50 protein-coding genes, 1 tRNA gene and 1 riboswitch (2 of these 52 only partly in view) are annotated in these 57,671 nt (G+C 49.9%); of the genes, 28 read left to right on the forward strand and 23 right to left on the reverse strand.

What is annotated here, in order from left to right; genetic code table 11:
• The 9 genes from thiE to LQ777_RS23820 all read right to left on the reverse strand — a co-directional run.
• Positions 1-585, reverse strand: the 5' portion of a protein-coding gene (thiE, locus tag LQ777_RS23780) for a thiamine phosphate synthase (protein ID WP_232560410.1). It extends 42 nt beyond the left edge of the window; 585 of the gene's 627 nt are visible here — the first part of the coding sequence; the start codon lies at positions 583-585; the stop codon falls past the left edge of the window.
• The gene (gene thiM, locus LQ777_RS23785) at positions 582-1,388 is read right to left on the reverse strand and encodes a hydroxyethylthiazole kinase (RefSeq protein WP_232560411.1); all 807 of its coding nucleotides are present in this window, start codon (positions 1,386-1,388) and stop codon (positions 582-584) included. The genes thiE and thiM overlap by 4 nt, the downstream gene beginning before the upstream one ends.
• Positions 1,389-1,439: 51 nt before the next feature.
• A riboswitch (TPP riboswitch) is annotated at positions 1,440-1,541 on the reverse strand.
• 95 nt (positions 1,542-1,636) lie between these two features.
• Complete coding sequence (locus LQ777_RS23790) at positions 1,637-4,471, reverse strand: M16 family metallopeptidase (protein WP_232560412.1); 2,835 nt, start codon at positions 4,469-4,471, stop codon at positions 1,637-1,639.
• A gap of 73 nt (positions 4,472-4,544) precedes the next feature.
• Entirely contained in the window at positions 4,545-4,940 is a 396-nt protein-coding gene (locus LQ777_RS23795; protein ID WP_232560413.1) for a hypothetical protein, read from the reverse strand.
• Positions 4,937-6,106, reverse strand: a complete 1,170-nt coding sequence (locus LQ777_RS23800; RefSeq protein ID WP_232560414.1) for an acyltransferase family protein — start codon at positions 6,104-6,106, stop codon at positions 4,937-4,939. Before LQ777_RS23800 ends, LQ777_RS23795 begins: the two co-directional genes overlap by 4 nt.
• A 61-nt stretch (positions 6,107-6,167) precedes the next feature.
• A complete protein-coding gene (locus tag LQ777_RS23805; protein ID WP_232560415.1) occupies positions 6,168-6,941 on the reverse strand; it encodes a hypothetical protein in 774 nt (257 codons plus the stop codon).
• Positions 6,942-7,305: 364 nt separating this feature from the next.
• The gene (gene nagB / locus LQ777_RS23810; RefSeq protein WP_232560416.1) at positions 7,306-9,279 is read right to left on the reverse strand and encodes a glucosamine-6-phosphate deaminase; all 1,974 of its coding nucleotides are present in this window, start codon (positions 9,277-9,279) and stop codon (positions 7,306-7,308) included.
• Between the two features lie 135 nt (positions 9,280-9,414).
• Positions 9,415-10,557 carry a Gfo/Idh/MocA family protein gene (locus tag LQ777_RS23815; RefSeq protein WP_232560417.1) on the reverse strand — a complete coding sequence of 381 codons (1,143 nt, stop codon included), beginning with the start codon at positions 10,555-10,557 and terminating at the stop codon, positions 9,415-9,417.
• A gap of 108 nt (positions 10,558-10,665) precedes the next feature.
• Positions 10,666-11,430 (reverse strand): NUDIX hydrolase, encoded by a 765-nt coding sequence (locus LQ777_RS23820; RefSeq protein WP_232560418.1) that lies wholly within the window; start codon positions 11,428-11,430, stop codon positions 10,666-10,668.
• Positions 11,431-11,855: 425 nt separating this feature from the next.
• Here LQ777_RS23820 and LQ777_RS23825 point away from each other — a divergent pair, with 425 nt between their 5' ends.
• From LQ777_RS23825 to LQ777_RS23850, 6 genes are all read left to right on the forward strand, one after another.
• Positions 11,856-12,365: a (2Fe-2S)-binding protein gene (locus tag LQ777_RS23825; protein WP_232560419.1), complete on the forward strand. Its 510-nt coding sequence runs from the start codon at positions 11,856-11,858 to the stop codon at positions 12,363-12,365.
• On the forward strand, positions 12,362-14,569 hold the full coding sequence (locus tag LQ777_RS23830) for a xanthine dehydrogenase family protein molybdopterin-binding subunit (protein ID WP_232560420.1): 2,208 nt from the start codon (positions 12,362-12,364) through the stop codon (positions 14,567-14,569). The genes LQ777_RS23825 and LQ777_RS23830 overlap by 4 nt, the downstream gene beginning before the upstream one ends.
• A 123-nt stretch (positions 14,570-14,692) precedes the next feature.
• Positions 14,693-15,862, forward strand: a complete 1,170-nt coding sequence (locus LQ777_RS23835; protein WP_232560421.1) for an XdhC family protein — start codon at positions 14,693-14,695, stop codon at positions 15,860-15,862.
• Positions 15,863-15,958: 96 nt separating this feature from the next.
• Entirely contained in the window at positions 15,959-16,375 is a 417-nt protein-coding gene (ruvX, locus tag LQ777_RS23840) for a Holliday junction resolvase RuvX (protein WP_232560422.1), read from the forward strand.
• A 64-nt stretch (positions 16,376-16,439) separates the two neighbouring features.
• Positions 16,440-17,012, forward strand: a complete 573-nt coding sequence (def, locus tag LQ777_RS23845; protein ID WP_232560423.1) for a peptide deformylase — start codon at positions 16,440-16,442, stop codon at positions 17,010-17,012.
• A 12-nt stretch (positions 17,013-17,024) separates the two neighbouring features.
• Positions 17,025-17,813, forward strand: coding sequence for an amidohydrolase (locus tag LQ777_RS23850; RefSeq protein ID WP_232560424.1), 789 nt, complete (start codon positions 17,025-17,027; stop codon positions 17,811-17,813).
• On the opposite strand, the gene LQ777_RS23855 is transcribed toward LQ777_RS23850, so the two are convergent.
• On the reverse strand, positions 17,797-18,498 hold the full coding sequence (locus LQ777_RS23855; RefSeq protein ID WP_232560425.1) for an HAD family hydrolase: 702 nt from the start codon (positions 18,496-18,498) through the stop codon (positions 17,797-17,799). The genes LQ777_RS23850 and LQ777_RS23855 overlap by 17 nt on opposite strands.
• Positions 18,499-18,732: 234 nt before the next feature.
• Between LQ777_RS23855 and LQ777_RS23860 the strand changes: the two genes are divergently transcribed.
• Positions 18,733-20,244 carry a DUF4301 family protein gene (locus tag LQ777_RS23860; RefSeq protein WP_232560426.1) on the forward strand — a complete coding sequence of 504 codons (1,512 nt, stop codon included), beginning with the start codon at positions 18,733-18,735 and terminating at the stop codon, positions 20,242-20,244.
• Between the two features lie 64 nt (positions 20,245-20,308).
• On the opposite strand, the gene LQ777_RS23865 is transcribed toward LQ777_RS23860, so the two are convergent.
• From LQ777_RS23865 to crcB, 5 genes are all read right to left on the reverse strand, one after another.
• Positions 20,309-20,803 carry an RrF2 family transcriptional regulator gene (locus LQ777_RS23865; protein ID WP_232560427.1) on the reverse strand — a complete coding sequence of 165 codons (495 nt, stop codon included), beginning with the start codon at positions 20,801-20,803 and terminating at the stop codon, positions 20,309-20,311.
• A gap of 457 nt (positions 20,804-21,260) precedes the next feature.
• Entirely contained in the window at positions 21,261-22,952 is a 1,692-nt protein-coding gene (locus tag LQ777_RS23870) for an IPT/TIG domain-containing protein (protein ID WP_232560428.1), read from the reverse strand.
• 41 nt (positions 22,953-22,993) lie between these two features.
• Positions 22,994-25,882, reverse strand: coding sequence for a TonB-dependent receptor (locus tag LQ777_RS23875; protein WP_232560429.1), 2,889 nt, complete (start codon positions 25,880-25,882; stop codon positions 22,994-22,996).
• 213 nt (positions 25,883-26,095) lie between these two features.
• Positions 26,096-27,517 carry a M14 family zinc carboxypeptidase gene (locus tag LQ777_RS23880; RefSeq protein WP_232560430.1) on the reverse strand — a complete coding sequence of 474 codons (1,422 nt, stop codon included), beginning with the start codon at positions 27,515-27,517 and terminating at the stop codon, positions 26,096-26,098.
• Between the two features lie 72 nt (positions 27,518-27,589).
• Complete coding sequence (crcB, locus tag LQ777_RS23885) at positions 27,590-27,979, reverse strand: fluoride efflux transporter CrcB (protein WP_232560431.1); 390 nt, start codon at positions 27,977-27,979, stop codon at positions 27,590-27,592.
• 129 nt (positions 27,980-28,108) lie between these two features.
• Between crcB and LQ777_RS23890 the strand changes: the two genes are divergently transcribed.
• Positions 28,109-29,413, forward strand: coding sequence for an APC family permease (locus LQ777_RS23890; protein WP_232560432.1), 1,305 nt, complete (start codon positions 28,109-28,111; stop codon positions 29,411-29,413).
• Between the two features lie 89 nt (positions 29,414-29,502).
• On the opposite strand, the gene LQ777_RS23895 is transcribed toward LQ777_RS23890, so the two are convergent.
• The 3 genes from LQ777_RS23895 to msrB form a co-directional block, all read right to left on the reverse strand.
• Positions 29,503-30,786 carry a D-alanyl-D-alanine carboxypeptidase/D-alanyl-D-alanine-endopeptidase gene (locus LQ777_RS23895; protein WP_232560433.1) on the reverse strand — a complete coding sequence of 428 codons (1,284 nt, stop codon included), beginning with the start codon at positions 30,784-30,786 and terminating at the stop codon, positions 29,503-29,505.
• Positions 30,787-30,846: 60 nt separating this feature from the next.
• Positions 30,847-33,522, reverse strand: a complete 2,676-nt coding sequence (locus tag LQ777_RS23900; protein WP_232560434.1) for a T9SS type A sorting domain-containing protein — start codon at positions 33,520-33,522, stop codon at positions 30,847-30,849.
• A 217-nt stretch (positions 33,523-33,739) separates the two neighbouring features.
• Positions 33,740-34,147 carry a peptide-methionine (R)-S-oxide reductase MsrB gene (gene msrB, locus LQ777_RS23905; RefSeq protein WP_232560435.1) on the reverse strand — a complete coding sequence of 136 codons (408 nt, stop codon included), beginning with the start codon at positions 34,145-34,147 and terminating at the stop codon, positions 33,740-33,742.
• A gap of 157 nt (positions 34,148-34,304) precedes the next feature.
• On the opposite strand from msrB, the gene LQ777_RS23910 reads away from it, so the two are divergent.
• The 19 genes from LQ777_RS23910 (at position 34,305) to LQ777_RS24000 (ending at position 51,923) form a co-directional block, all read left to right on the forward strand.
• Positions 34,305-36,230 (forward strand): RecQ family ATP-dependent DNA helicase, encoded by a 1,926-nt coding sequence (locus tag LQ777_RS23910; RefSeq protein WP_232560436.1) that lies wholly within the window; start codon positions 34,305-34,307, stop codon positions 36,228-36,230.
• A gap of 170 nt (positions 36,231-36,400) precedes the next feature.
• Complete coding sequence (locus LQ777_RS23915) at positions 36,401-36,856, forward strand: DUF2141 domain-containing protein (RefSeq protein ID WP_232560437.1); 456 nt, start codon at positions 36,401-36,403, stop codon at positions 36,854-36,856.
• A 164-nt stretch (positions 36,857-37,020) separates the two neighbouring features.
• Complete coding sequence (locus LQ777_RS23920) at positions 37,021-37,887, forward strand: SDR family oxidoreductase (protein WP_232560438.1); 867 nt, start codon at positions 37,021-37,023, stop codon at positions 37,885-37,887.
• Between the two features lie 58 nt (positions 37,888-37,945).
• Complete coding sequence (locus tag LQ777_RS23925; protein WP_232560439.1) at positions 37,946-38,548, forward strand: gluconate 2-dehydrogenase subunit 3 family protein; 603 nt, start codon at positions 37,946-37,948, stop codon at positions 38,546-38,548.
• A 62-nt stretch (positions 38,549-38,610) separates the two neighbouring features.
• The gene (locus LQ777_RS23930; RefSeq protein WP_232560440.1) at positions 38,611-40,149 is read left to right on the forward strand and encodes a GMC family oxidoreductase; all 1,539 of its coding nucleotides are present in this window, start codon (positions 38,611-38,613) and stop codon (positions 40,147-40,149) included.
• Between the two features lie 81 nt (positions 40,150-40,230).
• Positions 40,231-41,571, forward strand: coding sequence for a family 1 glycosylhydrolase (locus LQ777_RS23935; protein ID WP_232560441.1), 1,341 nt, complete (start codon positions 40,231-40,233; stop codon positions 41,569-41,571).
• Between the two features lie 45 nt (positions 41,572-41,616).
• Positions 41,617-42,390: an alpha/beta fold hydrolase gene (locus LQ777_RS23940; RefSeq protein WP_232560442.1), complete on the forward strand. Its 774-nt coding sequence runs from the start codon at positions 41,617-41,619 to the stop codon at positions 42,388-42,390.
• 39 nt (positions 42,391-42,429) lie between these two features.
• Positions 42,430-42,522: transfer RNA gene (locus LQ777_RS23945), tRNA-Pro, on the forward strand.
• A gap of 234 nt (positions 42,523-42,756) precedes the next feature.
• Complete coding sequence (locus LQ777_RS23950; protein ID WP_232560443.1) at positions 42,757-44,208, forward strand: anthranilate synthase component I family protein; 1,452 nt, start codon at positions 42,757-42,759, stop codon at positions 44,206-44,208.
• Positions 44,209-44,276: 68 nt separating this feature from the next.
• Positions 44,277-44,843 (forward strand): anthranilate synthase component II, encoded by a 567-nt coding sequence (locus LQ777_RS23955; RefSeq protein ID WP_232560444.1) that lies wholly within the window; start codon positions 44,277-44,279, stop codon positions 44,841-44,843.
• Positions 44,840-45,517 carry an SAM-dependent methyltransferase gene (locus tag LQ777_RS23960; protein WP_232560445.1) on the forward strand — a complete coding sequence of 226 codons (678 nt, stop codon included), beginning with the start codon at positions 44,840-44,842 and terminating at the stop codon, positions 45,515-45,517. Before LQ777_RS23955 ends, LQ777_RS23960 begins: the two co-directional genes overlap by 4 nt.
• Before the next feature lie 6 nt (positions 45,518-45,523).
• Complete coding sequence (gene trpD / locus LQ777_RS23965; protein ID WP_232560446.1) at positions 45,524-46,510, forward strand: anthranilate phosphoribosyltransferase; 987 nt, start codon at positions 45,524-45,526, stop codon at positions 46,508-46,510.
• A 105-nt stretch (positions 46,511-46,615) separates the two neighbouring features.
• Positions 46,616-47,428: an indole-3-glycerol phosphate synthase TrpC gene (trpC, locus tag LQ777_RS23970; RefSeq protein WP_232560447.1), complete on the forward strand. Its 813-nt coding sequence runs from the start codon at positions 46,616-46,618 to the stop codon at positions 47,426-47,428.
• Between the two features lie 8 nt (positions 47,429-47,436).
• Positions 47,437-48,081 carry a phosphoribosylanthranilate isomerase gene (locus tag LQ777_RS23975; RefSeq protein ID WP_232560448.1) on the forward strand — a complete coding sequence of 215 codons (645 nt, stop codon included), beginning with the start codon at positions 47,437-47,439 and terminating at the stop codon, positions 48,079-48,081.
• 225 nt (positions 48,082-48,306) lie between these two features.
• Positions 48,307-49,506, forward strand: a complete 1,200-nt coding sequence (trpB, locus tag LQ777_RS23980) for a tryptophan synthase subunit beta (RefSeq protein ID WP_232560449.1) — start codon at positions 48,307-48,309, stop codon at positions 49,504-49,506.
• 128 nt (positions 49,507-49,634) lie between these two features.
• Complete coding sequence (gene trpA / locus LQ777_RS23985; protein WP_232560450.1) at positions 49,635-50,426, forward strand: tryptophan synthase subunit alpha; 792 nt, start codon at positions 49,635-49,637, stop codon at positions 50,424-50,426.
• Positions 50,427-50,443: 17 nt separating this feature from the next.
• A complete protein-coding gene (gene hisIE / locus LQ777_RS23990; protein ID WP_232560451.1) occupies positions 50,444-51,052 on the forward strand; it encodes a bifunctional phosphoribosyl-AMP cyclohydrolase/phosphoribosyl-ATP diphosphatase HisIE in 609 nt (202 codons plus the stop codon).
• A gap of 86 nt (positions 51,053-51,138) precedes the next feature.
• The gene (locus LQ777_RS23995) at positions 51,139-51,474 is read left to right on the forward strand and encodes a phage holin family protein (RefSeq protein ID WP_232560452.1); all 336 of its coding nucleotides are present in this window, start codon (positions 51,139-51,141) and stop codon (positions 51,472-51,474) included.
• A gap of 74 nt (positions 51,475-51,548) precedes the next feature.
• The gene (locus LQ777_RS24000; RefSeq protein WP_232560453.1) at positions 51,549-51,923 is read left to right on the forward strand and encodes a RidA family protein; all 375 of its coding nucleotides are present in this window, start codon (positions 51,549-51,551) and stop codon (positions 51,921-51,923) included.
• Positions 51,924-51,951: 28 nt separating this feature from the next.
• On the opposite strand, the gene LQ777_RS24005 is transcribed toward LQ777_RS24000, so the two are convergent.
• Positions 51,952-52,371, reverse strand: coding sequence for a gamma-glutamylcyclotransferase family protein (locus tag LQ777_RS24005; RefSeq protein ID WP_232560454.1), 420 nt, complete (start codon positions 52,369-52,371; stop codon positions 51,952-51,954).
• 503 nt (positions 52,372-52,874) lie between these two features.
• Here LQ777_RS24005 and typA point away from each other — a divergent pair.
• Positions 52,875-54,689, forward strand: a complete 1,815-nt coding sequence (gene typA, locus LQ777_RS24010; RefSeq protein ID WP_232560455.1) for a translational GTPase TypA — start codon at positions 52,875-52,877, stop codon at positions 54,687-54,689.
• An 84-nt stretch (positions 54,690-54,773) separates the two neighbouring features.
• Here the strand turns inward: typA and LQ777_RS24015 are convergent, their stop codons facing one another.
• The 4 genes from LQ777_RS24015 to LQ777_RS24030 form a co-directional block, all read right to left on the reverse strand.
• Positions 54,774-55,184, reverse strand: a complete 411-nt coding sequence (locus LQ777_RS24015) for a hypothetical protein (protein ID WP_232560456.1) — start codon at positions 55,182-55,184, stop codon at positions 54,774-54,776.
• Between the two features lie 234 nt (positions 55,185-55,418).
• A complete protein-coding gene (locus LQ777_RS24020) occupies positions 55,419-55,997 on the reverse strand; it encodes a hypothetical protein (protein WP_232560457.1) in 579 nt (192 codons plus the stop codon).
• A gap of 13 nt (positions 55,998-56,010) precedes the next feature.
• The gene (locus LQ777_RS24025) at positions 56,011-57,285 is read right to left on the reverse strand and encodes an LVIVD repeat-containing protein (protein ID WP_232560458.1); all 1,275 of its coding nucleotides are present in this window, start codon (positions 57,283-57,285) and stop codon (positions 56,011-56,013) included.
• A 197-nt stretch (positions 57,286-57,482) separates the two neighbouring features.
• A protein-coding gene (locus LQ777_RS24030; RefSeq protein WP_232560459.1) for a hypothetical protein crosses the window boundary here: on the reverse strand, positions 57,483-57,671 show its final stretch. Its footprint extends 231 nt past the window's final position; only the last 189 of its 420 coding nucleotides appear in the window; the start codon falls outside the window, past its right edge; it ends in the stop codon at positions 57,483-57,485.

Genomic DNA, 57,671 nt, shown 5'->3' on the forward strand with positions numbered 1-57,671 from the left:
TTCGTAAGGAGACGGATGGCCACAGATAGCCGAGACAACCGCGGCACCCGTTACGCCCATTTGCATTACCTGCTGAATAGTGGATGCGTTGATACCACCGATGGCAAATGTCGGCAGGTTTGTCTGGGCACAGATTGCCCGCAGCCCGTCCAAGCCAAGTAAACTGGACGTGTCCTGTTTTGTATCCGTTGGAAACACAGTTGCGACGCCCAGGTAATCGACATCGGCATCCGTTATCGTCTGTAACTCGGCTAAATTATTGACGGATAAACCAATCACCTTTCCCCGTCCAATCAGCGAACGAACCATTATGGACGGCATATCGTCCTGACCGACGTGGACACCGTCAGCATCAACGGCCAAAGCCACATCAACCCGATCATTGATGATCAGTTTAGCGCCGTAGTGCTGTGTAATGCGTTTAACCTCCGCTGCCACAACCATAAACTCTCGCGTTGACAGTTCCTTTTCCCGCAATTGCACCCACTTCACACCCGCCCGACACGCTTCTTCCACTACGAAGGGTACCGTGTGGCCTGCCGCCCGCGCAATCAGGCTGTCGGTGACCAGATACAGCGGGCTCACAGTATGGTTAATTTAAGCCGTTCGACAATATCCGATTTTGTTAACCCATACAGCGCATCCAAAAAGTTAAGCTGTAAACTACCTGGTGCCGGATTTTTCAACGCAGCTAATTCGCCTGCTATTCCCATGACAGCCATCGCCTGGGTAGCGGCCTGAAAATAATCCGTGTCGACAGCCGCAAATGCACCAGCCAGCGCCGTAGCGGTACAGCCCATACCCGTTACCTTGGTCATGAGTGGGTGACCATTATCAATTGTTGCGGTCTGTTCACCCTGGATAATATAATCCGTTTCTCCACTGATGACCACAACGGAACCCCACACCGAACTCAACCGCCGACCAGCGTCTACGGCGGCATCGGACCCGTACAGGCTGTCAACTCCCTTTGTCTGCGCGTTCAGTCCAGCCAGTGCCATAATTTCGGAAGCATTACCACGAATGATGTCGGGCGCAGCCAGCGCTAACAATTCGGCGCTGACGGTATTACGGTAAGTCGTAGCGCCAACACCGACGGGATCGAAAATGATAGGTTTGCCCAACTCCTTTGCCCGGCGCATGGCGCGTTTCATACCCGCAACGAAGGTGGCATCCAGCGTACCGATGTTAACGACCAGCGCACTCGCGATAGCCACGAAATCGTCTACTTCTTCCGGTGCGTGAACCATCGCGGGCGAAGCACCCAGCGCTAACAGGGCATTCGCCGTGTTGTTCATGACCACGAAGTTGGTAATGCTGTGGACAAGTGGAGCCTGATCGCGAATTCGCGTTATGTCGGCCCAGATCGATTGTGATGACAAATACATGTTGCTGTTGAAAGAGTTAGTAAACAGCAACTTTAGAGGAGAGGTAGCGACGTATGCGCCTTAACTTTTCCCTACGGCAGTACAAGCTGCATCAGGTAGTGAGGGTATTCTCTCAGTCTGGTCCACGCAGGCCAGACACCCCTAAAGTTGTCGGGCAAAGGTAGGCGATAACATTGGTAAAAGAAAAACGGCAGCCGGTACAGATCGATCCGTACCGGCTGCCGCTCTCAGCAGGTCTACCTTTGCCGTTACTTTTTCTCCGGCATCAGCACCAGACGAATGTAGTTTGACCCAAAATAGGTGTTGGCAGACTCTTTCGTGCTTTCAACGGTTACCTTGTTCAAGTGCTCTTTTTCGTGCAACACTTCATCGGGAGCATCCCCATTGTAGTACTGATTCTGTAAATAACCGAGCCAGAACTGATTGTCTTTCAACTGCACTTCGGTTTCGCGCTGGGTTTCGGCCTTGAACTTGGCAATGTCGGTGGGTAACGCCCCTTTCTGTTTCAGGTCGTTGATCAACTCCTGCGTTTTGGCAATCAGTTTTTCGACATTGTCGGGGGCGCAACCAAAACCAATCCGGAAGGTATAGCGCGGAACGGGGTATTTGCTGTAGGCCGCATTGGCGCTTACACCGTAGACGCCACTCTCTTCTTCGCGAAGCTTCTCGATCAGTTTGATTTCAAGCACTTCGGCGAGTGCATCGAGTTGCGTTGTCGTTTCGGGCGACCAGGTAAGATCACCACTGTAAACCAGTTGAACGCTTGCTTTTGGATCAAGCCCTTTATACACCGTTTTGCTGATCTGGCCAGAAGGAATCCGAATGCCAAGGTCTTTAAACTTCTCAGCCTTACCGGTTGATGGTAAACCGCCGAGGTATTTTTCAACTAACGGCTTAAGCTGGTCCTCCTTGAAATTACCGACGAAATAAAACGTGAAATCACCGGCATTCGCAAAGCGCTCCTGATAGACTTTCAATGCTCTGTCCAGATCAATTTTGTCCAAATCCTCTGGCTTGAGGGGCTGACGACGGGGATTGTTACCACCCAATGTCACCTGCACCGTATCCTGAAACACCCGCGCGGGTGTTGGGGTATTGATCTGATTTTGTAAAGCACTCCGCTGATTAGACAGGAAACCTTTTACTACGTCCGGATCTTTACGAGGCTGTGTGAAGTAACTATACAACAGTTGCAGCGCCGTTTCTAGATCTTTCGGAGCTGCGCTTCCGTTGACGCCCTCGCTCAACTCACCTACGTAGGGATACACGCTAACCTGCTTACCGGACAAAAATTTACCCAACTGAACCTGGTTGTAAGCCCCCGTTCCGCCCATGGCTGCCAACGTGGACGAGAACCGCGCCGACGTAAAATCGTTCAGGTCATAGAGCGAGGTTCCACCAAAGCTACTGGCAGAAAAAAGAATCTGATCGTTTTTAAAATTCGTCGGCTTCAAGACCACCCGAACGCCATTTTTAAGCGTCCATTCGGTCACATCAATATCCTTGATCTGCTTTTCGCTCACAACGGGCGAACCGGTTGGCTGCGTAGTCAGCAAGGGACTGTCGATGGTTTTATCATCATAAGCGGTCAGCCCTTTTCCAGCGTTGTCAACGTAGCTGAGGATTTGCTCAACCGTTGGTAGTTTAGCCTTGTCTTTTTCGGGAGCCATGACGATAACTGCCCGATTGTCGTTGTGGATAAACTGATCGACCAACGCATTGACTTCCTGCAACTTGATACCATCCTGCTCTTTTTTGAGGAAGTTGTAGTAAAACTCAATGCTGGTGTACGGTTCTTTGTCTGTGAAATTCTGAACGTACTCATTGACGTAATTGACCGAACGAGTTTTGTCACGCTCGCTGTATGCCTGCTCAACGTTCGTCATGAATTCCTGCTTGGCCCGTGCTAACTCAGTAGCCGTAAAACCAAATTGCTTGACCCGCGCATTCTCGTCAAGCACTGCCCGAATAGCGCGCTCCACATTCCCTTCTTTGGCCACCGCAATAGACGTAAACGCGTCCAAGTTCCCCAGAAAATCACTGTAATTGCTGTAACCACCCAGGAACGGAGGATCAGCCTGTTGCGTCAATTCCTGAATCCGGTTACCCAACATCGTGTTGAACAAACCGCGTTTGATGCTTTCCCGCAGATCGTTCAACGTTTTTTCCTTGATCTCGGGACGCTTATAAATGACCTGAATCACCGTGTTAGGCTGTTCGGGGTCCGTCACGATAGCAACTTTCGTGTCTTTATGCGCCGGTATATCGTATTCGATACGCGGTTTGGGATTCTTGACAACCGGAATACGTCCGAATTTTTCGCGGATGATTCCCTCGACTTCCTTTGTATCAAAATCCCCAACGGCAATGACAGCCATCAGATCGGGCCGGTACCAATCCTGGTAAAACTGGCGAAGGGTTTCGGTTTTGAAGGTCGTCAATACCTGTTCGGTGCCGATGGGCAGACGCTTCGAGTACTGCGAGTTATTGAGCAGAATTGGAAAGTACTCGTCGCGCATGCGCTGTCCGGCCCCGCGTCCAAGCCGCCGTTCTTCCAGAATAACCCCACGCTCTTTATCTACCTCTGTCGGATCAATGGTTGCGTTGTGCGCCCAATCTTCCAGAATCTGAAACGCTTTCCGGAATACGTTGGCCGAATCGGTCGGGACAGGCAACTGATACACCGTTTCGTCAAAGCCCGTATACGCGTTCAGATCAGCGCCGAAACGTACTCCCGACGATTGCAGAAAGTTAACCAGCTCATTCTTCGGAAAATTCTTTGTGCCGTTAAACTCCATGTGCTCCATGAAGTGCGCCAGGCCCTGTTGATTGTCATTCTCCAGTACCGACCCCGCCCGGATGACCAGACGCAGTTCGGCCCGGTTTTTCGGCTCGGCGTTTTTACGAATGTAGTAGGTCAAGCCGTTGGGCAACTTACCGACTTTTACGGCCGGGTCGGTCGGGATGGGGCTATTTAGTGAAATTGCCGTTTTAGGAGCCGGCGATTTTGGTTTAGGCGCGGACTGCGCTAAAGCTATTGTAACACCGAGCAACATACCCAGTGTAAGCGGAAAACGTACCATTCGGTCGTTTGATATAAGGTTATAGTTCTGTAACTAAAGTATATGGTAATAACGACAAAGGTAGACGAAACGTTTATCGCTTACACACTAACAAAATGGCAACGATAACGGAGGCTATCACCGAGAACCAGCAAATGGCAATTACCCATTTAATCGGGATTTCCCACATGGGTGGATGGGTCAGTGCTACGCCATCCTCTACATCAACAGTACCGTAAGAATTGCGTTCGTAGAAATCGTCCCAGTCCGTATAATCTGCGAAGCAGGCTAAGGCATTCAGTAAATCAGGAGAGGGCGCTTCGGATGTTTGCCAAAACACTTGTAGTTCCAAAGCGTCGATGCGCTGGTGGGTGTACGTGTGGATACGATCACTCAACTGCACGAAATCACGGGGTCGCCAGTGCGATGACGGCTCCCAATTGAGAATGCGTTCGATTTGATACTTGAGGTCGGTAGTGTGCTGAGTCACACCTTAATAATAACATTTTTTCGGTACATCCACCACAAAATTCCAAACCAAATGAGCACGAAAGTCAACGCTCCGGCCAGCGATGCATTGGTTGGGTCCGAAAAAAGTGGTGCAATGAATGAGCGATATAAGTACTCTTTCAGGCCAGTCTTTGTACCATCCGGCTGATCAACATGAATGAGGTTCATGATGCGGGGAATCAGACCCGACAGAAAGAAGACGGTAATAGCATTAATGCCGAACGCTACGAAAGGAAGCACACCGCGCCGGTAATTCTTCACGTCGATCAGCCAATAACAAATCGCCAGTCCGAGCATGGCAAGACCACCCGCCAGCAAGACAAACGAACTGGTCCAAAGCGCTTTGTTAATCGGGAAAAAGCTGTTCCAGATGAGCCCGGCTAACGTTGTCAGACAGCCAACCGTGAAAAGCCAGGCAGCTTTCTCAGCTGGAGATTGGTCGGCCCGTAGCCACGTTCCCGTTAGTACGCCAAGCAATCCGGTACCAATAGCGGGAAGTGTACTGAGCAACCCCTCAGGGTCCCAGACTTTAGCGGGTTTATAAACGTGCGCAGGTGTAATCAATGTCCGGTCGAACCAGGCTGCCAGATTCGTTTCCGGTTCGAGGTTAGGGTAGCCCACACCGGGAACGGGTACCAACGTCATTAGTAGCCAATAGCCGATCAGCAGCACCGCTAATAGCGTAACTTGCTGACGAGAGGTTGTTTTCAGGAAGATCAGGGAACAGGCTAGATAGACCAGCGCAATCCGTTGCAATACCCCCGGTATACGAACGGTCGTAATATCGAATTTAGGAAAGAAATTCAGGAACAAGCCTAGCAGGAAAAGCGTCGCGCTCCGCTTCACGATCTTGCCGACAATACCTTTCTTGCCTTCGTTCTCAAATTTTCCGGCTCCTCCCAACGCAAAAGTTATCGACACGCCGACGATAAACAGGAAAAAGGGAAAAATCAAATCCGTGGGCGTCCAGCCATTCCAGGCGGCATGTTCGAGGGGCGCGTAGATATGGCCCCAGTCGCCGGGGTTGTTAACCAGGATCATGGCCGCTACCGTGAGGCCCCGGAAAAAATCCAGCGATAGCAGACGTCCGGAAGCAACTGACGTTGATTGAACGTTAGCCGTACTCGTCGAGACAAACGATTGCATAAGAATCAGGAATAGATTACGAAACGCAGGTTTTTCGAAGGTACGACTAGATTACGAAACCTTAACCAAACACGTTCTTCAACTTCTTTTCCAGATCGGTTTCTAACTTCAGCAATCCCTCTGCGTTGGGTAAATACGTCAGAGCGCGGTGGTGCCGAAGATCAAACGGAATATCATTGACCGATTGCGTGATGGGAACAACGACCTTCCCAAGCGTGTGGGCGACGCCTGTTTCGTAGAATACGTTTGGATTACGATCGGTAAAATCGGTAATGACGGCTTTTGAGGTATAGATTAAATCAAACACGTCCTGAATAAGAATACTATTATCCCAAATATCGTCGGCTCGTCTACATTCAATGCCCAGTCTGGCGCATACATTTCGAATGGCGGTGTACGTTCCGGTAAATCGAGCTTCAAATGGCATCATTACGGATAGTACCGTTGACTCAACGGGTTTGTCGGGTATTCGGAAAACGTCGGGCGCAAACGTAATTACACGTTCGGGAGCAACGACCTGAACGGTAGAAATATACTCCGGTATTACGCGAACCGAGCGGCTCATTGTTGCTTTTTTAGCCTCCACAAATCGCTCAATTTCGTATAGATTACTGCTACTTTCGCTGAGCAACTTCGACAAGACCTGCAAGCTATTCCCCTCGTAATCATCATCTTTGAAGTCAAGGCTGCGCAACAGCCGGGGATGATCCTCAATCAGTTCCAAGCTGTCAGTCAGGTACGCTACCTTGATCCAATCGGATTTTGTAAAGTGATCCTGAATAAACTCATGCAGCGCAAATAGCCGAAGCGTTCGCTGCTTATTTTGTCTTGTCATGTTGTTGACAGAAGTTCAATTATAATACAACTATTATATAATGGTGCAATTATATCTAAAATCTATATCACAATAACTAGTTACTCGATATTTTAATATCGCTAGTCCTTCATTTTCATTCACTCAGAAGTAAATCGGTATATTGTGTGATTGCTGCATTGTACCATTCAACTAGTAAAGCTTGTCTCTGGTATGGGTTCTTGTGGTGTCGGCTCGTGTGGTGTCGGTTTCTCAAAACCGACAGTTGGCGTCATCAACCCGTGTCGGTTTCTCAAAACCGACACCACGTAGAGTCTCTATCGCAAGCATAAAAAAGCCCCGTATGAAACGTTTCATACGGGGCAAAAAACTATTGCTATTGTTCTTAATATTTCCAGCGGACGAAAGCTTCCATTGCTTCGTATTCGGCCAGACCAAGACGGTTATATAATTCAGCCGTACCCCGGTTGCGTTCTTCGGCACGTTGCCAGAACTCCCGCGAGTCGGTTCCCTGGTATACCACGCCGTCTTTCTGCGACTGGTGCTTGAAAATACCAAACCGCTTTTTCGTTACCTGGTCAGGCGACATAGGAACAGCCATTTCAATTTCGTGAATGTCCCACTCGGCCCAGGCACCACGATATAGCCATACCCAGCATTCTTTCATGAAGTCGGCTCCTTTCAGGCGACGAACAGCTTCGAGAACAGCATCCAGACAAACTTTATGCGTACCGTGCGGATCGGCCAGATCACCAGCTGCATAGATCTGATGCGGCTTAACTTCTTCGATCAGCGCCATCGTAATCTTGATGTCTTCCTCGCTAAGCGGTTTCTTGGCGACTTTCCCCGTTTCGTAGAAAGGCATGTTCATGAAGTGAGCCTGCTCGACCGGAACACCAACAAACCGGCAGGTTGCTTTCGCTTCACCCATCCGAATAAGTCCTTTCACGTAGCGCACCTCAATCGTATCCATCTCGCTATCCTTCTTCTCCCGCAGCGATGCAGCCGCATCCTGGAAAATCCGGGTAGCTTCGGGGCTATTGATGCCAAACTTACTGTTGAAATCCACAACGTAATCAGCAAAGCGCAGGGCTTCGTCATCCGCCACAGCGATGTTGCCCGATGTCTGGTAGCCAACGTGTACTTCGTGACCCTGATCAACTAACCGCTGGAACGTGCCCCCCATCGAGATAATGTCATCATCCGGGTGTGGGCTAAAGATCAGGCAGCGTTTTTTGGCAGGTTGCGCCCGTTCGGGACGGTTCGTGTCATCAGCGTTTGGTTTACCACCCGGCCAACCTGTGATTGTGTGCTGAAGCTGGTTGAAGACGTCAATGTTGATATCGTACGACTGACCGTATTGGGCCAGCAGATCGCTCATTCCATTGTCGTTATAATCCCGGTCCGTTAATTTCAGGATCGGTTTATCAAGCGCCAGCGACAGGTACGTGACCGCCTTCTTCTTCATGTTATTGTCCCACACAACCGAATCCACCAACCAGGGTGTTTTCATGCGGGTCAGCTCAGAAGCAGCCGCCGTGTCAATCACAAACAGCGCGTTCCGATGCGTTTGCAGGTAAGAAGCCGGGTTCAATTCTGTTACTAAACCTTCAACGGCTCCGCGAATAACCGGCGCTTTGCGTTCACCCCAGGCCAGCAGCACAACACGGCGCGCATTCAGGATGCTGGATACCCCCATCGTAATTGCTTTCCGGGGTGTTTTGGGCAATCCGCCAAAATCAGCCGCTGCGGCAGCACGCGTCGAATTATCGAGCATCATCAGGCGGGTGTGCGAGTTGATGAGCGAACCCGGCTCGTTGAAGCCAATGTGACCGTTACCACCAATACCGAGCAGCTGAAAATCGAGGCCGCCAGCGGCTTCGATCTGGGCTTCGTACTGTTTCGAAAACTCAGCTACTTTATCAACCGACAGTGTTCCATCCGGCACGTGATAGTTTCCCTGAGGAATATCGACGTGATCGAACAGTTGCTCCCGCATAAACCGCCAGTAGCTCTGCAACGAATTTGGCTCCATCGGGTAATACTCGTCCAGGTTGAACGAAACGACGTTGCGGAAACTAAGCCCTTCTTCGCGGTGCATCCGAATCAGTTCGGCGTAAACCGTTTTGGGAGACGAGCCGGTTGCCAGCCCAAGAATGCAGGGCTTGCCTTCACTCTGTTTCTGCCGAATCAGGTCAGCAATTTCCTGCGCCACCGCCAACGACGCAGCTTTCGCGTCGGCGTAGATGTGGGTAGGAATTTTTTCGTACGTAATAGCCGATTGGATAGGGCCACCGGTAGGTAATGCACCCGGCAATTGCCCGTCCAGGTTGTCGAGTAGTTGAGACTCCGAGATCATGCGCTATGCGGAGAGATTAGATAAGATACGGCAAATGTCGCAAAAAATCAGGGAGTTCGTATGACTACTCGGGTTCACGCGGGTATATTTTTAAATTTTTTTATTAATTGTAGCTATTCGTGACTGAACGGTCGTCTACTGACGTGCTAACTGATCCGCTTCAGCCGCTGTTTGCAGTGAATTTAGTCCGTTTTCTTCCCGAATGATGCGGTGCGTTTCCGGATAGTGAATAGCAGAAACCTGATCGCGGAACATCAACCGAAGTAGTTCACTGTAGAGATGCTGCTTCTCCGTCTCGAATCCGTATCGAATTTCGATTTGCTGGTAGGCGTTGAATTCTTTGTGCCGTCCACGCAGTGGTAAATCCTTACCACCGATGTTGCCCGTTACATTGAGCTGGGCACCGGGAAACAAATCCATCAGCGCGCGTGTCGTTTCTTCGTCAGCCACGCACCGTAGTACGATGCGCGTTGGCACCCACTCAAAAAGCGTAATATCGCCCCGTTCGAACAACAACCGCATTTCCTGCCGGTCCATCCGACCCGTCTGCGTAAAGCCGTGGTAAAAGTTGACCAGTTTGCGGCCCGTCTCGTCATCACCGTACTCCACCGTTGCCTGTACCTGATCTTCAATATCGTTGCTATTAGGCCGCTTCACGATCTGGGCCGATTTTACGGTTCCCTCACCGAGCCAACCCGAAAACATATCGAAGAAGTGAACGCCATGCTCGATGAAAATACCACCGCTTTTGCTTCGATCCCAGAACCAGTGTTCAGGTGAAAGCCCTTCATCACCGGCGTAGTTTTCGAAATAACCGTGCAGAAATTCACCCAGCAGCTTTTTATCGATCAGGTGCTTTATCCGGGCAAACATGGGGTTGTAGCGCTGCATGAGGTTCGTTACCATGAGCAGCCCTTTTTCCCTGGCCTTTTCGATCATTTCACGGCCTTGTTCTGGATTCATGGCCAACGGTTTCTCACAAATGACGTGTTTACCCGCGTTCAGGGCCAGCATGGCTTGCTCGTAGTGCAAAAACGGTGGTGTAGCGATGTAGACAACATCAACCTCCGGGTGGTTTACCAGTTCCTCCAGACTTTCGAGTTGCTCGGCACCGAAACGCTTGGCTGTTCGGATAGCTTCCTCCCGTTTTGATCCGGCAATTGCCACCAGTTTCGTGTGCGGAGTCTGAAGAAACTGCTGAACGGCAAACAAGCCAAAGCCACCCATACCGATCACTCCAATTCCAATTTCGCGGTTTTCCGACGTATTTGTTTCCATAGTAACACGAGTTGTATTCACGGAAACAACCGCCAGCACAAGCTTAATGTTGGATTTAGCTTACTTACCTAACTGATAAACAGCTGCTTTTAAGTAGCTTATTTCAAGCTAGACGAAGCTCAGATTACCATTGCCAAGCGCTTTCTGATAGTTTTCCCGGTCGAACCGGTATAGGAAAGGCGATTTATGCGCTTTACCCGTTCGACGCTCATCAAGCCGGGTCAGGATATGCAGACCCATAATTTTCTTGTGAAAATTGCGAGCGTCCAACGGTTTATCGAGCACAGCCTCGTACAGTCGCTGCAGTTCCGGAATGGTGAATTTTTCAGCCATCAAATTCAGACCGATGGGCTGCCAGTTGAGTTGCGACCGGAGCGTCTGTAAGGCAACGGTTACAATCTGGCGGTGATCGTATAGCAAGGAGGGTAAGTTACTTATATCCCACCAGCGGCACTCGTCCGTCATAAAGTCGGGTGTAGGCGTTACCTGCGTATGATCTACCAACGCGTAATAACCAACGGATAAGGTTCGTTCGGGCCAGCGTTCGCTAAACGACATGGGCATCTTCTGTCTACGCCACATTTCCTCGCGGTTATACCGAACGGCATCGCCAAACAAATGAAATTGCTGTAGAAACAATTTGTCCAAACCCGTTCGCTCGTACAACACCCGTTCGGCTGCTCGATCAACAGACTCAGTTTTGTAGATGAATCCACCCGGCAAACACCACTCGCTGGTATCTTTCCAGCGCAGTAGCAGGACTTTTAGCCGCGTGTCGTGAAAGCCAAATATTGCACAGTCAAGCGACACGCCGGGTATGCATTCATCAGCTATGAAATTGTGAAAGGAGATTATATGCTCCGTGTAATCCATTAATCAGTATAAATTTTTTTCTATGTATTTATGACATACTAAGTTTATACCGTATAATTAGTAGCAAATTCTTTATTTATCAACAAACACCAGTTATTCTGTTCGCAATTCGCTGCTGACAGGGGCGAAATCAATCGTCAGACGGCTACTACGCTTTGTCTAATGATACTGTTTTATCAGTAACGCTTACATATTCGTAAGATCTGGCTACAACCTGCGTTTATACTATCTTCTTTATTTTTCGCCCGCTGAATCGTTCAGTAAAGGATTCCGGCTGGTTTTGTCTCGAAACCTTGTTCATTAGCGCATAATTTTAAAAAGGACGCAGCGGATAATGTGGGGCTAATTCGTTAATTTTAGTTGCGATTTTCTGTAGTAAAGCAACGTCTCTGTGATTGATTGCTTTTCATTTATCCGTCTAGGCTATGTCTTCCTTGAAATTAACCATTAACAATCAACCACATACCGTTGATGTCGATGCTGATATGCCGCTGTTGTGGGTCATCCGCGATGTCGTTGGGTTAACCGGTACCAAATTTGGCTGCGGCATTGCCCAGTGTGGTGCCTGCACGGTTCACCTCGATGGTACCCCCATTCGTTCCTGTAGCTTCCCGGCATCGGCTGCGGCAGGGCATAAGATTACGACGATTGAAGGTATCTCTAAAAACGGCGACCATCCGATTCAAAAAGCGTGGATCGAGCATCAGGTGCCCCAATGCGGCTACTGTCAGTCGGGGCAGATTATGTCGGCGGTAGCCTTGCTCAAGGAAACACCTAAACCTACCGATGCCGATATTGACGCGGCTATGCAGGGAAATATCTGCCGTTGTGGTACGTACAACCGGATTCGGCAGGCGATTCACACGGCTTCGTCCGAGATGGCAGTCGTCCCACCCAAAGCACCCAAGTCTACACCCAAAATCGGCAAACGATGAGCGCAAAACCAAACCAAACTTCCATTGACCGCCGAAGTTTTCTGAAAGCGGCCGGTTTGACCAGCGCGGCATTTGCCTTGGGTCTTTCGGCCACTGAACCCCTCGCCGGTCCTGTACTAAATCTAAGCGACCAAACCGGATTGGCCCTACCCGAATCGGTCGAGTTGACGCCTTTTGTTCTCATCGAAAAATCAGGCCGAATTACACTGATGAACCCCCGACCCGAAATCGGTCAGGGGACGTACCAGTCGGTTCCGGCGCTGATTGCCGAGGAGCTGGAAGTTTCGCTGGACAACGTTACTATCCTGCAAACCGGGGGCGAAAGCAAGTTCGGCGGCTTATGGTCGCAGGCCGTTGGCGGCAGCGGTTCCATCCGGGGCGGCTACACGCAGATGCGGAAAGTGGGGGCATCGGCCCGCGATATGCTTATCAAGGCAGCTAGCCAGCAGTGGAACGTCCCTGCTCAGGAGTGTTACGCCGAAAACGCAAAAATCGTACACCGGCCATCGGGCAGAAAACTGTCTTACGGTGAATTGGCAGAGGTAGCTTCCAAGCTGGACGTTCCGAAAGAGCCCACCTTAAAAGACCCCAACGATTTCAAAATTCTGGGCAAACCCGCCCCTCGCCCCGATACACCACTCAAAGCAACGGGGAAAGCGCAGTTCGGAATTGACGCGAAGGTACCCGGTATGTTGTATGCATCAGTCGAGCGGTGCCCGGTGTTGGGCAGTAAGCTGGTGAGCTTTGACGCGACGCAGTCCTTGAAAGTCAAAGGCGTTCGGAAGGTGGTTAAAGTAGAGCGCGTGGTTGGCTACAATCGCTACGAAGGTGTAGCCGTTGTAGCAGACAACTATTGGGCTGCTTTGAAAGGCCGTAAAGCCTTAACCGTAAAATGGGATAACCAGAACCATGAGACGTTCAATACGGTAAGCTTTGAAAATTCGCTGCGTGAACTGGCAAAAACCGATGGTGTTGTCGGCCACAACGCAGGCGAATTCGACAAGGCATTCACCGACGCTCCTATTAAACTCGAAGCCTTTTACGAAACGCCCATCATAAGCCATTCGACGATGGAGCCGATGAATGCATTGGCTCATTATCAACCCGGCAACAAACTGGAACTGTGGGTTTCGTCGCAGGGTGGCGATTTGGTACGGGACGAAGTAGCTAAAGTACTAACCATCCCTGCCGACAATATCAAGGTAAATATCCTGTTTAACGGTGGCGGATTTGGCCGACGACTCACGCAGGATTTTGCCACCGAAGCGGCCCTGTTGTCGAAAACGGTTGGTAAACCGATTAAAGTTGTCTGGACGCGCGAGGATGATACGGCACTTGGTCCTTTCCGCCCGATGACGTTTTCGGCCATGCGCGGTGCTTTGTCGAACGAAGGCCAAGCCGTCGCTTTGCAGCATAAAGTCATTTCGCCCTCTATCGACGCGACGATGGGCGAAAAAGGGAAATACGACAAAACGAAGCCCGATGGCACCATGCTGGAAGGCACGAATGAGCAGCAATACGAAATTCCGAATGTAAACACGCGCTACGTCCACGCCGAAACGCACATTCCGCTGACGTACTGGCGCTCGGTGACGAGTTCGACGCTGGCCTTCTCGCACGAGTGTTTTCTGGACGAGATGGCCCACAAAGCGGGCCAAGACCCAATGGCGTTCCGACTGGCGATGCTGACAAAAGAATCGGATACCAAGCGCGTGCTGACAAAACTGAAAGAAGTGTCGGGCTGGGATAAGCCGTTACCTGCCGGAAAAGGCCGGGGTGTTGCGCAATGGAATTTCTTCGCCGGACTGGCGGGCCAGGTTGTCGAGGTTTCCAAAACGGAAAGTGGCGGTGTAAAAGTTGACAAGGTGTACTGCGTAATCGATCTGGGAACGGTTGTCAATCCCGATACCGTCAAAGCACAGGTCGAAGGAGCAATTGCGATGGCGCTGACAGCCGCCACCAAAGACGGCATCACGTTCGAGCAGGGTCGTGCGGTTCAGAACAACTTCGATAAAAACCGGATGCTCCGTATCAACGAGATGCCTCCCGTCGAGGTACACATTTTGGCCGAAGGGGGTCCGACGATCAAAGGCGTTGGCGAACCCGGTTTACCACCGTTAGCGCCCGCACTGGCTAATGCGGTATTCGCGGCTACGGGCAAACGCATCCGTCGGTTGCCGTTCGATCTGGAGAAAGTTTCCTGATCGCGTTCGGTTGATCTGTTTACACTCCGAACACAAAACAGATTTTTCTGGCTACCGTTATAGTTTATATAGTCCTTCTGATTCTGTCAGAAGAACTATGACAGTCAAAACGCAGCATCGTCCATGAAAGAAATAGCCCGCATCGTTGAGGTTTTTGAACAGATAGATTTTTCGAAACGCAAAGCGGCTCTGGCAACTGTTGTCTGGGTGGAAGGTTCTTCGTACCGTCGGCCGGGAGCGCGGATGCTTATCACCGACGATGGCCGCTGGGAAGGAGCGATCAGCGGGGGCTGTCTGGAAGGCGACGCGCTTCGGAAAGCACGTCAGGTAATGCTTGATGGCGACCCCATTGTCGTTACGTACGATACAATGGATGATGGAGCCAACAGCTTTGGTGTTGGTCTGGGCTGTAACGGCATCATCGACATTCTGATCGAACCCATCGACCCGACCGATTCGCATAATCCGGTCGAACTCCTGCGTGAGTTTACTCAGAAACGCGATGTTCGGGTGTTAGCTACCGTCCTTAAAAGCGATGCAACGACCGGCTTGATGCCCAGTAACCGCTTTGTGCTGACCGATCAGTCGGCGAGCCTGATTCCAGATTGGTTGCAAGCCGATATGCAGAACGTGTTTGTTACAGGTAAGCCCTTAACGCAAACCTACGCGGTTGAATCGGGAAGCGCGGAGTTGTTTATCGAGCGAATTGACCCAGGCATCGAGCTAGTAATCTTCGGGGCCGGTTACGATGTTGTTCCGGTAGCGAAGCTTGCCCGCGATCTTGGCTGGCAGGTTACAGTAACCGACGACTGCGTGGCCCATTTAGCCCCCAAACGCTTTCCGGTAGCAACCTGTGTTTTGTTTGCCGATCGGCAAGCCGTTCTTGATAAGATTACCATTACCGACCGAACGGCAGCCGTGTTGATGTCGCACAACTTCAATTACGACCGCGCCGTGTTGGAATCGCTGTTAGCCACCGATGTGCCGTATATCGGTATGTTGGGGCCGCGGAAACGGTTTGACAAGATGCAGGACGAGTTTGCCAAAGACGGTCTTCATTTTTCTGAAACCACCCTGGAACGCGTTCACGCTCCCATTGGTCTAGACTTAGGGGCCGAAACACCGGACGAAATTGCTTTGTCGATCCTGGCTGAGATCAAAGCGTTCTTCACCAAACGGTCGGGGGCATTTCTCCGAGAGAAATCGGGTCCCATTCACGAACGTTTATCCGGTAATCAGAAAGGACAGAACCAGCGGATACCGTTCGACGGCTCTGCAACCGAAGCCATTTGAGGAAGTCAATATTACGTTAAAGGCCATCTTCGGATGGCTTTTTTCATTTGCGAATTAACGAACCTCAAACCTCAATGTTGTACCTTTGCCCCTGTTATGGCGCGACTCTTAGCGATTGATTACGGTGCAAAACGAACTGGCCTTGCCGTTACGGACCCGTTGCAACTTATTGCTTCGGCGCTGGAAACGGTACCGTCTCACGAGCTGTTAAAATTTTTAAAAAGCTATGTCGAACGGGAGCCAGTAGAAGCGTTTGTCGTTGGATTACCCAAACGATTAGACGGAACGGACACCGATAATACGCCCCGTGTCCGGAAGTTTGTGACTCATTTACAGAACGCTTTGCCCGATATTCCCGTTTATTGGCATGACGAACGCTTCACGTCAGTTATGGCATTGCAGGCTATGCTGGCCAATGGAAGCACGAAAAAAGATCGGCGGGAGAAAGGCAACATCGACAAAGTCAGTGCGGCCATCATTCTTCAGTCATACATGGAAAGCTTAAAAAAATAGTTTTTGGAACAGAAAACCCGTTCAACGTACAGGGCTTTTCGACCGACAACGGACCAATAAAACAATGATTCTCCCAATAATTGCCTACGGCGATCCAGTGCTGAGAAAACGGGCCAAAGATATCGAACCCGGTAGCATCGACGTCAAAACATTAAGCGAAAACATGTTCGAAACCATGTATGCGGCTTCCGGGGTTGGCCTGGCAGCACCGCAGATTGGACAGAGCATTCGCATGTTTGTGGTAGATGGTCAGCCTCTGAACGAGGACGAACCCGAAGAAGATGTTGACCAGAGTGTGGTTGACTTCAAAAAGGTATTTATCAATCCGGAAATTATTGAAGAAGCCGGCGAAGACTGGGGCTTTGAAGAAGGCTGCCTAAGCATTCCTGGCATCCGGGGGGAAGTGTTCAGACCCGAAATTATTGTGATTCGCTACTTCGATACGGACTGGAACGAGCACGAAGAAGAATTCGATGGTATGGCCGCCCGTATCATTCAGCATGAATACGACCACCTGGAAGGCAAACTTTTCACGGATTATCTGCCAACCATTCGTCGTCAGCTTATCAAGAAAAAACTGGCCGACATCACGAAAGGCCGGACGGATGCCGAATACAAAATGAAATTTTCGCGGTAGTCCCGCTTACCGATGCTTAACGTTACGCTCCTTCAGGCAAGTTTATACTGGCACGACCCCGTTGCCAACCGGGCTATGCTGGAGGAGCGTATCTTTTCCCTGCCGGAACCGACCGATCTGATTGTTCTGCCCGAAATGTTTACGACGGGTTTTACGATGAACGCATCGTCCGTGGCTGAGCCAATGAATCTGACGACCTTTCGGTGGATGAAGCAGATGGCGGCTCAAACCAAAGCGGTCGTTACAGGCAGCTATGTCGTGCAGGAAAAAGGCAATTATTTTAACCGGCTGATCTGGATGCAGCCCGACGGCCAGTTCGATACGTACGACAAACGCCATTTGTTTCGTATGGCGGGCGAAGACACCATTTACACCGCTGGTACCCGCCGTATTGTCAAAGAATGGAAAGGCTGGCGAATCTGTCCGCTAATCTGCTATGATCTGCGCTTCCCCGTCTGGAGCCGCAACCAAAGCGAAACCTCCGCTGATTTCGAGTACGATCTGTTACTTTACGTAGCCAACTGGCCCGCTCCCCGGCGCAATGCCTGGAACACGCTACTGCAAGCCAGGGCCATTGAAAACCTGAGTTATGTCGTCGGCGTCAATCGGGTTGGCGAAGACGGGAATAATCACCCCTACACGGGCGACTCCGCCGTGATTGACTTTAAAGGCGATATCCTGTTTCAGCAAACTGATTCTGAAATCGCCCACCAACAAAATCTTTCGCTGGACGAGCTACAAACGTTTCGCAACAGGTTTCCGGCAAATCTGGACGCTGACCATTTCACGCTACTTCTTTAGCACCCATAATCAGTTCGACCAGCCCACGCGCGCTTTCCAGCGTGACGAATGACTTACCGGCTAACTGCTCCTCTGCCACTCGCTCGTGCTCCCAGGTAATCGCATATGGTATGTGAACCGCTTTCGCACCAATGTGAACTACTGGCAATATATCAGACTTCAGGGAATTGCCGATCATCAGAAATTCGCTCGGCTGCACGTTATACCTTTTAAGGATTGCCTGATACGACTGTTCGTTCTTTTCACTGACAATCTCGATGTGCTTGAAATAATGGCCCAAACCGGAGCGGGCAATTTTACTTTCCTGGTCAAACAGATCGCCCTTGGTCAGCACCATCAAATCGAACTGTTGCGACAGCACATCCAGTACTTCAGGGATTCCGTCGAGCACATCAATCGGAAAGTCTAACAGTTCACGACCAACGTCAATAATTTGCTGAATCTCCGTTCCTGTCACCGCACCGTTCGTCAGTTCGATAACGGTTTCGATCATCGCCAGAATAAAACTCTTCGCACCGTAGCCGAACAACCGCAAATTGCGTATCTGTGCCTCATAAAACCGTTGGGACAAGGTTGTCTGATCTACGTGATGGGAAAGCAGCTCACACAATTTCTCTTTAACATTGACGTAGTTTGGCTCGTTTACCCAAAGCGTGTCGTCGGCATCGAAGGCAATTAGTTTCATATTCATTAACCGTTTTTTTCAAAAGTATTTTGGTAATAAGCTACTTGGCTAAATTCACTGAATAGTCGATAATTTGTCACCAGCCACTCCAGACATTGTTGAATCGACTCTTCATCGTGTTTCCTTAGTCGAGCGCTTTTAAAACAAATAACACTAACATAAAATTGATTTGCGTCACATCAGCTATTTAGCCAATTTGCCGCCCTTTCCTAACGCTATTATTCCGTTCACCTTATGCAATTTACTGAGCAAGATCAGGACCAGATTGTGGCACAGGGTATTTCTCCTGAGCAGATCGATAAGCAAATAAACTATTTCGTCAACGGATTCCCTTATCTCAACGTCATCAAAGCGGCAACCGTTGGTGACGGGATCGTCCGTGTTGACGAGGATCAGCTAGCCGCTTACATTCATCGCTTCGACCAGGCGGCTCACGAACGTCAGTTGGTTAAGTTCGTGCCCGCTTCGGGAGCGGCTACCCGTATGTTCAAGTCGTTGTTTGCCGCGCTGGATGGTAAGTCAGACAAAGCAACGGATGAGGTTTTTGCCCGCATGACCGACTTTGCCTTCTACGAAGATCTAAAAGCCGCCATGGCTGCTCAAGGGCAGGATCTGGACAAAGCCGTGGCTGAAAACGACCGCCAGACGGTTTTGAGCTTTTTGCTGACAGACAAAGGTCTGGAATATGGCAACCTGCCGAAGGGCTTGCTGAAGTTTCATAACTATCCGGACGGCCCACGCACGCCTGTCGAAGAACACCTGGTAGAAGGAGCGGCTTACGCTAATTCCGATGGGTTGGTAAAAATTCATTTTACAGTATCGCCCGAACACCGCGACCGCTTCGAGCAGTTGATCGACGCGCAAAGAGCCGATTACGAAGCTTGGTTGGGCGTTACGTTCGACATCAGCTTTTCTGAGCAGAAAAAATCGACCGATACCATTTCGGTTAACCCGGACAATTCGCCGTTCCGCAACCCGGACGGCTCATTGCTGTTCCGCCCGGCGGGTCACGGTGCACTGATTGAAAACCTCAACGACATCGACGCTGATATTGTGTTCATCAAGAACATCGACAATGTTGTACCCGACGAGATTAAGGAGCCAACAATCACCTACAAGAAAGTGTTGGCATCGGTACTTCTTGATGCGCAGCAGCAAATCGCCCGATTGCAGGGCCTGCTAGAGTCTGACGAAGTAAGCGACGGTTATGTGGCGGAAGCCGACGAACTCCTGCGCCGGACGTTATTTACGCTTCCGCCAGACGGATTTGAGAGCTTAGCGAAAGAAGAAAAACTAGCCTACTTACGCAAAAAACTAAACCGACCGGTTCGTGCCTGCGGTATGGTGAAGAACGTAGGTGAACCCGGTGGAGGACCGTTCTGGGCCAGAAATCAGGATGGCTCAACCTCGCTTCAAATTGTCGAGTCGGCCCAAATTGACCTGTCGAACCAAGAACAGAAATCGATTTTCGATGAGGCAACGCACTTCAACCCGGTCGATTTGGTTTGCGGTGTCAAAGACCACAAGGGCAATAAGTTTAACCTGACTGATTACCGCGATCCACAAACCGGATTTATTACGGCTAAATCAAAAGATGGCAAGGACCTGAAAGCACAGGAGTTGCCGGGCCTCTGGAACGGCGCCATGGCCGACTGGAATACTATTTTTGTGGAAGTACCGCTGATTACGTTCAACCCGGTTAAAACGGTAAACGATCTGTTGCGGAAGGAGCACCAGCCTAGCTAACAAAAATCGGGGCGTAGGCCTACAACGTAAGCCTACGCCCCGATACTTTTATAGATCTGCCGGATTAAGCTAATAACCGGTCAGCAGACGATTCCGTCAATTCAGGCGCATTGGCCCCAATTGCAATTTCTTTCGTTTCAATCGAGTCCAGATTCTGGAACGTCAGTAAGGTTGTGTTTTCATAGACGCCTAAATTGGCATCCCGCACCCGCTCCATAATCGGTTTTAGCGCGCACGTCACCTCATCGTTGCAATCGTCGCACTTTACGTAGAAGTTAAAAGACACGCACGGTGTTGGTGCAATAGGCCCGTCAATAACCCGTAGTACTTGTGCCAGATTAACTCGAGCCGGATCTACACGTAACAGATACCCTCCTCCTTTTCCTTTCTGGCTTTGGAGGATTCCGTGGTTACGTAGCTCCAGCAGAATCGCTTCTAAAAACTTTTTAGGAATGTTTTCTTTGGCTGAGATATAGGAAATCAGGACAGGGCCTTTTCCAAACTCTTCAGTCAAAACTTTGAGGGCCTTAATCGCGTACTTGGCTTTTTTTGAAATCATCTGTTACGGTAACTTAGGAGTTGAACAACACTATATACTGAGGCAAAATCGGTCCACAAACTTGCAGCAGCTTGTAAGAAAATAGAAGCTATTGAGCTAGTCGTTACGCTTTTCGAGGCTTAAACAAACGTTATACTGCCTGCATTTCTGTCCCAACGCCAAGCCCTTCTTATAACGCTCAATAAACTTAATTGGGTGTTAGACGCGCTTTTGACCCCTAGGTAACGAAATATGTAGATTATCTATAACTATTCGTCACCTTTTGCCTGCAATGTGCAAAATCTTACCATCATATGAGTATTCCACCCACTAGAAATAGTTGATTAATTTATTTTCCGCGTGATAACCCACTATTTATCAGCAGTATTACCCACTCAACTGATCCGTAACAAGAAAAAAGCCGGTGCAAAGCCCCGGCCCTTTCATGCGACACCAATATGAAATTATAGAATGAAGGCTATTGATCGTAGTTCGTATTCTGCGGATCGAAGTTGGTCCAACCCGTCAGCCAGTTCTCGGTGTTGAACGCACCCCGGTAGGGAGCAGAGACGAAGAACGAGTCGGATAGTTTACCACCGGTAACTGCGTTGGCCGATGTCAGCAACGGAGAACCTGAACCAGGAACGAAGTTTGGCGAGGTCAGGCTAAAGCTATTTGCATTGAGCAGTAGCGAAGCCAGATCCGTAGATGCGATAACGGTATTTTTACGAGCGGCTAGTGAGAAATAAGCGCTAGCCTGATCATTGGTGATGTTACCAGCACCCCGAACCGCCGTTAGCGAGTTAGCAACCGTAATGCCCTGTACTTCCAGGCTACCGTTGTTAGCGTTGTTGAGCGTACCGGTTGTGGTTCCGTCCAGACGAAGTCCCTCAGGCCAGCCAACAAACACTGAGTTGATAACGCTGATAGCCGTGTTGCGACGCAGGTGCATAGCCGACTGATATGGACCGCTACCGCCCGAACTCGATGTCGATGCATTACTTGGCGTACCGCTCGTTACGAAGCTGCTGAAGTTAGCAAAAATAGGCTGTGTAAGCGGCAGACCATTGTTCGCCGACAAAGCAACACCACCCGCGTTTTCGCCAGAGTTGAAGTTGTCCGACTCAAAGCAGTTTGAACCCGATTGGTCAGCTACCTGCGGATTGCGCAACGACACGCCAAACTGTACTTTACCGGTGTAACCCCAGTCCGTATCGAAATCATCGTCGAAACCACGGTAAGCAACCAGATATTTTGCGTTAACCGTACCACCGAACCACTCGTACGAGTCGTCACCGCTGTAAGAAACCTGTACGTGATCGATGGTCGTACCCGATCCTACGCCGTACATGGTTAATCCGTTGATCTCGCTGTTTGCTTCGTTTGTCAGAGCTATACCACCAAATTCGATACGCACGTACCGGAGCGTACCCGAGTTGTCAGTCGGCTCGTTGAACGCACCTAGCTGAATACCGATACCACCTTCTGCTGCCTGGCTGGCTGGACGGTTGTGTGGCGCTCTACCGATAAGAACGATACCACCCCAGTCACCGTAATTGCGTGATCCAGCCGCGCGATTGGATGTGAAAACGATAGGTTGCTGTGCCGTACCCGACGCTTCTACACGTCCACCCTGCTCAACGATGAGCGTACCACCTTTTTTGGAACCGGTTGGATCTTCGTCAACGGTACCGCCTTTAATAATCGTACCAGGCTGGATCGTTACGACCACACCCGATTTTATGTTAACAAAACCTCTGAGCAGATACACATTTCCAGCTGTCCAAGTTTCACTGGCCGTGATGCTTCCGGCCTTCGTCACAACGGGTTTTGAACTAATCGTGAACGCAGGTCCCTGTGCTGATTGACCATTGGCTGTAACCGAAACTGGCGAACCGGCGCTGGCGGGTACAACAACCGATAACTGCGTTGATGAAGCGGCAACAACCGAAGCCGAAACAGCGCCAAACGTTACCGTGTTGCTGGCCGGAGTTGCGTTGAAATTGGTACCGGTAAGCACAACGGTTGTTCCGACAGGTGCCGACGTTGGGCTGATAGACGTAATGCTGAGCACCGGAGCGGGGGAATCGTCGTTCTTACAGGACGAAATAAAGACGATCAGTCCTGCTACTAACGTCAACAGGCTTCCCCACCGAATGAGCTGATTCATAACTAACATTGATTTGGTTTATAAAAGGCAATTGGAAAACATTAGGGAACAATCGTGCGACGGCCAAAGGTGTAAACACCGGTCAGCGTAACGTACTGGCCACGACGGAAGCGACGGAAAACCTGATCGGCACCAACGGTTTGCGACGTAAGGTCTTTGCCGATTTTGCCATCGCCGTTGAAATCCTGAGCGAATCGGGTTGCCTGATTCAGAATATCCTGAACGCCTAGCCGCAATTCGATTTTTTGGTTGAACGTCTTGCTGATGTTCAGGTCAATCGCATGACGGGGAAGTTCATAGATCGTCGGGTTGTTACGCGTACCTACGGCAAAGATGCGTGGGCCGTAAACGTTGTACAGTACGTTCCACTGTAGTCCCGTGTTTGGCTCCTGATAGTATACCCCGGCGTTGATCAGGTATGGCGATTGGCTTGCCAGTGGCCGTTCGCGGTCGGCCAAATCTTTCAGCGGTACATCAACAACGGTTGAGGTTGCATCTGGAGCCCGGACGAAGTCACCCAGCGTTACGCGGCTGTTGATGAGTGATCCGTTGGCAACAACCTGAAGATTCTGGAGGAATTTGCTCCCTGACTGCTGGAAACCTTTACGAATTTCTACTTCGACACCGTAGTTACGAGCCGTCGGAGCATTGATGAAGGAATAGCTAAAACCGTTACCCGTTGGGAGCAGGAAGCTTTCGATCGGATTGCGGAAATGCTTGTAAAAACCGGTAACCGAAATCAGTTCGTTAGGGCTTGGGTAAAATTCCCACTTCAAATCAACGTTCTGAACCGTAGCAGTCGTCAGTTCGGTATTACCCGTAACAACGGCCAGCAGGTTGAAGTCAAAGTATTGGAAAGGAGCTAACTCGCGTAGTTCGGGTCGGTTCACGGTAGCCGAGTAAGCCAGTCGTACGTTATGCCGGTCGTTAAGCTTGTGCGTAATATTGATCGATGGTAGTGGACTAAAAATCGCCCGGTTTACCAACTGCCGGTCAACACCCATGCGCTGGCTTTGCAATCCCTGCACGTTGTATTCGCCCCGTAAGCCTAGCGTTACATTGGTGCGAGCGCTCAGGTTGATGTCACCACTGACATAAGCAGCACCGTAGGTATTGCTTCCCTGGTATGAATCAAAATCAGACGTACCATCCAGCAATGACAGTCCGCCGGGCTGACCGCTTACGTTCGTTGGCGAGAAGATTGAGCCAATCGGTTGCTGCTGCACGATAGCGCCGTCGCTGGCTGATCCGGGAATACTGTTGTAGCCGTAAAAACGAGCCGAATAGTCACGAACGCGCCGTTCGCCGTAGATACCGGCCCGTATGTGGCTAGGCTCCCGATCCGTTGGATTGCCAAACGTATGATCGTAATTGCTAATTAACGAAACAGTCTGCTCATTCAGCTTCGAGTAGAACCGACCTACGTCAATCGGGTTCGGTGATAGCGGAGTTACGAGGGTGTATGGTCCATTTTCGCCACTGTTCAACGGAGCCTGGTAGCGAGCACGTTTCCAGTCAGGTTCCCAACGGCCCGAATAGCCATAACCGGCAATCCAGTTAAGCTTTGTCAGTTCATTTAACTGATGCTCACCCGAAACCTGCGTCGTAGCGATACTACGGTTTTCGAACCGTTGCGAATAACTGCGGATATCGGCGTTTGAATCAAAGTTTTGACCCTGCCGAACAACGGTTTCCTGATTGCCCAGTTGGTTGAAGAGCGTTTTCCATTCGAGCGTGAACGCTGGCGAAAAGCGCAGCGACCAGTTATGAAGCAGTCCCAACCGCGACTGCCGGGCGAAGCTGGCGTCGCTGTACGATTGGTTGACTGCATTAGCAACCGCTCCGTTTTCGTACACGCGGAAATCAATGTCGGTCGCTTGGTTCGTCATGCTGTAGTTGACGCTGGTCAGGTTACTGATCTGAACATTGCCGACATCAAACCGACGACCTGTGTTAAGCGCAAAACGTACATCGGGCATAACCGTGACGTTCGTTAACCCCCATGAATTAGGAAGCAAACGCGCATAAGCCGCGCGCTGTGGAGCACCCAGCGCGTTAAAATCGCCGGAACGTGTTGGGAAACTCGTTGGTACAGTCTGATTAGCTGACCATAACCCTAATGCACTCAAGCCACCCCGGTCGTGGGATTGTACCTGCTGGCCAGTTGTGCCGGGACGGTAGCCGAACGTTAAGCCAACATCAAAGAAGTTATTGCTTGGACGACGCTTCGTGTAGATTTTTACGATACCGCCCGCAAAATCGCCGGGCAATTCAGCCGAACCCGACTTGTAGACAATCATCCGGTCAAGGATGTTGCTTGGAATAATATCAAAGGAGAAGGAACGGGTTTCTACTTCCGTCGATGGGGCGATTACGTCGTTGATCAGGACGGAGTTGTAGCGAGAGCCCAATCCTCTGATCAGAACGAAACGATTGTCGAGGATACTGACACCCGGTACCCGGCGAATGGCCGCTGCGGCATCGCGGTCCTGCGACTTCTGAATCTGGGCTGCCGAAATACCGACGGCCAGCGCTTTGATTTGCTTGATCTCGGTAATAACGGCTACTTCCGTATTTGTAGCGCGGTTTGCCCGGACAACAACTTCCTGAAGCGATTTTCCTTCTTCGTCCAGTTCCGTTTCGATAGCGGTCGTGTTTCCAGACTCTACCCGAACGTTTGGAATTTCTTTGGTTTGATAGGATATGTACGAGATAACTACTTTCTGCGTACCGGCGGGAACATTGGCGATTGAGAAACCTCCTTCTACGTCAGTGGTACCACCCAGTTGGGTTCCGTCAATCCGGATTGTACAGCCAATTAAGGCTTCTTTGGTTTTACTGTCTTTAATGGTACCCCTGACGGTACCTGTCTGCGCCAGAACGGCGGTCGACAAGAGTGATAGTAGAAATAAGAATACGTTACGTTTCATATTGGTTTTTTGGAGTCGCTTATAAGCGTCGCAAAACTACCAGCCCAATATTACGCCAACATTACGCCAATGTTACGCTTGGGTTACATTTACCCGTCTACGTAACCTGTTAGTAGACAGAATCTTAACCATTCCTTAACACGATTAAGATTATTCTGCCGATGCCAGAGGATAGTTTATAATAAAGTGGATTATTAAATTTTTAGCGCTTGATTATTCGGCTATGCCGTTACACCGTTTACCTGACTCGTCAATAGTATCGCCCCAGAACCCGTTGACAAACTGGTATATAATCTGATTGTCTTTCAGCAACAGGAAAGTCGGAATCTGGTCAATAGCAAGGGGTTGCGCGGGCAGATCGCCTTCGTATAGTAAGTGAACCGGATGCTGAGGGTACCAATCGTCAGGCTTCTGTCGAACCTTGAATACAGAGATCCCCTCGCGTCTAAGCGACACAGCATCAAGCTGTTGCAAGTCGGCAGCAGAGTTTAAGGGTTCGGCGTATACATGAGCTGGAACAAGCGTTAAGCCCGTTGCATCAATTTCATTTAATCCATGAAATGTTGACAGGTCACCAATGTCGTCGATGACGCTTTTGTAGCGAAACCCACCGTTGCTGGTGTTGATTTCATTGTGAAAAATTCCGACATCTACCGTAACCGCCTGACCCTCCCGAACAACGGTTGCATTGCGAATAAGTACATCAAAGAGTAGGCGTCCGTTTTCGGGAATGCGTTGGTAATCGGCGGTATCTTCCCGTTTATACGAACCATCGGCAATCGCTTTCAACGCCGTCAGGATAGCCACAAAATTCAGCCGCCGGATAATCATCTTCTCAACGTCACCTTTATAGCCGCCCGATTCAACCAAAACGAGCGTCGTTCCCCACTTTTGAATATTATCACCGAAAGCCCTCGGTTCAAACTCATCATCAAAGCGACCTACCTGCCCCGGTACGAATTGCTGCACAACCTGGTTCATACCTACAATGAGTTGCATGGATCGCTCGCGAACTTCGTTGACATTCCGTTCTTCGTTGTAAGCTGTCGCCAGAAATGACATAACGGCCTGCTTTCCCGTCTTTCCTACACTGTACCGGGGATTTTGATCGTGGAGATTAAACCCAACCAGTGGCTGTAAGGTCTGTTGCAGCTTCTTCAGCAAAGCTCCCTCCGGCGTTTGTAGCCGCAGCGCATCCCGGTTCATATCAATGTCCGTCGCGGTACGACGCTGAAACCGTTCGGCTCCGTCCGGATTGAGCATGGGTACGAAGTAAAGGGTCGTGTTGGCTAAGACTACTTCCCGAAAGTCATCGAACCCATCATCGCTGGCCTTTAGAAAGTTAAAAATATCAAACAAAGCCATTGTTGCCGTTGCTTCATCGCCGTGCATCTGCGACCATAGCAGTACTTTATGAGTACCCGTTCCAGCCTTGACCTGATGAATGGACCGCTTCTCCAAAGATTCGCCAATCTGGCTAACCTCAAACGGTGTCTGACCGCTGAGTGAGTTGAGCAGCGGTACAATGTCTTTGTGTTTGAAGCGACGGTGTAGTAAGGTTTGTTCCTTGTATGTATCGTGCGCATCGTGCAGGCGACGCGCTATAGTCTGATCTTGTGAGGCAATTGAAGTCATTAGCCGAAAGAAACCCTTGTAAATTTCCGTGTAAGAAAGCTTTTCCTACAGACGATCTGTAGGCTATCCAGTTCATAATTTCTGACCAACCAATAAACCTCCGGTTGAAGCCAGCAGGCACAATACTACGTTCAAGCCGATGTTGAGCAGTGCAACACCCATCCGACCATTTTGCAGCAGCAGAACGGTATCGTTACTAAAACTAGAGAACGTGCTCAACCCTCCACAGAAACCAACACCGATCAGCAAGCGCATATCTTCGCCGGTCGTGCGCCCCAACGCCCAGCCCACTACAGCTCCCAGAACAGCACTTGCTACTATATTAACGAGTAGGATAGCGATTGGAAACGGTGAACCAGATAACGTTGCCGGAACAAACCGTCCAGCGAGGTAGCGTACCAGACTACCGATTCCGCCACCGGCAAATACCAGCACGTAAGGATGCGTGAGGAGGGTTCTCATGCGAGCAAACTTACAAAAAATCACCCATGCGTTGCGACAAGCGGGCAATCTGTTCATTTCAGCCACTTTTTCGCTATCATTGTAGGATAACCTACCTCGACGAACCGAAACGTTGTTTTCCGCCAACCTATGGCTCAAAACCAATTAAAAAAACTGTTAGGCGTCGGCTTCGGCGTGGCCGTAACCATCGGCGGAACAATTGGCACCGGCATTTTGCGAAAACCAGGTCCTATTGCTCAAGATGTTGGAAATCCTTCTTTGATTATTGCCGTCTGGCTTGTTGTTGGCTTATACGCGCTTATCGGTTCTTTATCCGTCATGGAGTTGGGAACTATGCTACCCAAAGCCGGAGCCTGGTACGTATACGCCCGCCGGGCGTTTGGCAATTACGCCGGTTTTATCATTGGCATCAGCAGCTGGCTCGGTAGCGTTTCGGCGATGGCCTTCGGTGCAGCGGTTATGAGTGAGTACATCGGCCTGCTTTCTCCTTCGTTGGTCGATCACCAAAAACTAATCGCTGTTAGCATTTTGGTGGCTTTCGTCGCCTTTCACTCCGTTGGTGTTCGTCTGGCGAGTCGGGCGCAGGAGGTTATGAGCGTGCTGAAAGCCGTTGGCTTACTCGCTTTTGTTATCGTTTGTTTCGCTGTAACGCCTGATACGAACACAACCCTTTCGACGGACACGGTTCGACCACTGGCCGAGGGCGGTATCTGGCTGGGTATTTTAGCGGCTTTACAATCCGTTTTCTACACCTACGACGGCTGGCATACGGCGGCTTATTTTACGGAGGAAGATGTAGATCCTAGTCGTAATCTACCCCGGTCTATGATCAGTGGGGTCTTGTTAATTATTGGCATTTACATTCTGGTCAATCTGGCGTTGTTGTATGTGCTGCCCATATCGACGCTGGCGGGCTCGAAGCTACCGGCGGCAGATGCGGTTCAGCTATTATTTGGACCGGGGAGCGCGCAGGTTGTGACGTTCCTGCTGATGATTTCCATTATGGGTATTATCAACGCCCAGATTATGTTTAATCCACGCGTCATTTTCGCGATGGGACGCGATGGGTTGTTTTTTCAGTTCGTTACAAAGGTTAATGACGGTGGTACACCCATCAACGCTACCATTCTGACCGCTTTGGCGTCGATCCTGCTGATTCTGACCAATACCTATAGCAAACTATCGGATATAGCGACGTTTTTCTTTGTGCTATGCTACGCGGCAAGCTTTGCCGCACTGATTCGCTTACGGCAAACGGAGCCAGAATTACCGCGACCGGTCCGTGCATGGGGTTACCCGTTTACAACCTGGTCCCTACTGATTGCATCGCTGGCATTTCTGATCGGTGTCGTTATTGGTGATTTTTCCAGCAGCTTGTACGCGATTGGCTTTATCGCCGTGAGCTACCCGATTTACAAACTGGTTATTCGCTGATGAGTGATTTGCTGTGGATTTATAGATTCATACGCCGTATCTCCAAGACACGGCGTACGATCTACAAATTCACAGCAAGTCAACTAACCTCAAAACTGATCATGGATTATTCTTAGCAATTCGGCTGTCCGGCGTCGCATTTCACTGACAGGCTGCGTAAAGTTATTATGCATGATACTGAAATACAGCGTCCGATTTCGTTTTGCCAACACGTAGCCGCTCAGGTTATAAACACCACTCATGGAACCTGACTTTGCGAAAATGTACGGCTTTTCGGTAGTGGTGATAGAACGTAACGTACCCGACTGACCAGCGGACGGCAACAGCGCGAACAGCCGTTTCTGCGGTACTTTGGCCGCGATTTTTTTAAGCAAATCAACGAGCGTGTTCGGCGTAAAGAGATTATAGCGCGATAAGCCAGAACCATCTACCCATTTTGCCGATGGAGCGGGATAACGCAAACTATCAGCAACCCGTCGCAATTCAGTCAGCGGCTCTAGTTGACTGGGTTGTCGCTCGGCAGACGCCATGAAAAGTACTTGCTCGGCAAACTGGTTATCGCTTACCTGCAACATTCGTTTGTACAGTGAATCGGTCGATGTACCCCGCACCAGTTGCGCATCCAGCGACACCGGCACGTTAACTACCGTTATCGGATGATGGAGCGTATCTGCCAGCAATTGAGCCGCTAACTGGGGCGACCACCGAAACGGAACGTCCTGCCGACTTGGTCGGACACTTGCGGATCGGATAAACTGGTTGCTAAACTCAGACCGCCGTACGTTCGGACTGGCCTGATCAGTAACCCGAACGCTATCGGCAAACCGGCGAGGACTCACCATACCGTTTTTGAAACGCGCAACGTTGCCAAAAAGAGGTAACGAAGCCAGTTCAGGCGAATAATCATCGTTGTAGTCATCCCAGGCCCAGCCCGCTCCAAAACGCGGGCCGTTGTAGTTAGCCGCCGAAAAATACAATTGTTCCGGTCGGTTCCGCAGAAAAGCCAGTAGCGTTGTATCCGGCAAATCAGGGTGTAGCAAAAGCGGATTACCCGTTCCCCAAAAAATCAGTGAATCGCCTTGGGTCGTACCTTTTCGAATGCTGTAGCGAAACGCCGGTAGCGAATCGGGCAATGACAAAAGCCCAGCGTAGAAGCTAAACAGCTTTGTGTTCGACGCGGGGATAAACGGCTTGTCGGCATTATGCTGAATCAACATCCGTTGCTTGCCGGGATCGTACAAGGCGACACCCGTAAAATGATCGGTGTACGCAGGCTTGGTACGAAGATCACGCGTGATGCGCCGAGCCGGTGAACAGTTCAGCAGCAAACCAACGCAGAAAAGCAGTAGAGCCGTTTTTTTGAACATAGTCATGCGTGCAGGACTCAGCTTATCGTGTTAACAGCGATCAACCGAATTCGGTAAATCGACGGACTAACGCGCAATAATAACTTTTTGCGTCAGTACCGATTCGCCCGTTTGCAGCTTCAGAAAATAGATACCCATTGGCAACTGGCTCATGTCTACTTGTTCGCTCAGCTTTCTGCCACTTACTTTTAGCTTCAGTTGCCGCAACATCTGCCCGGTGGCACCAGTAATCGACAAGCCTACTTCACTAACAGGCTTGATTAGCTCCGCTTCCAGTTGAACACCACCGCTACTGATCGGATTCGGGTAAACAGAAAATGTACCCGCGCTAATTGGCTCGTTCGCCAGTACGGGCGGTGCGGGCACCTGAATCTGCAAATTGTCGATGGCCCAGCCCCAGCCGTGCGCCAGTTGATCAGCGAAAAGTCGGAAGCGGATCAACACCTGGTCATTCGCTTTGAAATTGCCGTTACTCAGTAGCGAAAACTCGTGCCGTTTGTAAAGCGCGGGCGTACCAACTGTAGCAGAATTAGTCTCTTGGGCCGTTGCGCCCTTGACAAGATTGTTGTTGTAGGCCGCGTACCAGTTGTACTGATTGTTTGAATTGTAACCCGTCAGGAAAGGCTTCCAGGTACGTCCGTTATCGCTCGATCCTTCTACAACCACGTAATCATAAAAGCCTGACTTGCCGAATTCACTACCCGCGTCGCTTGGCTCGACCAATACGATCTCGTCAAAACGCATTACGGCGCTATCCGGATTGGTCTTGATTCTGACCGGAGCGAGCAGCACATATTCGTAGTTGCTTTGCGCTTTAAAATCGGACCCGTTCTGATACGGGTGCTCCGAATGAATGGCAGGATCAGCGAAACCCGACGGAGTAGCTATACCAAATCGATACCCCGCAAAGTCGGCGGCAGCGCTGGCGTCCTGAAAGGTATTGACATAGCGATCAACAGGTACTTTAGGCGCTACGACGGTTAGTTCATAAAAGCCCGTCTTCGGACTGACGGTCTGATTTTTTGCGCGCGATGCATCACGCGCTACGATTCGATACGTGATTTTATCACCGGCTTTCAGCGAATTTGCCGGAAAAACGATTCGATTGCTGTAGATGCTATCATAGGGTGTACCATCAACCGTAAATGCACCGAGAACCAGTGGAAGTTTTGGCTGATTAACACCATTAACTTGATAATCTATATAAACAGAATCAATATTCGTGTTTACATAGGCTACACTTCGATCATCCGATATACCAGCGTTAACCGGCAAACTATCGGCTACGGCGGGGTTGAAAATGAAGTTTTTGGTCGGGCTATAGGTAATGGTAGGTGGTACGTTGTCTGGGCCGAAACGTACGTTGTGAAGATCCTGTACATTGTTAGGCAGCTTACCCGGATTGGTGAACGTTCGTCCAGATGCATCCTGCACCCGGAAGTAATACCAGATGTCGCCTTTAGCAACGCTGGCGGGCATTGTGTACGTGTACGTCGATGTACTTCCCGCTACCAGCGTCGGCGTTATGGCAGTGAAGGCCGTGTCCGTGGCGGTAGGTGCCGATTTCCGATAAAGCAACCGCACAGAACCCGGCGTTAGCAGGGTATCGCTGACAACCGTAACCCGAAAAACGGCGTCTTTATCGTCTTCAGTACTAGCCAGCTTTTTGTGCAACAGCGACGTAGTTTTCCATTCGATATCTTCCAGGAAACTCAGAACCAGCGGGCCGGGCGAGTGAATGGCTTCAGCATTCGCAATCTTCGGAGTCATTAATGAATTTATATCGCTTCGAGCATAGGTTGTTTCGTCTAAGTGATACAAACTAGACCCTCTGTCAAAGACGGACGGCGCGTACAACTTGGCACGCGTACCAGTCTTTTTGCGTAGAATCGGGCCGTTCAAAAACAGATTGTCGCCCGTTAGCTGCCGGAATAGCTGGATTGAATTATCGGGAAATGTCGTCGTTTCGGCAACCAGCCGTTGCCCCTGATTAGTTTCGATAAAGTGATCGAACACCGACGAATAAGGACTTGTCAGGTAAGTTCCGCTGGTTCCTTCCGAGCCGAAATAACCAATGAAACCAAGGCCATGACCTATCTCGTGTAAAACGACCGTCACCAGATCGCTTTGTCCGGCGGGTGTTCGCTGGTCTATGCCGTAATACCAGTTGTTGTTCTGGTTAAAATCGGCTTTGATGTCTGGAACAGTAGGGCTGTTCAGTTCACGACGGGCTATCTTCTCAGCCAGCGCAATCGGGTACAATCCGTAGGCCTTCTGTGCTCCGCCCGAATCTAATTCAAAACCCGCCCGGATCTCAGCCGGACCAGCCGAACCAAGTACACCCCGGCTTTGCGAAACCCAGTTGGCCTGAATACGAATAGGAACAGGCGATGAAATAAGCGTACTCCAGATGTCAACCGCGTATTGAAAGGCTTTTTGCGCTTCGGGCGTAAACCCGTTGTACGTAACGAGGAAGGTTGCGGTAGCCGCTTTCCGTAGGTTTGGATTCTGGCGAGCCCGTAGAAACGCTTCGGGAGGAGCGATCTGCGTAAAGGCGTTCTGTTCAGATTTATAGCAAATGGTTTTGGGGGCAGCATGGTCCATCCGGAGTTTTCGCACAAACTGTTCGTAGACGCCTGACCCCTTTGGTATTTGCTGGGCCACCGCCGAATTTGCCAGCAGCGAACCGACCAGCGCTGTACCAATCGCGAGGACGCGTACTGATGTTACCCCTAAACGCATGAGAGCAATAAAATTAAAGTCAATAATCTGCTTTTGGATTGATGAACGATCTGGTCTATACCCTGGCATAGGGGCCAAAACATAAGACACGTACCGCAGGTGTATATTATTTGATCAATACCTGACGCCTTAAAACAAACGTTCCTACTGTTGTGATGACTAAAGTAGCCACCACAACAGTAGGAACAAAAATGATTTCTTCCTTTTTCTCCTGAATTTATTCTGTATCGACCGTTCGTTTGAGGACCAGTGATACCGAGTTGAGGCAGTACCGCATACCCGTTGGCGGGGGACCATCGTTAAAGACGTGGCCGAGGTGCGCGTCACAAACGTTGCACAAGACCTCGATGCGGAACATCCCGTAACTGTAGTCTTTTTCCAGCCGAATGCGCTCTTCTTCGATTGGCTCTGTAAAACTAGGCCAGCCGGTTCCCGATTCGAATTTTGTTTTGGATTCGAATAACTCCGTACCACAACAGACACACGCGTACACACCGGGGTCGTGCGCTTCGCAGTACTCACCCGAAAAAGCACGCTCCGTTCCTTTACCACGGGCCACCCGATATTGCTCTGGCGTCAGGATGCGACGCCACTCTTCGTCCGTTTTAATAACCTTCTGAATCATACTAGTTTCTGCGTTTACCTGACCATTTCCTTGCCAACGTAAACCATCATACTAACTGATTTGTCTTTTCTACGCTGTAAATTCGCATACACAATCTTGTTCTATGACTTCTGGCTCGTTCCAAAAGTTGTGAACTGACATTTAGAAACGATTCACCGTGACTGTTCGACAGATTTTACAGCAATTTTGGGGATACACTTCGTTCCGGCCTTTGCAGGAGGAGATCGTCAATACTGTGCTGGAGCGGCAGGATGCGCTGGTTTTGATGCCAACAGGCGGTGGTAAGTCGATCTGCTTTCAGGTGCCGACATTGGCCATGAAGGGCGTCTGCATCGTTGTGACCCCGTTGATTGCCCTGATGAAAGATCAGGTCGAACAGTTACGCAAGCGAGGAATTCCGGCGTCTGCTATTTACTCCGGCATGCATTACCGCGAGATAGACACGGCACTCGACAACTGCATCTACGGCAATACCAAATTTCTGTACGTTTCGCCCGAACGGTTGCGAACCGAAATTGTCATCGAGCGGGTAAAGCAGATGACCGTGTGTCTGCTGGCCGTTGATGAAGCGCACTGCATTTCAGCCTGGGGGTATGATTTTCGTCCTCCATACCTGCAAATCGCGGAGTTTCGTGAGCTTATTCCCGATACACCTGTTATCGCCCTGACCGCATCGGCAACGCCCGACGTTCAAGCCGATATTCAGGAAAAACTAGTTCTACACGGCCCCGACGGTGGCCCCCCTGCGGTCTTTCGGCAGACGTTTGCCCGGCCCAACCTGTCTTATTCTGCCGTTCTGGAAGAAAGTAAAGAGTCACGGCTGTTCAAGATCTTGCAGAATGTGCCGGGTTGCGGCATTGTCTACGTACGCAGCCGTCGGCAAACACAGCAGATAGCCCAGACGCTTTACCGGCAGGGCATCTCGGCGGATTTTTATCACGCTGGCCTGAGTACGCAGCAACGCGCTGAAAAGCAGGACGCCTGGATTCAGAACCGCACGCGCGTTATGGTAGCCACCAATGCGTTCGGTATGGGGATCGACAAGCCCGACGTGCGGGTTGTGGTGCATCTTGATGTGCCTGACTCGCTCGAAGCCTACTATCAGGAAGCCGGACGAGCAGGACGCGACGGGCAAAAAGCCTACGCGGTTATGCTGTACACACGGAATGATCTGGAAAACCTGCGCTACCGAACCGAGCAATTGTACCAGCCGGTCGATATGCTGCGTCGCGTGTATCAGGCGCTGGCTAATTACACCGCTGTGCCCGTTGGCGGGGGGCAGTTCAGCAGTTATGATTTCGACCTGCACACGTTTACGCACACGTTTAACTTACCTGCTCAGGAAACGCACTACGCGCTCAAGCAACTTCAACTGGAAGGGTTGATTCAGCTCAACGAAAATTATTTCCACCCCTCCCGCATGATCATGGTACTGGATAATCGTCAATTGTACGAGTTTCAGGTGCTGAACTCCCGATTTGATTCCTTCCTGAAACTCATTCTGCGCATGTACGGTGGCGAGGTATTCACTGATTTCATTACGATTTCGGAGTCGGCGCTGGCGCGTGCCTATCTGGTCAATCAGGATGAGGTTGTTACGTTGCTGGAACAGCTTCATCAGCGAAACGTGCTGGTTTACGAGAAGCAGAAAGACAAGCCCCAGCTAACGTTCCTGACCCCCCGCTTCGATGCGCCAACGCTTCCGGTCAACACCCAGGAGTTGAACCGACGCAAGGAGTTGGCCCTGCGAAAAGTACAGGCCGCAACGATTTATGTTGAGCATCCGACGCAATGCCGTACCCGACTATTACAAGCCTACTTCGGCGAGAAGCCGGGCGAAGCCTGTGGTATCTGCGACAACTGCATTAAAAAGCGTAAGAGTCACGAGGTGGGAGCGTCGGTGGTGCGCAAACAGGTTCGGGAGTACGTTGCGATGGCGAATGGTCCGGGCATATCCCCGAAACAATTGGCTCATTATTTTTCGCAAGCCGACGCTGATGCACTCGCTCAGACGTTGAAACAAATGCTGGCTGAAGAAGAAATCCGGTACACCAAAAGTGGCAATCTGACCCTAAATCAATAGCGCGAGGTACGTTTTTCCTTTGTCAATAGTCCCTGCTGTGCTCCCATCCGTCCCTCAGGTTGTAATTTATCCCAAAAGCGCGCTCTTCGTCCCTTTGATTTGCGATGGAGTTCGACGGCGAATTATGTTTGTCCTGTCGAACAAAAACAAACCCTTATTTATCATATCCCATGAAAAACCTTATCCCTACTCTCGCTTTGTTGATCAGTGTATTATCAAACGCGTTTGCAACAACCACAACTCCTACCAAACCAACCTCTGAGACGGCCACACATAAACTAACCGTCACGATCACGCAGGTCAACAAGCGGACTGGCAAGCTATACGTAGGGCTGGCAACCGATGAGGCTACCTTCAAAGGAACATCAGCAGAAACCAAAGCGGTTGACGTTCCCCCATCCGGCGAAATCACCGTAACATTCGATAACCTGCCCGAAGGTCGTTATGCCGTGCGCGTTTATCAGGATTTGAACGATAACAAAAAGATGGATTTTTCGGGTCAGATGCCTACTGAGCCATTTGGATTCTCGAACGTAGCTATGCTTATGGGACCCCCTAACTTCGATCAAAGCTCGTTTGATTTGAATGAAAGCAAAGCCGTGAAAATTATCATGATGGAGATGTAATCAACAGGCTTCTATCCGCATCAAATCATTCTTACCCCGTACAATCGAGGGGCGAAAAGTCATCCGGCAATTGGATGACTTTTTTGTTTATCAACAAAATGACACAACAGGCCGTTACCTAACCTTAACTACATGTTACTACAGTAAATTTACTCAACGCTATTATGGAACAAACGGAATTTCGGCCTCAGTCTGAAGAGATTTCAGGCCAGCAACTTCCCTACCCAGCCCGGCAGTCCGACATGGACCCGGCCCCCGACAGCGATCTCTCCAATTATAAGCCCGCTGGCAAGCTTACCGATAAGGTAGCCATCATCACAGGAGCCGATTCTGGCATTGGCCGGGCCGTAGCCATTGCCTTCGCAATGGAAGGTGCCGATGTTGCCGTCGTCTACAACGAAAACACCGACGATGCCAAATACACCCAACGGATTGTTGAAAGCAAGGGCCGGTCGTGCCTACTCATCAAAGCCGACGTGCGGGATTCAGCAGCCTGTCAGAACGCTGTGCAGCAAACCGTTGATCGGTATGGTAAGCTCAACATTCTGATCAACAATGCAGCCTATCAAATGGCGCAGGAGTCGATTGAGGACATCACCGAAGAACAGTTTCGCCGGACCTTCGAGACCAACATCTTTGGGTATTTCTTCATGGCCAAAGCGGCTTTACCTCATCTGCACGAAGGCGACGCTATTGTCAATACGGGTAGTATCGTTGGCATTGTCGGCAATCCAATCCTGCTCGATTATACAGCGACGAAAGGTGCAATTCACGCGTTCACCAAATCGCTGGCGATTCAGCTAGGCAAGCGTAAAATCCGCGTAAACTGCGTTGCACCCGGCCCCGTCTGGACGCCCAATATTCCGGCAACAATGCCAGAAGATGAAGTCAAAAACTTTGGGCATGAAGTAGCGCTTGCCCGTCCCGGACAACCCGAAGAGCTGGCTCCCGCCTACGTATTGCTGGCATCCAGCGAGGGTAGTTTTATGACGGGCAGTATTGTGGAAGTTACGGGCGGCAAACTCGGATAAATCCGACACCGGTATGCTTTAGTAGCTTCCAGCGTGCATTCATCTAACACAACTAATCATGCACTTCCATTATCCGCCGGGCACCGTCCGGGCGCTGCTCAATACGAACGAGGTTACCGAAGCGACTCGCCAGGCCTTACTGGAACGGCTCAACGCCCTTCCTCGCCAGCCTACCTTCTTCTCAAACGATGAATTTGTCTTACTCCAGGCGATCTGTGATCGATTGATTCCCCAGGATGATCGCCCGGAGCCTGTTCGCATTGCCGATAGTATCGACGAACGGCTTTCGCAAAACAAAGCCAACGGCTGGCGTTACGATATAATGCCGAACGATGGCGACGCGTATAAGCTCGGCTTGCAGGGTATCAATGAAAGTGCCATGATCCTCCATCAACAGCCTTTTCTTAGCCTGTCGGGTGATCAGCAGGATGAGGTTCTGAAGGCGGTGCAGGAGATGGAAGCCCCCGGAAAAACGTGGGAACAGCTACCTGCGGACCGTTTTTTTGAGGAACTGCTGGCCGAAGCGGTCGAACAGTACTACAGTCACCCACTGGCGCAAGAGGAAATTGGCTATGTCGGTATGGCTGATACCCAAACCTGGAAACGAATCGGCCTAAACCAACTGGAAGATCGTGAGCCAAGAGCCGTGAACGGCGAATAAGTCAACTACTGAGAACGTATAGCCGTGATTAATCACGGCTATTTCTTACTATTCATGCAACAATGCCTTACAAAACATCTGATATTGTCGATGCCGTCGTCATCGGGACGGGGGCGGGTGGCGCTCCTTTGCTGGCCCGCCTGGCAAAAGCAGGTCTGAAAGTCGTCGCGCTGGAAGCCGGTAAGCACTGGAACCCGGCCCAGGATTTTCCAACCGACGAGAAAGCCCAGGATAAGCTGTTCTGGAACGACGAACGCTTAAGCGCGGGAAACGACCCACTTCCTTTTGGCAACAACAATTCGGGCACGGGTGTCGGTGGATCAACGCTTCATTACACGGCTTACACACCGCGTGTTCACCCTGATGACCTGCGGATTCGAAGCGAGTTTGGCGTTGGCGCGGACTGGCCCATTGGCTTCGATCAGATCGAATCTTATTACGACGAGATTGAACACTTTATTGGCGTTTCCGGCCCATCGTTTTACCCCTGGGGCCCGGCGCGTAAACGTTCGTATCCCCTGGGCCCACTCCCAATAAACGGTGCAGGCCAACTGATGGAGCGCGGCTGTGCAGAAGTAGGCATCAGAACTTCTCCGGCGGCTAACGCAGCGCTGTCGGCAGGTTACTATCAGGAGGGTGTCGGCCACCGGCCCGGTTGCGCCAACCGAGGATTTTGCCAGGCAGGTTGTAACATCGGCGCAAAAGCCAGTATGGATGTGACGTACATCCCTCTGGCCATGCATTACGGAGCCGAAATTCGGCCAGAAAGTTTTGTTACTCACCTCGTTAAAAACGATGCGGGCAAAATCAGTGAGGTCGTCTACATCCGAAACGGGCAGGAAGAGCGGCAACGGTGCCGGTACGTCTTTCTGTGCGCGGGTACCATCGAGACCGCCCGTTTACTGCTCATGAACGGTCTGGCCAACAGCAGCGGTCAGGTTGGTCGTAACGTTATGGCCCATACTGGTCTCCAAATCTGGGGTGAATTTGACGAAGATGTGCGTCCGTACAAAGGCATTCCCGGCGCGTTGATTTCGGAGGATATGCATCGGCCAAAGGATGCTGATTTCGTGGGCGGTTACCTCCTTCAGTCCATTGGTGTTATGCCCGTTACGTATATAAGCCAGATGGCGCGGGGCCGGGGCCTTTGGGGACAGGAGTTGAAACGGGCCGCGTCGGCTTACAACCACATGGCAGGCATCAATATTTTGGGCGATTGCCTGCCCTATGAGCATAACTACATGGAACTGTCGGACGAGAAAGACAGCCGGGGTTTACCCAAGCCACGCGTTTATTTCTCCAATGGCGAAAGCGAAGAGCGAATGACAGCGCATGCTGACAAAGTTATGCGCGATATATGGGCGGCAGCCGGAGCTAAAAACATGTGGGCTTTTCCGCGTAACGCGCACGTAATTGGCACTTGCCGCATGGGGAATGATCCCGATACCGCCGTTGTAAACGCCGATGGTCAATCCTTCGATATTCCAAATTTATACATCAGTGATAATTCAACCTTTCCGAGTGCTCTAAGCGTCAATCCAGCGTTGACGATCATGGCATTGTCATTGCGGACAGCGGATCGGTTTCTGGCTCAGGGTTAATTCTTCCGGCGTTCCGCTAAGGCGAATCAACCATCGGGTCAAACGCGTACAATAAACTAGTGCACTAAATCTATCAACGTTATGAGTCAGGGAAGTTTTTTAGGAATTATAAAAAAGAAATTTGGCGACGGCAATTATGACGGCGACCAATTTGGGGGCGCTGGCGGCCACGATGGCAGCGGCCTCCCGGTGGACAATCCCAGTAATTTTATGTTTGCAACGGGTATTGAATGTTCGTACCCAACCATTGAACATGGCAAAGTTCGACGCGACCAGCTGAGAGAGTGTGGTCATTACGATCGCTGGAAGGAGGATTTAGGGCTTGTCAAAGAGATGGGGTTAAAGGTGCTCCGGTACGGTCTGCCCTATTACAGTATTCATCTGGGTCCGGGTAAGTATGACTGGAGCTTTGCCGATGTGGTCATGGCCGAAATGAAGAAGCTAGGCATAACGCCCATCCTTGATCTTTTACATTTTGGTCTACCTGACTGGATTGGTAATTTTCAGAACCCTGAACTGCCTATTCACTTTGCCGAATACGCCGAGGCTGTTGCTAAACGGTATCCCTGGGTCCGGTATTACACGCCCGTCAATGAGATTTACGTCACCGCCCGCATCAGCGGTAAGGACGGGATCTGGAATGAGCAGTTGAAAACAGACAAGGGCTTTGTTACGGCGCTTAAGCACTGCGCAGCCGCCAGTATCATGGCCAATCAGCAGATTGCCAAACACCGGAATGATGTTGTCATCGTTCAAAGTGAAAGTGCGGAGTACACGCACGAGCTTTGCGCAACACCTTCTCCCCAGACCGATTTAGAAAACGAACTACGCTTTTTGTCGCTTGATCTGCTGTACGCGAATCCACCCTCGGCAACGGTTGCGATGTACATGATGGACAACGGATTGACCCGAAAAGAATATGACTGGTTTATGGCTGGTAAACCGCCGGGCTATCAGATCATGGGCAACGATTATTACGGGCGAAACGAACGCATCAAGCTTCCAGATGGCTCCATCAAAACGTCGATGGATGTTTTGGGTTGGTACGAAATTACCCGAGACTACTACGAACGCTACCGGATGCCGGTCATGCATACGGAAACAAACGTATTTGAAGCGGATCAGGCACCAATCTGGCTTTATAAGCAGTGGGTTGGTATCATGCGCATGCGTCGCGATGGGGTTCCCGTACTCGGCTTTACGTGGTATAGCTTGATCGATCAGATTGACTGGGATATACAATTGGCAGCCGTCAAGAACAATGTCAATGCTTGCGGTCTGTATGACCTTGATCGGAAGCCTCGTCCAGTAGCTGAAGCCTACAAAAACCTGTTGAAAGAGTTCGGCCAGATTACGATTGTTCCTTACGGTGAAATGCTTGAGATGACTGATCAACCCGCCAGACTCAAAACCCAGGTTTAGTATTCCCTCCAGGGTCGGGCTACACCTTGATCTAACTCTATCATCATGCGTATTTCTGTCAACGGTACTCACTTGAATGTACTGGAACAAGGAAGCGGGCCATTGACGCTCGTTTTCATGCATTATTTCGGCGGCTCGGCACTGGAATGGCAGACGGTCATGGACCAGTTAGCCAATCAATACCGTTGCATCGCCGTTGACCTACGAGGTTGCGGAGATTCTGACGCGCCAGAGACGGGCTACTCCGTCGATACAATGGCCGACGACATGGCTGACTTAATTCAGGCGTTACACATAAAAAGTTATGTGTTGATTGGTCATTCGATGAGCGGTAAAGTAGCGCTGGCGCTCGCTGCCCGTCAGCCAGTTGGCTTACGGAAGTTAGTGTTGTCGTCACCGTCTCCCCCTGTGCCGGAGCCTATTCCAGACGATGAGCGGCAAAAATTGCTGCAAGGCTACGGACAACGTTCGTCTGCCCAACAGACGATGAAAAACATTACAGCGGCCAGCGTATCGAAAGCTATTCAGGAGCAGATCATTGCCGACGACCTACGAACATCAAAACCGGCCTGGGATGCTTGGTTGCTGGAAGGCAGCAAGGAAGATATCTCGGAAAGAATGGCTGACGTGTCAATACCCGTTTCGATCATCGTTGGTGCCGACGACCGCGCTTTACCGCCCGACGTGCAGGACAAACTGGTGTTGCCTTACGTAAGACACGCAACCGTCGAAGTCGTTGACGGAGCGGGTCATTTACTGCCTTGGGAAGCTCCCGAGACGCTAACCACCTTTATTCAGAAAAAAATAGCGGATGTTTAGCAACGTAAAAACAAAGGTTTTATATTTGTGCTTTCTCTTTGGGGTGTAGCGCAGTCTGGTAGCGCGCTACGTTCGGGACGTAGAGGTCGTGGCTGGTGCGCCGGTGCGATTCGAATCCCGCCACCCCGACCACACAAGTGGTTTTGAATCGTTCGCTGTTGACCAACAAATAAACGACGGTGAATACAATTAGAAAGCAATGAATAACTCGGTAAATAACATGATTTGGTGGTGGCACTCTTCTCATTGGGGATGAGGGTTGCCGCTATTGTTATTTGTCAATAGATTTACAAGGCTCACCGTCATCCCGGTGGGCTTTTTTTATGCCCTTGTCCAACCAAACGTGCACTCCTAACAAAATAGATTATGGAAACCCTTACCGCCACTACCTACCGCGTTGTCAGCCGTCATAAACGGATGCTGGCCGACATTATCACGCCCGTTAGCATCTACCTGCGCATCCGGGACCGCTTTCTAAATAGCATCTTGCTCGAAAGCTCCGATTATCACGGCAACGATAACAGCTTTTCGTACATCGCTTTTGACCCAATTGCCCAGTTTACCTACGACCGAAATAACGGGCCGCTGGGAAAGCTAACGGTCAAAATGCCAGCCGAAGACGAGCTGGTACGTGAACTGTCGGAGCCGAAAGCGATGCTAGACGCGCTTGAGCAGTTTAAAAACAGTTTTCAGCACGAGAAAGCACCGTTTCCGTTCATCACCAACGGCTTGTTTGGCTATTTTGGCTACCCGGCTGTGCAAAGCTTTGAAGATATTAATCTTCACGCCCCCATTCCGACTGAAAACCAGATTCCGGCAGCCGTCTTCTCTGTTTATCGCTACGTGCTGGCAATCAATCATTTTAAAGATGAGTTGTATCTGTTCGAGCACAGCTATCTTCGTGACGGCGAGGCACAGCCAGACAGTACCCTCGATTACATCAGCGATCTGATCACGGGTCGCAACTATCCGACGTACTCCTTTAGCCCAGCCGGTCCTGAACAATCGAACTTCACCGACGATGAGTTCCGGGCGGTTATCCAGAAAGGCAAAGATCACTGCCAGCGGGGTGATGTGTTTCAGATCGTTTTGTCGCGACGCTTTTCTACACCATTCGTGGGCGACGAATTTAACGTTTACCGGTCGCTGCGATCGCTGAACCCCTCTCCCTATCTGTTCTATTTTGACTACGGCAATTATAAGCTGTTTGGCTCCTCGCCCGAATCGCAAATCGTTGTCAAAGACCGGAAAGCTACCATCTATCCTATTGCTGGCACGTTCCGCCGTACGGGTGACGACCTCCGCGACGCAGAATTAGCCCAGAAGCTGTACGATGATCCAAAAGAATCCGCCGAGCACGTTATGCTGGTCGATCTGGCTCGCAACGATCTTAGCCGTAACTGCGATGTTGTCAAAGTCGAAACCTTTAAAGAGGTTCAGTACTATTCGCACGTTATCCACCTTGTTTCGAAAGTTGTGGGTGATCTGACCGAATCAGCTGATCCGCTGCAAATCGTCGCCGAAACCTTCCCCGCCGGGACCCTGTCAGGTGCGCCAAAACACATGGCAATGCAACTCATCGACCGCTATGAAAACCTCAGCCGTAGTTTTTATTCAGGCAGCATCGGCTACATGGGTTTCGACGGTGAGTTCAATCACTGCATCATGATTCGCACGTTTATGAGCAAAGACAATACGCTGTATTATCAGGCCGGAGCGGGTGTTGTTGCCAAGTCGGTCGTTGAAAGCGAATTGCAGGAAGTGCATAACAAACTGGCCGCCCTGCGTATGGCCATCGAGCAAGCTAAAACCCTGTAACGCGGATACTCTATCCGCATTGACGTGTCAATATTCATTTAACCAGCGGACATCCTGTCCGCGTTACTATGAAACTTCTAGTCTTAGATAACTACGATTCATTCACCTACAACCTCGTTTATATTCTGAGGGAGTTAGGACTTCGGCCCGACGTGATCCGAAATAACAAAATAGCGCTGGACGCGGTCGATCAGTACGATAAAATTCTGCTTTCGCCGGGGCCGGGCATTCCGTCCGAGGCCGGTATTATGCAGGACCTGATCACTGAATACGGGGCTAGCAAAAGCATACTGGGCATCTGCCTGGGTCATCAGGGAATTGGTGAAGCGTACGGCTCCCGATTGGAAAATCTGGGCGATGTGCTACACGGCGTAGCTCACCGCGCAACCGTTACGGACCGCTCAGAAAAACTGTTTGCCGACATTCCCGAAGAACTGACCGTTGGCCGCTATCACTCATGGACGGTTGTACCGGATTCGATGCCTGCCGATTTGCGTGTCACCGCCGTAGATGAGCAGGGCCGCGTTATGGGACTAGCCCATACCCGTTTCGACGTACGGGGCTTACAGTTTCACCCCGAGTCAGTACTAACTGAGAATGGCGTGAAGATGATTCAGAATTGGTTATCCGCATGAAACTCGACCATGTCGTTCCCTGGGGCCGTACGCGGAGCGAGTATGTAAACATGTTTACGCTTACGGATGCCGATTTGGCAAAGAAAATTCTCGGCATCGGAGACGGCCCTGCCAGTTTTAATGCAGAAATGACAGCCGACGGTTATTCGGTTACGTCCATCGACCCAATTTATGCGTTCTCGGCGGAACAGCTGAAAACACGCATCAGCGATACGTATGACGTTGTCATGAAGCAAATGCAAACCAATGCGGAGCACTACAACTGGACTGCTTTCCGGGATGTTGACGAGCTAGGTCGGGAACGGATGCGCGCCATGAACCAATTTCTGTACGATTATGAAGAAGGAAAACAACAGGGCCGTTACCAAACAGGCTCCTTACCGGTGTTACCTTTCCAGAATCGTTCCTTTGGTTTAGCGCTTTGTTCGCATTTGCTTTTTCTGTATTCGGATCAGTTGTCCGAGTCATTTCATCTGGCAGCGATACAGGAACTAATTCGGGTAGCCGACGAGGTTCGCATTTTTCCGCTGGTGTCGTTGAATGGTCAGTTGTCGCCTTATCTGGATCGAGTGTTGGTCTACTGTAAGGCTGCTGGCATCCGGTCCGAAATAGAAAGCGTTAATTACCACTTTCAGAAAGGAGCTTTTCAAGTATTGCGCCTTACGTCTAATTAGTGTATAATGAAAGACATTCTTAATCACCTGTTTGAACACAAATTTCTCACCAAAGATCAGGCTCGGCAGGTATTGCTGGGCATCGGGCGAGGAGAATACAACGCAGCTCAGATTGCTTCCTTCCTGACGGTTTACATGATGCGAAGCATCCGTTTGGAAGAACTGGAAGGCTTCCGGGATGCGATGCTTGAGCTTTGTCTGCCGGTTGACCTGGACGCTTACGACCCAATGGATCTTTGCGGTACGGGGGGCGACGGAAAGGATACGTTTAACATATCAACGTTGTCGTCTTTTGTTGTGGCTGGAGCCGGGCAGTGCGTTGCCAAGCATGGTAACCACGGTGTATCATCGCTCGTTGGCTCTTCGACAGTTATGGAACGACTCGGATACCGGTTTACAAACGATGTTGGGGAGTTACAGCGGAAAATGGAAACCGCCGGAATCTGCTTTTTACATGCGCCCCTGTTCCACCCGGCAATGAAGAATGTAGCCCCCATCCGGAAGGACTTGGGCGTGAAGACATTTTTCAATGTCCTGGGTCCAATGATTAATCCGGCAAAGCCTCAAAAACAGCTCGTTGGCGTATTCAACCTTGAATTGGCGCGATTATATGCGTACCTTTATCAGCAAAGCGACAAACGATTTATGATCCTTCACGCGCTGGATGGTTACGACGAGATTTCGTTGACCGGTGCGTTTAAGGTTATCAGCAATCAAACGGAGCAGGTTCTTGAGCCTGAGCAGCTAGGAATGAGTCTATTAACGGCTGAATCGCTAGCAGGAGGGCAAACACTCGATGAGTCGGCTCAGATTTTTATGAACGTGCTGAACAACGAAGCAACATCCGCTCAGAAACAGGCCGTTCTGGCCAATTCGGCAATGGCGCTGCTAGCGGCTGGACGAGCCACTAGTCGGGAAGAGGCTGTAGCTTTAGCCCGCGAATCGTTGGAAAGCAAAAAGGCATTGGCGTGTTTTAAGAAATTGATCAATTAGAAAAAGTCATTCGTAGTCATCGCTGTTCTGCATTGGTTTAAACAAAGACCGAGTATATCAGACAAAGCATGACACGGCGTAAATGACAACGACGACGCACAGCAGATGACGATTCTTGACGAAATCATTGCACAAAAGCGAATTGAAGTAGAGCAGCGCAAAGCGGCCACGCCAATATCTGCACTGGAACAAATGCCGGATTTCAAACGGCAGCCTTTATCCGCGCGGGAAGCCATTCAAGGATTAAATTCGACGGGTATTATTGCTGAATTCAAGCGCAAATCCCCGTCAAAAGGTATTATTAATGACCGTGCCGATGTAGCAGCAACCACGCAGGGATATGTGCAGGCTGGAGCCGCTGTGCTGTCGGTGCTGACCGACGAACCTTTTTTTGGCGGAACTCCCGCCGACTTGCAAGCCGCTCGGTTGGCTAACCCATCTACGCCGATCCTTCGTAAAGATTTCGTTATCGATCTGTACCAGCTGATTGAGGCCAAAGCCTGGGGAGCCGATCTGGTCCTGCTGATTGCGTCCTGCCTGACTTCCGCAGAAGTTGCCGAGCTGAGCCAGGAAGCACAGAACCTTGGCCTGCAAGTCCTTCTTGAGGTTCATGACGAAGACGAGTTGGATCAAACACTTACGCACACTGTTGATCTGGTAGGCGTCAATAATCGTAATCTCAAAACCTTTACGACATCCATCGACACGTCATTACGCCTTGTTGAGCGCATTCCCGACACGTTTGCGAAGATAACGGAAAGTGGTCTGCACGACGCCGAAACGATGCACACGTTGTTTCGAGCGGGTTTCGATGGCTTCCTGATTGGCGAAGCTTTCATGAAAACCGCCGATCCAGCCGCAGCCTTACGTTCTATAGTAACCGACTTTACTTCACGTATACCCACCTTTGCAAACTAATTTACGTCATGAAAATTAAAGTGTGCGGTCTGAGAGACGCTGAGAACCTGAAAGAGATTGCCGCCCTTGGTCCTGACTTTGTCGGATTTATTTTCTACGATCAATCACCCCGGTTTGTAGGCGATGAACTAAGCGAGGAAGTAGTAAAAGCACTGCCACGGTCTATTCGGAAAGTAGGTGTGTTTGTCAACGCCAGTCCCGATTTTATTCTGCGTACTGTCAAGAAGTACGATTTTCAATACGTTCAGCTTCATGGCAACGAAACACCGGAATACTGCCGGAGCCTGCGCAACCGGGGAATAAGCCTGATCAAAGCCTTTCGGGTTGACAACTCGTTCAATTTCTCGATGCTTAACAATTACAAAGCACACTGCGATTTCTTTCTGTTCGACGCTAAAGGTGATCAACCGGGTGGTAACGGCATCACCTTCGACTGGAGCATTCTGAGCCGCTACGACAACGAAAAGCCTTTCTTTATCAGCGGAGGCATTGGTCTTGATAACCTCGATCAGCTGTCAGCTTTGAAAGGAATGAAGTTGTATGGCGTCGATGTCAACAGCCAGGTGGAGATTGCGCCCGGTGTCAAAGACGTGGCAAAAGTCAAAGAGCTGATCAATCGGCTGCGCCCCATCGAAGAAGAAGAGACGGTATAAACACAGATTGATTACCCAACTATACTGACACACGCATCCGCCAACGTCCTACCTGCTGAACACTTATTTTTTGTGCTGGCCCCTTAATTCCAGGGGGCGGGGTAACCTATTAATTCTTTTTTCTGTTCTCGCTTAAAAAGTAGCAATGGTTGACTGATTCCTGAAGATACTTGCCGACTCGGCGTCCATCTTCGTCTTTGTTCATACCGGTTAATTACTCACTTTATGCAAACCACGCTTGAACCAACTACCTCTTTTGAGGTATCCGATAAAGGCTTTTACGGTCATTTTGGTGGCGCATTCATCCCTGAAATGCTTTACCCAAATGTCGAAGAGCTGCGGCAGAACTATCTTCAGATCATTGCCGACCCTGCTTTTCAGGCCGAATTCTGGCAGTTGCTCGAAGATTATGTCGGGCGTCCAACTCCGCTCTTCTTAGCCAAACGGCTATCCGAGAAACTAGGCGCGACCATTTACCTCAAGCGGGAAGATCTTTGCCACACGGGAGCGCACAAGGTGAATAATACCATTGGGCAAATTCTGGTGGCGCAGCGGCTTGGTAAAAAGCGTATCGTCGCCGAAACCGGGGCAGGTCAGCATGGGGTTGCAACCGCTACTGTTTGCGCGCTGATGGGTCTGGAATGTATCGTCTACATGGGCAGCATCGACATGGAGCGGCAAAAGCCCAACGTTGATCGGATGCGGATGCTGGGTGCTACCGTCATACCGGCCAGATCAGGCAGCCAGACCTTAAAAGACGCCACCAACGAAGCCATGCGCCACTGGATCAATAATCCGGTAGATACCCATTACATCATCGGTTCCGTTGTTGGCCCGCACCCATACCCGGATATGGTCGCGCGGTTTCAATCGGTTATCTCGCAGGAGGTCAAGAAACAATTGCTGGCGAAAACTGGCACCCAAAACCCAGATTACGTAGTAGCCTGCGTGGGTGGCGGTAGCAATGCAGCCGGTGCCTTCTTCCATTATCTGAACGAACCATCGGTTCGGTTGGTCGCAGCCGAAGCCGCTGGCCAGGGCGTTAGCTCGGGGCATTCAGCCGCAACGACAGCACTTGGCAAACCGGGGGTCTTACACGGAAGCCGGACCATTCTGATGCAAACAGAAGACGGCCAGGTCGTTGAGCCTTATTCGATTTCAGCGGGATTGGATTATCCGGGAATTGGCCCTCTTCACGCTCATTTGTTTGATTCAGGACGCGGTGATTTTTACGCCATCACGGACGACGAAGCTTTACAGGCCGGTTTTCAACTCAGTAAACTTGAAGGCATTATTCCCGCGCTGGAATCGGCTCATGCGCTGGCCGCTCTCGAAAAAATGAACCTCAAGTCCGACGATGTCGTCGTCGTTTGTCTGTCGGGGAGAGGTGATAAAGACCTAGCAACCTACTCAAAACATTTATAGCCCATAGCGCGAACAGCTTGTCCGCCTGGTTGTCAGATCAACTAGTATTTAACTACGGGCAAACTGTTCGCGTTACGGCACTACGCTATAAATCACTCCAACTACTGCTATTCCATCCGCGTTACGGTATGATACAGGAATTAACCCAGAACCGCATCACCGACTTGTTCGCGCACAAAAGCGAACGGCTGTTAAACGTTTATTTTACCGCTGGCTTTCCGGAGCTGACCGATACGCGAACCATTCTGCGCGGTCTGGAGGCTGCTGGTGTCGATTTGGTTGAGATCGGTATGCCTTATTCCGATCCCGTTGCCGATGGCGAAACGATTCAGCAGAGTAACGGCAAAGCCCTGGACAACGGCATGTCCATTAAAGCGCTATTCGACCAGTTGGCCGGCTGCCGCAGTGAAATCACGGTTCCTATTTTGCTGATGGGTTATGTTAATCCCATTTTGCAGTTCGGCGTAGCTAATTTTTGCAAAAAGTGCCAAGAAGTAGGCGTAGACGGAGTCATTCTCCCGGATTTGCCTCTCGATTTGTATCTGGCCGAATACGCTTCTGTTTTCCGGGAATACGGGATTCTAAACGTCCATTTGATCACTCCGCAGACTTCGGAAAGCCGGATTCGGTACATCGACGAAGAATCGGACGGATTTATTTACATGGTTTCATCGGCCAGCATAACCGGCTCGGTTCAGGGTATTAGTGATCCGATGCGCGCTTATTTTGAGCGTATTCAATCTATGAACCTTCGCAATCCGCGTCTGATTGGATTTGGCATCAACAACCACGAAACGTTCGATACGGCCAGTCAATACGCCAATGGAGCCATTGTTGGTAGCGCGTTTATCCGGCATCTGCAAGAAAAAGGAACCTCCGCCGAGAGCATTCAAGCGTTTGTGCAGACGATTCGCGCTTAGCGGCTTACCTTTGTAGCATGAATGCTGAGATAAACTTTGACAAATCGCCCGACGGTCTAATCCCTGCCGTCATTCAGGATGCCGAAACCGGTAAAGTACTGATGTTGGGCTACATGAATCGTGAAGCCTACGACAAAACGGTTACTGAACAGGTTGTGACTTTTTTTAGTCGGAGCAAGCAGCGGCTGTGGACGAAGGGCGAAACCTCCAATAACTTTCTGCACGTTCGCGAAATGCTGGTTGATTGCGATGGTGACACGTTGCTCATCAAGGCCAATCCAGCCGGGCCAGTCTGCCACACAGGTGCCGACACTTGCTTTGAGGAAGTCAATCAAGGCAAAGGACAGTTTCTGAACTACCTCCAAGGCATTATTCACGACCGAAAAATTAATCCTTCCGAAAAATCATACACGACAACGCTGTTTAATCGGGGAGTTAACAAGATTGCGCAGAAAGTAGGTGAGGAGGCCGTCGAATTGGTTATTGAAGCGAAAGACGATAACGACGATCTTTTCAAAGGCGAAGCGGCTGATCTTCTCTTCCATTTTCTGGTTCTGCTCGAACAGAAAAACATGAGTTTGGACGACATCGTGGCCGTTTTACAGTCTCGTCATCAAAAACAATAGATTCGGGTTTGCGGTTTGCTTTTCGACGTGTTCGGTCATTGTTGTAATGCCTGAGTGACGTTGCTCACCAAACACAAACTCTATTTATGGGACTGATTATTCGTATTCTTATTAGCGCAGTAGCAGTTTACGTTGCTAGCTTGTTTATTCCAGGGATTTCTGTAACGGGAGGAGCCGGAACGTACTTGGTTATTGCCATTGTCCTGGGCTTGTTGAACGCCTTCGTTAAACCGATCCTGACAGTGTTGACAATCCCTATTACGATTCTGACGCTGGGGCTCTTTTTGATCGTCATTAACGTCCTGATGGTTTACCTGGCTTCTTCTCTAGTCAGCGGTTTTCACGTCTCCGGCTTTATTGCGGCTTTCTTGTTCAGTATTGTCGTATCGTTAGTAACGTCTTTGCTGGACGCCATCGTTTAGCCAGCCGGGTTTTAGAATGTCATATGCCGCGCGTATGACATTCTTTTTTTATCCATTCAACTGCCTACCTCCCAATGACTTTCATCGAGACTCCCAACGCGCCTAAACCCGGTGGACATTATTCACAGGCTGTCGTACACGGCGACCTAGTGTTTATATCGGGTATTCTGCCGATCACGCCTTCCGGCGAAAAGCTCACTGAGGCTACTGTTCTGGAACAAATGCAGCAGGTTTTAAAAAACCTAGACGCTATTCTGGAAGCGGCTGGTAGCACCCGCGAAAAAGTCCTGAAAGTAACCGTTTTTATAGCCGATATGGAGGCTTGGGGGCCCGTCAATCAACTCTACACCCACTTTTTCGGCGATCATCGCCCAGCCCGATCCATCGTGCCCGTCTTACCACTACATTACGGTTTCGGTATCGAGCTAGAGGCCGTTGCTATTGTTTAAGACAAACGGAACCGGCTTGTCACAAGGCTTACTTAGCCTGATCTACGTAAAGACAATAATCACCCGACTCAATAAGCAGTTTACCATCAAACGCGTGGTTATAAAGATAAGCCCAACAGTCAATTGACTTTCCGTTGAACAAAACGGGTACAATAACTCTAAGGTATTCAGTGGGTGGTTCAAAGGCAGGTCCAACTCCTTCGTAGTAATCCAAATACGTCAGAATCGTTTCCTTGTTTTTCTGAATATCAAACACACTTCCCAGCACTTCCGTTGAATCACTGTGCTGAAGCACAGCGCCCGGATAACTGCCTAAATCGAACAGCCGACCGGGAAACGATCCTTCGCCCACGTATTGAGCACGCTGACGGAGGTATTGGGCAAATGCATTGTCAAAGTTTGGCCGCAACGTACCGTATACAAAGAGGAAATCACAGGTATCAATCATAAAAAGCTAAATAATAGATTTTTAGGCAGTTTTGCGACTATCGGCACCAAATTTGCGTTATTGACGAAACAGGTTGAGGCTATGAAAAAGACGAAATTACTTCTACTAACCTCTGTATCAGTATTGATGCTAGAGATTCCTCTCGAGACAATGGCTTTTTCTGGTAAGAATACAGCCGAAACAACTGCGATAGGTCGTAAACGTAAAGGGTATAAACCCAAGCGGGGTGGCTTATTCAACACGGGTTTATTCCGCAAAAAAAACCCGTGCGGATGTCCAAATCATTAAGCAAACATTAAGAAATTGTATTTATGATATACATAGGCCCCTCTGCGGGCCTTTTTTCGTTTTATTAGTTGTAAAATTCTGTGTTTCAGCGTAAAATTTCGTATCTTTGCAACCAAATTGACTGTCTGAACTGCGATTTGTGTGATTGGGAAATTACGCTGCTTTGGATCAATCCAGTTCATCAGGCAATCAACAGACTCACAGTTTAGAACTGTATGCAATCAATTCGTAACATAGCAATTATCGCCCACGTTGACCACGGCAAAACGACACTGGTTGACAAAATTATTCACGCGTCTAAGCTCTTTAGAGAGAACCAGGAATTTGGTGATCTGATTCTCGACAACAACGACTTGGAGCGCGAGCGGGGTATCACGATCGTTTCCAAGAACGTATCGGTTCGGTACAAAGACGTTAAAATCAACATCATCGATACGCCGGGCCACAGTGACTTCGGCGGTGAGGTAGAGCGCGTACTGAAAATGGCCGACGGCGTTTGCTTGCTGGTCGATGCATTCGAAGGCGCCATGCCGCAAACCCGTTTCGTACTGAGCAAAGCGCTTTCGTTGGGCCTGAAGCCGATCGTAATCGTTAACAAAGTCGACAAGGAAAACTGCCGCCCCGAAGAAGTACACGAAGAGGTTTTTGACCTGATGTTCAACCTTGGCGCAACGGAAGATCAGCTCGACTTCCCAACCGTTTATGGTTCGTCGAAACAGGGCTGGATGGGTCCGGACTGGAAGAATCCAACCGACAATATCACTTACCTGCTCGACACGATCGTCAGTACGATTCCGGCGGCCCCTGTTAACGAAGGAAAGCCGCAGATGCAGATTACGTCGCTTGATTATTCGGCGTTCGTAGGTCGTATTGCGATTGGTCGTGTGCACCGGGGAACGCTGAAAGAAGGTGCCAATATGGCGCTTGTAAAAGCGGACGGTTCGATCAAAAAAGTGCGGATTAAAGAGCTGCACACGTTTGAAGGACTTGGTAAAAACAAAGTAACCGAAGTACAGTGCGGTGATATCTGCGCCGTAACGGGTCTGGAAGAATTCGAGATTGGTGATACGCTCACCGACGCTGAAACGCCAGAAGCACTGGAACGGATTGCCGTTGATGAGCCGACGATGAACATGCTGTTCACGATCAACAACTCGCCATTCTTCGGTAAGGAGGGTAAGTTCGTGACCTCGCGTCACCTGCGCGATCGGCTTTACAAAGAAATTGAAAAGAACTTGGCGCTGCGCGTAGAACCTACCGATAGCGAAGACCGCTTCCTTGTCTATGGCCGGGGTATTCTTCACTTGTCTGTACTGATCGAAACGATGCGTCGTGAAGGATACGAATTACAGGTAGGACAGCCACAGGTTCTGTACAAAGAAGACGATAAAGGACAGCGGTTAGAGCCGGTCGAAACACTCGTGGTCGACGTACCTGAAGAGACCGCCGGTAAAGTAATCGAACTGGCTACGCAACGGAAAGGGGAACTCTTGATCATGGAGCCGAAAGGTGACCTGCAACACCTCGAATTTGAAATTCCGTCGCGGGGCCTGATCGGTCTGCGTTCAAACGTGCTGACAGCAACCTTCGGTGAAGCGGTGATGTCGCACCGGTTTAAAGAGTATCAGCCTTACAAAGGACCAATCCCTGAGCGGATCAACGGCTCACTGATCTCTATGACCAGCGGGGTGGCTACGGCTTATTCGATTGATAAACTTCAGGACCGGGGTATCTTCTTTGTTGAGCCTGGCGATGAGATCTACACGGGTATGGTTATCGGTGAACATAACCGCCAAAATGATATCGTGGTGAACGTAATGACGGCCAAGCAATTGACCAACATGCGGGCATCTGGATCGGACAGCAACGTGAAAATTGCGCCGAAGGTATCGTTCTCGCTTGAAGAGTCTATGGAGTATATTCAGAAAGATGAGTATCTAGAGGTTACACCGAAAGCGATGCGCATCCGGAAAATTTATCTGGACGAAAACGAGCGGAAACGTAACGCTAGCAAATTCGAGATGGCTTAATACAATAGCCTCGTCGGTGTTTCGTCTGACGGCCAACAAAAAAGCCCCGCTGAATTCAGCGGGGCTTTTTTGTTGATCTATCACTCAGGAAGGTTTCACAAGCCGGAATGCTGCCGTTTGCTTGATATCCTCTGAAATGGTGATGGGTGTTGTTGAATAGCCGGGATTTGTTTGCGCTGCTTTTGCTGTGACATACTCTGTCTGCCGGTGAATATGACGATATCCAGCGACAAAAAGTGTCACACCAACTACAACCATAGCCGTTTTTCTCATAATGTATTTTAAATCGCTCCAAGAAGGAATTTTGTTCGAGAACTCGATGGGTTGAGGTATCTCAGTAGTTATTGTATCGACAAACTCTTCGTCCATACTTGCTGACAAAGTAGCTACGGCCTGTGAATTTTGCTTAACGGGAACGACGCTCCAGTTGTCCTGCTGATGTGAATGCCAATATCCAGACTCCATATTTCTTTTGTGCATTAACTCTAAGCTCATTCTTAAACGTCCTCCGCTTCGAGGCAATAAAACGAACCTTGTTCTTCTAACCAATCAGAACTTATTTTTCGGAAAACAAACAGGGTACAAAGTAACCGATTCCTAAAAATAATTTCTTATTAAAGTGGCATTTCGGAATGTATACCGGAACATACAACTTCACAAAGGCGAAAATTGTTAAATCAATTTGCCTCGTGTACCCTCTAAGACGAAGAATATTCATTTGGTCATCATTTAAAATGAAATTCCTAGCCTAAGATTCATTCGGTTGTATGTTCGCGTCTCATGCTTAGCTAGTTCATTCCAGAAAAGTGGTTTTTCTACATCCGCTTCCTGACGCTTATAGCTAAGTGACATGACAAAATTGGTGCTAGTAGGCTTACCTATTCGAAAACCAACTCCCGGCGCAATGACCAATCCGCCAGACGTTTTGTAACCGGAAGGATCTTCATTTAGCCAGGTGAAGCCCCAACCCGAATCTAAACTTGTAAAAACGCGCAGATTTTTCTGCCCTGGCCGCACCAGGTCATAACGTATTCCTACACAGACAGGTGTAAATAAGGCGGAACTGTACCAGTCGATACCAACAGTTCCACCAATGGCTAGTTTAGGGTTCAGCTGAACGCCATTAAACGTCTGAGCGGTAAGATTAGCCCGTTTCTTCACGGACTCGTTGAACTGATTACCGTATCGAACTTGGCCCAGCGAAATACCTATTTCTGTCATGTTCGTAAAAACAGGCTTGAACGGTTCGGTTTGGCCAAATGCTCCTATGGGCATCAGGCCCAGCAGTAATAATACTGTCTTTCTCATAGCAAAGAGCGGTTTAGTAAGGTCGTTTGACCGCTATTTTGCTAAGCTGACGTAACTGAGACGGATTGGTATAATCGAACTGATAAAGTCCGTCGCGACCAATCATCAACAAGGTTTTTTGAAGCGGAATTACATCATAAGCATTCATATCCGTTAGATGTTCCAGCTGTTTGATATCCGTTGCCGATTGCGCGTTGAACGTTTTCAGACCGTTTGCGCCTTCACAAATAAAGAGATTCGGAAAATCGACACCCAAACCGTGCGGATTCTGCATAGGATAGCTTTTTAGCAGACGAGGATTTGTCAGGCTACTGATGTCAATCACATCCAACTGATTGGTGAATCCTCCGCATTGTGTCCCGTTTCGCAGTGTTACGTAGGCAATGTTATCGTTGACCACGACAGGGTCACAGACACGAGCGTGCTCGAACGTAGACAAACGAGTAGGGTTCGCGGGATTGGCGTTATCGTAAATATGCATCCCGGTTTGCGAACCGATAAACAATTTGTCTTTGTACGGAAAGATTGTTTCTATACCCCAGCCCAGATTAATACGATTACGTGCCGCAGGTTTGGCTGCATTCTGAATATCGAACAGTTGTAGATCCGACTGGCTTACGGTGTACAGGAAATTATCGTACAGGGCGAAGCGCGCCATCGATCCTGACGTACCGTTTGTATTAGGTGCCGGCGAACTAAGCGAGCCAGCATTCGCAAACCCGTCAAAAAAAACGCAGTTAGGACAGCTACTCCATTGCCCTACGGCATCGCAATCTGTTTTGACAGTCTCAGTTACGTACTCAACCCGTTGATCGCTTAGGGATACGTTCTGCGTATTGACGACCCAGGATCCACCCTCGAATTGTCCGTTCGTAAACACGGATTCGACCCGGCTGACTTCACGCGGTTGGGCCGGATCGCTGATGTCAAAAGCGACCAGATCCATGTAGCTATCGGCGTAGAGAATATTGTTGCGAACAGCCATATCACCATTGCCCGGAATGCGTAAGAACGCTATTTGACGTGGCGATTCGGGATTGCGGTTATCAATTAAGTGAATACCTTCCTTGACTTCATTAATAAACAGATAGCCGTCTTTGGTATAAATTTTACCCGGTTTTTGCAGCGTGCGGGCTTCTTCAACACGTACGCCTTCGCGAACCTGACGAAGCGTGAGTGTGATCGGTACGAACCGTTTGACCGTACGCGTTTCTTCGCATTTATCGGTACAACTGGTCAGTAATAAAGCAGGGAATGCCCATAGGAAGAGTAAAGGGTTAACTTTCATAGGCTTAAGGTGTTTGGATTTATCACTAAGACCCTCAAATCATTGAAAGCGTTGCCAGATAGCAAAAATAAATTGCCCGGCTGTCTTGATTACGGCCGGGCAATATTGGTCTTACACAAAAAGTTGACAAAAAGTACGCAAGATTTATTGGTCAATAATGCCTTCCGATTTCTAAGCCATAACTGACTAACCAACCTTTAACGACTGTATTCGTAAGTAGACCCGTCGGCGATAACCGCACCCCGGGGACCACGTTCCGAAAGAATTAGTTTACTACCCGCTAATCGAAACGATTGCTGGGTTGAATCGGCGCGAAAATAAATCAGTCCTTCTGAACTGCTGCTGCCTGGATAAACAGCGGAATAGTCACTTGTCTGAACAGGAAT

The organism is Spirosoma oryzicola (assembly GCF_021233055.1).
GTDB lineage: Bacteria > Bacteroidota > Bacteroidia > Cytophagales > Spirosomataceae > Spirosoma > Spirosoma oryzicola.

Coding starts and splice junctions, on each gene's coding strand:
- LQ777_RS23915 (WP_232560437.1), top strand. CDS start 36,401: ATGAAAAACCTTATCCCTACTCTCGCTTTGTTGATCAGTGTATTATCA.
- LQ777_RS23850 (WP_232560424.1), top strand. CDS start 17,025: ATGCTTAACGTTACGCTCCTTCAGGCAAGTTTATACTGGCACGACCCC.
- LQ777_RS24000 (WP_232560453.1), top strand. CDS start 51,549: ATGACTTTCATCGAGACTCCCAACGCGCCTAAACCCGGTGGACATTAT.
- nagB (WP_232560416.1), bottom strand. CDS start 9,279: ATGATCTCGGAGTCTCAACTACTCGACAACCTGGACGGGCAATTGCCG.
- LQ777_RS23955 (WP_232560444.1), top strand. CDS start 44,277: ATGAAACTTCTAGTCTTAGATAACTACGATTCATTCACCTACAACCTC.
- crcB (WP_232560431.1), bottom strand. CDS start 27,979: ATGAGAACCCTCCTCACGCATCCTTACGTGCTGGTATTTGCCGGTGGC.
- LQ777_RS23805 (WP_232560415.1), bottom strand. CDS start 6,941: ATGACAAGACAAAATAAGCAGCGAACGCTTCGGCTATTTGCGCTGCAT.
- LQ777_RS24020 (WP_232560457.1), bottom strand. CDS start 55,997: ATGAGAAAGACAGTATTATTACTGCTGGGCCTGATGCCCATAGGAGCA.
- LQ777_RS23925 (WP_232560439.1), top strand. CDS start 37,946: ATGCACTTCCATTATCCGCCGGGCACCGTCCGGGCGCTGCTCAATACG.
- def (WP_232560423.1), top strand. CDS start 16,440: ATGATTCTCCCAATAATTGCCTACGGCGATCCAGTGCTGAGAAAACGG.
- LQ777_RS23960 (WP_232560445.1), top strand. CDS start 44,840: ATGAAACTCGACCATGTCGTTCCCTGGGGCCGTACGCGGAGCGAGTAT.
- ruvX (WP_232560422.1), top strand. CDS start 15,959: ATGGCGCGACTCTTAGCGATTGATTACGGTGCAAAACGAACTGGCCTT.
- LQ777_RS24025 (WP_232560458.1), bottom strand. CDS start 57,285: ATGAAAGTTAACCCTTTACTCTTCCTATGGGCATTCCCTGCTTTATTA.
- trpB (WP_232560449.1), top strand. CDS start 48,307: ATGCAAACCACGCTTGAACCAACTACCTCTTTTGAGGTATCCGATAAA.
- typA (WP_232560455.1), top strand. CDS start 52,875: ATGCAATCAATTCGTAACATAGCAATTATCGCCCACGTTGACCACGGC.
- LQ777_RS23825 (WP_232560419.1), top strand. CDS start 11,856: ATGTCTTCCTTGAAATTAACCATTAACAATCAACCACATACCGTTGAT.
- LQ777_RS23790 (WP_232560412.1), bottom strand. CDS start 4,471: ATGGTACGTTTTCCGCTTACACTGGGTATGTTGCTCGGTGTTACAATA.
- LQ777_RS23830 (WP_232560420.1), top strand. CDS start 12,362: ATGAGCGCAAAACCAAACCAAACTTCCATTGACCGCCGAAGTTTTCTG.
- trpC (WP_232560447.1), top strand. CDS start 46,616: ATGACGATTCTTGACGAAATCATTGCACAAAAGCGAATTGAAGTAGAG.
- LQ777_RS23890 (WP_232560432.1), top strand. CDS start 28,109: ATGGCTCAAAACCAATTAAAAAAACTGTTAGGCGTCGGCTTCGGCGTG.
- LQ777_RS23835 (WP_232560421.1), top strand. CDS start 14,693: ATGAAAGAAATAGCCCGCATCGTTGAGGTTTTTGAACAGATAGATTTT.
- msrB (WP_232560435.1), bottom strand. CDS start 34,147: ATGATTCAGAAGGTTATTAAAACGGACGAAGAGTGGCGTCGCATCCTG.
- LQ777_RS23995 (WP_232560452.1), top strand. CDS start 51,139: ATGGGACTGATTATTCGTATTCTTATTAGCGCAGTAGCAGTTTACGTT.
- LQ777_RS23820 (WP_232560418.1), bottom strand. CDS start 11,430: ATGGATTACACGGAGCATATAATCTCCTTTCACAATTTCATAGCTGAT.
- LQ777_RS23860 (WP_232560426.1), top strand. CDS start 18,733: ATGCAATTTACTGAGCAAGATCAGGACCAGATTGTGGCACAGGGTATT.
- LQ777_RS23870 (WP_232560428.1), bottom strand. CDS start 22,952: ATGAATCAGCTCATTCGGTGGGGAAGCCTGTTGACGTTAGTAGCAGGA.
- LQ777_RS23930 (WP_232560440.1), top strand. CDS start 38,611: ATGCCTTACAAAACATCTGATATTGTCGATGCCGTCGTCATCGGGACG.
- LQ777_RS23975 (WP_232560448.1), top strand. CDS start 47,437: ATGAAAATTAAAGTGTGCGGTCTGAGAGACGCTGAGAACCTGAAAGAG.
- trpD (WP_232560446.1), top strand. CDS start 45,524: ATGAAAGACATTCTTAATCACCTGTTTGAACACAAATTTCTCACCAAA.
- LQ777_RS23935 (WP_232560441.1), top strand. CDS start 40,231: ATGAGTCAGGGAAGTTTTTTAGGAATTATAAAAAAGAAATTTGGCGAC.
- LQ777_RS23900 (WP_232560434.1), bottom strand. CDS start 33,522: ATGCGTTTAGGGGTAACATCAGTACGCGTCCTCGCGATTGGTACAGCG.
- LQ777_RS23940 (WP_232560442.1), top strand. CDS start 41,617: ATGCGTATTTCTGTCAACGGTACTCACTTGAATGTACTGGAACAAGGA.
- LQ777_RS23880 (WP_232560430.1), bottom strand. CDS start 27,517: ATGACTTCAATTGCCTCACAAGATCAGACTATAGCGCGTCGCCTGCAC.
- LQ777_RS23895 (WP_232560433.1), bottom strand. CDS start 30,786: ATGACTATGTTCAAAAAAACGGCTCTACTGCTTTTCTGCGTTGGTTTG.
- LQ777_RS23855 (WP_232560425.1), bottom strand. CDS start 18,498: ATGAAACTAATTGCCTTCGATGCCGACGACACGCTTTGGGTAAACGAG.
- thiM (WP_232560411.1), bottom strand. CDS start 1,388: ATGTATTTGTCATCACAATCGATCTGGGCCGACATAACGCGAATTCGC.
- hisIE (WP_232560451.1), top strand. CDS start 50,444: ATGAATGCTGAGATAAACTTTGACAAATCGCCCGACGGTCTAATCCCT.
- LQ777_RS23920 (WP_232560438.1), top strand. CDS start 37,021: ATGGAACAAACGGAATTTCGGCCTCAGTCTGAAGAGATTTCAGGCCAG.
- trpA (WP_232560450.1), top strand. CDS start 49,635: ATGATACAGGAATTAACCCAGAACCGCATCACCGACTTGTTCGCGCAC.
- LQ777_RS24015 (WP_232560456.1), bottom strand. CDS start 55,184: ATGAGCTTAGAGTTAATGCACAAAAGAAATATGGAGTCTGGATATTGG.
- LQ777_RS24005 (WP_232560454.1), bottom strand. CDS start 52,371: ATGATTGATACCTGTGATTTCCTCTTTGTATACGGTACGTTGCGGCCA.
- LQ777_RS23865 (WP_232560427.1), bottom strand. CDS start 20,803: ATGATTTCAAAAAAAGCCAAGTACGCGATTAAGGCCCTCAAAGTTTTG.
- LQ777_RS23875 (WP_232560429.1), bottom strand. CDS start 25,882: ATGAAACGTAACGTATTCTTATTTCTACTATCACTCTTGTCGACCGCC.
- LQ777_RS23800 (WP_232560414.1), bottom strand. CDS start 6,106: ATGCAATCGTTTGTCTCGACGAGTACGGCTAACGTTCAATCAACGTCA.
- LQ777_RS23950 (WP_232560443.1), top strand. CDS start 42,757: ATGGAAACCCTTACCGCCACTACCTACCGCGTTGTCAGCCGTCATAAA.
- LQ777_RS23815 (WP_232560417.1), bottom strand. CDS start 10,557: ATGGAAACAAATACGTCGGAAAACCGCGAAATTGGAATTGGAGTGATC.